This window comes from Acinetobacter minutum, assembly GCF_035916735.1.
Classification (GTDB): domain Bacteria; phylum Pseudomonadota; class Gammaproteobacteria; order Pseudomonadales; family Moraxellaceae; genus Acinetobacter.
Genome location: NZ_JAQIHG010000017.1, coordinates 1 through 49,287 on the forward strand (window position 1 = coordinate 1; position 49,287 = coordinate 49,287).

The window sequence follows — 49,287 nt, forward strand, 5'->3', positions numbered from 1 at the left end:
AAATTTTAGTCCCCACTTGTTTTTAAGTGGGGACTAAATTAAGGCTTATAGGATGAATTCATAAGGTGTGTTCAGCGGACGCTTACAGAATAACCTGCTTACATAGTGGTGTTTATTTTTTGCTCAAAAATGGCTATTTTATAATCTAAAACAATAAGAAAAAGGATAAGGTCATGAAAAAAATATTCATTACAGGATTACTCGGTCTTTTTTCCGTCACAACGATGGCGAATTCTTGGCAGAATCAGCCAGTAAATCCACAATATTCTGATCCACAACCTATAGGTGCACCTTTAGAAGATCAATCCTCTCATTCCAGCCCTTATAAAAAGCGTAGTGCGGATTTTATTCCTCAATATGCCTTGTCATTCGGTTATGCAGGTTCGCGGATTGGGTCAAGTGACTTAGGTGGTAATGAAACCTTCAATGGGGCTTTTTTGAATAGTAGTGCGAGTCTCAGCCCTAAATTGGGTGTTTATGCAGAATATCTTTATCAGAAAGCATCGGATGTAGATTTTGATGAAATTGGTATTGGTATGCAATATAAACTGATGGAAAACAGAAATGCATATACATCAGCAGGCTTTGGAATAGGATATGCATGGCTAGATGAAAGCCAATATGACCCTGAATTCAACAATCTTAGTCTAGAGTTGCAATACATTACATTACCGGTTGATTTGGAAGTAGGCTACAAATTTTCTCCGACCACTTTCCTGTTTGGCCGAGTCGGCTATAAATGGCTTTTCAATCATGATATGGAATTGTGTTTTAGTGATACTTGTTTGTCAGGTAGTCATTCTGAGCTTGATATTGATGGTGTGACTTATAAAGCTGGTTTACGTTATAACTTTTAGCAGCATTAAATATATTGTAATGAATGCCTCTTAATTTAAAAGAGGTATTTATTTATCCAAAGAAGTAAATCTTCTATTTGATCTGATTGGTAGGACTGTAAGAGCCTAAAGACTAATTGATCATATAAACGAAACCGTCCGAAAGGGCGGTTTTTTTACATTCAAACACCAATATTGCAAATTGCGATATTTGATATATACTCAACTTATAGCAAAATGCGATATGGACAAATGCACGTAATCACCCACACCAGAATTGTTGAAGCAATCCAGAAGTGGCCTCAGGCTGAAAGTGCATTAGATGGTTGGTACAGAATCATTAAAGCGAACAATCCTAAAGACTTTGCTGAAATGAAGAGCTTATTTCCCGCAGTCGATAAAGTAGGAAAGTTTCATGTATTCGATATCGGTGGCAACAAGATCAGATTGATTGCTGTTGTCATGTACCAGGCAAAGAAAGTGTATATCCGTCATGTTCTATCACACAAAGAATATGATTTAGGTAAGTGGAATGAGGGCTAGACATGAATGCAATGATTAAACAGGCAGTTGACCATTGGCGTTATGTCGCGCCATTACTGACCAAGCCTGAGACAGAAGAAGATTTCAGTACTCTTGTGGAAGCACTAGATGAATTACTGGATCTAGTAGGTGATGATGAATCTCATCCACTCATGGGGCTTATTCATCAATTGGGTGATTTAGTCTCTGCTTATGAGAATGAGCATCTGCCAATTCCTCAAGGTGATGGTCGTACAGCCTTGGCATTCTTGATGGAACAACATCAACTTGGGCAGTCTGATCTGCCAGAGGTTGCCACACAGTCTGTCATCTCTGAAATTTTGAATGGCAAACGCCAGTTAAATATCCGCCATATCAAAGCACTCTCAGAACGGTTCAATGTTTCTGCAGATACTTTCTTTTGATGGCATAGGTTATTGATAAAAATGAAACCGTCCGAAAGGGCGGTTTTTTTTATTCAAAGACATTAGAGAAGGGAGCGAGTATCATATAACGGCTAAAAAGATGGTTTTTTGAGCAGTATACAAATTTTGTAAAAATTTAGTTTTGAAAAATTTGTATACTGATTTGTATACAGTTGAACGCCAACTTCCTCCATTTGAGTCCTACTGCATACAACTCTTAAAAATTTTAACTCATTGAAATTACAAGTGTTTACAACCGAATGCTAAGCCTTCCAATCCAGTCTAGACTTGCAGGATTCTACTTCTTCTACTATTCCATCGTTGGTACATTTATGCCGTTTTGGAACCTGTATCTGGAAGATCAAGGCTTTGACTATCAGCAGATTGGAGTTTTATCATCGATCGCGATTATTACCCGGTTTTTTGCCCCGTTCATTTGGGGATGGATTGCTGATAAGACCGGTAAACGCATGCTACTGGTACGTATTGCCACATGGATGGAAGCCTGTATTTGGTTGTTAATTTTTATTATTCCCAATAGCTTTCAAACTGTTGCCTTATTAATGCTGATTTTCAGTTTTTTCCAAAATGCGATCTTGGCCCAATTCGAAGGGGTTACTTTATTCTGGTTGGGAGAACAACGTAAGGAACGTTACGGTAAAGTACGAAAATGGGGATCGATTGGTTTTATTGTCGGGGTCTTTGGTATTGGAGCTCTGTTAGAGATTATCCCGATTTCGATGCTGCCGATCTTATTGCTATGTATCGCGTTTTTGGCCTTTTTATGGGCCTTTACAATTCGAGAACCTGCAACAGCACCGAACAGGCAAGCTACACTTGAACCGCTGTGGCCGATTATCAAGCGTCCTGTGGTCATGAGTTTTTTTTTGATTGAGTTTGTCATGCTGTTCTCACATGCGCCTTTTTATAGTTTTTACAGTAACTTTCTCAATCAAATGGGCTTTTCGACAACACAAATTGGCCTGTTATGGTCGATTGGTGTGATTGCAGAAATCATCATGTTCGCTTGTGCCCATCTATTGCTTAACCGTTTTTCCTGGCGCGTGTTGGTGGCTTTTTGTTTAGTGATCACGGGTATACGCTGGGTTGTGGTAGGTGTATTTTCAGAAAGTTTTGGGTTCCAGCTGGCTGCTCAGACCATTCATGCCTTCAGTTTTGGGCTGTTTCATCTGATAGCAATGCGTGTGATTTTCCAGAATTTCTCGGCTGGACAACAAGGTCGTGGTCAGGCGCTTTACAGTACTATGTGGGGACTAGGGGTTGCTTTGGGCAGTATCTTGGCAGGTCGTTATTGGCAGTTGATGGGGGGGGAAACGATTTTTATGCTGGCCGGTGCCGCGACGTTGTTGGGATTATTATTTATTTTTGGTTTGCCAAATCAGGTAGAACAAAAAGCGGCCTAACCCTTATTTTTGTTAGATGCTTGATGATTTCGGTTCCATATAAATCTGATTACGACCATTGGCTTTTGCACGATATAGAGCTACGTCCGCTGCTTGGAGCAGACGAGTGAAATAAGGATAAAAAGGTGCTGGCTGATAATGTACGCCGATACTCACGCTGATCGTCAGCGTAGAACCATCTTCTAGTTGAAAACTGGCCTGTTCTACAGCATTCCTGATGCGTTCAGCAATTTGTACGCTTTGTGCAGCACTAATGTTGGTGAGTAGAATGGCAAATTCTTCTCCCCCCAAACGCCCAAAGAGATCTTCTTCACGCAGGCTGTTTTTCACGATCGTGGAGAACTTTTTGAGAACCATATCCCCTACATGGTGGCCATACTGATCATTAATATTTTTAAAAAAATCCAGATCCATCAACAAAATGCTGATACTGCGTGGGCGAACGATTGGGCTGTATAAAATACGGTCAGCTTCTTCGAGGAAATAACGGCGGGTCATGGCTTGAGTTAAACTGTCATGGTTCGCCAGATAAAGTACCTGTTTATATAGCGCCTTACGGTTGGCACTTAATATGCTCAGTGTCAGGGGACCTAGCGCCAGCATACATAGCCCGACTCGGATTGAGATACTATGAGCCAGATAGAGTTCCGCAGACTGACTCAAATAGTGAAGATTGGCGCTGTAATATAAGGTCATGCAGACTAGACAATTGATCAGTGCCACAAAAAAGATCGGATAAGTTAATGCTGACCAAATTAAAGCGGCTGAAGGGAATAAGAGGGCTCCAGTTCCGAAATAGACGTTGGCGAAAAAAAGTGAAACGATCACACCAAGAAAGGGGAATACAGTCATCCAGTCCCAAGTTATACGCCGTTGATCATGCCAATAACGCTGAAAAATTTCTTTGTTAGGTAATGCGAGCACAACGGGTAGGAAGGTGATCATATTGATCATTTCCGCACTCCACCACATGGCGAAATCTAGCCACAATTGATGCCCGGGTAAAAACGTATTCTCTAGATGCGGGATGGTCAAAATGGCAAAGGCTGAACCCATCATGCTGCCGACCAGCACACTGAGTACAATCAGATAAAGATCCTGAACACCTTGCTGATAACGCTGATAATTCAGCTTAAGTAAATCAATCAGCGTAAGTGAAACGGATACGGTGATTAAATTGGCAATCGTCATATAGACGTTAATTTCGATACCACCATTCAATCCGATATTGGCAGTAAGGAAGCCAATAAAAGCCCCTAACCAGCCAGAAACACTATGTAGATGTGGGAAACGTAAAAGAATCCCGAGTAATACGGCATTGGCCGGCCAGAAATAGGAGAGTAAATCGAATGGACGAGATAAAATACCCAAAGCGCTAAAGAAAAACATCAGGCTAGCGACAATCAACAGTATGCGAAGATGTTGGCCTGTACGTAACAATGCTTTTTGGGTTAAATCAATCAAATGAACTTCCTATCCCGATTTAAATGTGATGTACGACGTAAAAATATTTATTTATGTAGTGAAATATCACATTCTTCAAGAGTACTAAAATTTAGCAAAATTGAAAATGATTAAATTTTAATAACGAGTAAACCTCTTAGTTGTTATTGAAGTGTTGCGATCTAAAGATCCTGAACCCACAACATTTGCATAAAAACCTAGCGAAACGATTGTTATATATCGTTATAGATGAACGATTTTATATCAGAATATGCTAAGTTAAAGAGCAAGAGTTTACGGCACAAAAGACTTATGAAAAGAATATTTTTGGCAACTTTTTTATTTTTAACGATGAGCGGCATTGCGGTTGCAGAGAATAATAATGTGCAGGGAGAAGCCACGGCTCAAGAAGAAAATAATAGTCCGATCCGCATTGTTTCACGACCAGAAATCTTAGGTTTGTGGGGTATGGAGATTCCACAGAATAAAGCCTGTGTTGAGTATTATAATTTCCGTGGCAACAATGAGGTGGTCATCCGGAGTGGACAGGAGTGGTCCTCAGGTCTATACGACTATCAACCACCACAGGATTCCAAAGAACAGTTACCGGCTTTGGTCTTGCAGATCAAGTATGACAATAACTCACTTGATTGTTCTGGTCGTCAGGAAGACCAGACTGGAGAGGTTTCCCAGTATTTTGTTCAGTGGACCAGTCCACGAACGATTCACTTTTGTAACAATGAAAAAGCGGAACAATGTTTTGCCACTTTGCATCGCGTATTGCCTTAATCCCTCAATTTAAAAAACAGATCCAATAAAAAACCTCTTAACATGGTAAGAGGTTTTTTATTCTAGCCCGAATTAGCTTTTCGCTTCTTCTTGCTGACCTTCAAGCTGCTTTAACAAGTGCTTTTCAAGGTAATGAATATCCATGGCTTGTTCACAGAAACTTTCATCTTTTAAGATGAGGTCTTTGTGTAATGGAATATTGGTTTTTACACCCGTCAGGATCATTTCATCCAGAGCCTGGCGCATACGTGCGAATGATGTTGCACGGTCTTTACCATGTGCAATCAGTTTGGCAATCATTGAGTCGTAATACGGTGGGATACTATAGCCTGGATAGATATGAGAATCTAAACGGATGCCTGCACCACCTGGCGCATAAAAGTTCTCGATTTTGCCTGGTGATGGCATGAACGTGGTTGGATCTTCAGCATTGATACGACATTCGATGGCATGACCACGGACTTCGATATCTTCTTGTTGCAGTTCAAGACCCAAACCTGCAGCAATGCGTAGCTGTTGTTCAATGATGTCAACACCGGTCACCATTTCAGTTACTGGATGCTCAACCTGAACACGGGTGTTCATTTCAATGAAGAAGAATTCACCATCTTCAAACAGGAATTCGAATGTACCCGCACCGCGATATTGCATCAATTTACAAGCATTCACGCAGGCTTCAAGAATCTCGGCACGTGCTTCTTCTGGTAAACCCGGAGCAGGTGCTTCTTCCAATACTTTTTGATGGCGGCGCTGTAAAGAACAGTCACGGTCATACAGGTGGATGGCATGGCCTTCACCATCTGCCAAAACCTGAACTTCGACGTGACGTGGTTTTTGCAGGAAACGTTCCATATAAACCGTGTCATCACCAAACCACATTTCAGCATCACGCTGTGCAGCCTGAACCGATTCAAGCAGGGTGTCGACACGTTCAACGATACGCATACCACGACCACCACCACCTGAAGCGGCTTTTACGATCAATGGGAAACCAATCAGTTTGGCTTCTTCAAGTGCATTGTGAATGGTCACAGCATGGTCACAGCCTGGTACGGTTGGTACACCGGCTTTCTTCATGGCAATAATGGCAGAAACCTTGTTGCCCATCAGACGGATGTGTTCTGGACGTGGACCAATGAAAATTAGCCCTGAGCTTTCTACGATTTCTGCAAATTCTGCATTTTCAGAGAGGAAGCCATAACCTGGATGGATGGCATCTGCACCTGTAATTTCTGCTGCGGTGATCAGTGCTGGAATGTTGAGATAACTTTCACTGGTCGCACCCGGACCGATACAGACCGCTTCATCAACAAAGCGTAAGTGCATCAGGTCTTTATCCGCATCGGAATAAACACCAACGGTTTTAATTCCTAAAGTTTTGCAAGCACGGGCGATGCGTAGAGCAATCTCACCACGGTTTGCAATTAAAACTTTTTGCAACATATGAATCCCCGAGGTCTTAAGCGCGATAGCGGAAAAGTGGTTGACCGAATTGGATGACTTCGCCGTTTTTCACAAGGATTTCTTCAATCACGCCGCTTTGAGTTGCTTCGATCGGGTTCATGATTTTCATCGCTTCGATAATACCTAGAGTATCACCCGCTGTTACCGTTTGACCTACTTTAACGAATGGTGCTTCACCTGGGCTTGGCGCTGCATAGAACACACCAACCATTGGAGAAGGTTCAACCGCACCACGTGGTGCTTTTGCCGCTGCAGGTGCTGCTGCAGGCGCTGCTGCTGCCACAGGCGCTGCTGCTGCATAAACTGGTGCTGGGCGAGCGATTGCGATAGATTGGTCGCCTTCTTTCACTTCAATCGATTGCAAGTCAGATTCAATCATCAAATCGATGAGCTTCTTGATTTTACGGATATCCATGGGGCAGTGTTCCTAAATTATGATTGAGTAGTAAGTGATTGAATTTTTTCGATGGCATAATCGAGCGCAAAACGATAACCTTTTGCGCCGAGACCACAAATTACACCAACCGCTTTATCAGAAAGATAAGAGTGATGGCGGAATGCTTCACGTGCATGTACATTGGACAGATGCACTTCAATAAACGGGATGGCAACGCCAAGCAAGGCATCGCGAACAGCCACTGATGTATGAGTCAGCGCTGCAGGATTGATAATGATAAATTCGATGCCTTCTTGTGAGGCTTGATGAATACGGTCGACAATTGCCCCTTCCCAGTTACTTTGGAAGGTATCGAGCTGAATAGCGGCATTTTGGGCTTGGGCGATGAGCTGTTGATTAATGTCATCAAGTGTCAGTGATCCATAGACTTCTGGTTCGCGCTTTCCTAGCAAATTCAAATTTGGTCCATGAATAACCAAAATCGTCGAACTCATTTAGTTTGCTCCAAGTTAAAAATGCAAATCTTCACTGTAAAATGTCTACAAAGTTTGCTTAATTCGACATAAAATTTCGCAATTTTTTTTTAATTGGTTTAAATTTTCACAAAAATAGCATGTCGATTCAGGGCTATATATTGTGAATTTTGTGCAGAAATGACAATGCTAAAAAATGACAAAATTTTGCAAGATTAAAGTTTTTAGCAGATCAGTTGGATCAGATCAAAGGGGTTAATTGCTGATGAATCGTCTATAAGAGGAACATCAAGTTGCCGAGAGAACAGCATAAAAACTCAGCGTGAGTTGTTCAAAAAATATCGTATATTGCAATGCACCGCACTTCATAAATAGACAATACACTCCCGCTACTCAAGAAATTAATCTCTTTATTAGAGGGAGGGTTAAAGGTCCTTAGTTTGATCGTAATCAGATTTATCTATTTGGTGTTACTTATTTTATTTTAATTAAAATTAATAAAAAACAATAGATTATAGTTTATTGGGTTGGATGCTCGGCTGTAAATTTCAATGGGATTTAAATCTATTCAGGTACAGCTGGATTTTATTGGGATGAGTGTGGCGATACAGCTTATAGCAGTTTTTAACAGTTGAAAACTTAGGCTGCTGCAATTAAGACCTTCCTGATTTTCCACTCTTTTGGATCATATTCTTAGATTGCTTTAAATCATAGTTTGGAGTGGCCATTTTGCTCAAATTACGCGTATAAATTTGACTAATATCTGACTGTGATCTTAATTCAAGATGAGAGCGTATCGAAACTGGGCTTTATGTCTCTTGGAAAGAAATTGTTGGAAATATGCCGTTGACAGAAAATTACGTGTCTATTCCAATGAAATGTAGAGAAAGATCAATGACTAAGCCTAAAATCAGGTGCTTCACCTGACGGCTTTTTTGTTGACGCTCCATGAGCAGCTATGCAATAGTTAAACTGTATGAGGTGCCTTTTATAGATAAAAGAATCTTGTGTATGAAAAAATATGCAGTTGCGTCATCATAATAAACAATAACGATGAACTTTAACGACGGGTGAGATCTTATGGGCATGGTTGAAATCGAATTGAAATTTCAGATTCCTGAAGCTTCCCGTGAAGCAGTTCATCAGGCTGTGGTCAAAAAGCAGGCCCAGTCTATTCATCTGCAAGCCAAATATTACGATACCCCTGACCGTAAAATGGCAGCGGCCGAGATGGCATTACGTATGCGTAAGGAAGGAGCCGATTGGGTACAAACCTTTAAGGCTGCGGGCCGTAATCATCTACAGCGTTTTGAGCATGAAGTGACTCTAAGCCCAGAACAGGCATTGGCTCCAGAGCTGGATGTTCAACGTCATACGGATGCAAGTGTGGAAGCACGTCAGTTACTCGATCAGGCTTTGGGTGAGTCTGTAGAGGCGTTGAAATTGCAATTTGAAACGGATGTCGAGCGTCTATATTATCTCGCCCATTATCAGGGCGCTGAAATTGAAGTATGTCTGGATTGTGGAGAAGTCCGTGCAGGAAATGCCCGTGACGAGATTTATGAAATTGAATTTGAACTGAAAAAAGGTTCAGTGAAAAGCCTGCTTGCCTTTGCGTCTGGTTGGGTGAAGCGTTACAAGCTTTGGCTAGATGTTAGAAGTAAAGCTGAACGAGGAGATCTACTGGCACATGGCTTGCAGGTCAGTCCTGCCGTTCAGGCTTCGGCACCAGCATTAAATAAAAAGGACAGTCCTGAAACCGCTTTAAGAAAAATGGTTAATAGCTGTCTGGCGCAAATATTACCCAACGCTGCTGCTATTGCAGGCGGGGTTGGACGGGCAGAGCATTTACATCAAACCCGTATCGGGATTCGCCGTTTACGCAGTGCATTAAGAGTGTTTGGTCATTGGTCAGAGGAAGTTGCGCCAGGGTGGGAGCCTATACTTGCTGAACTGTTTAATCAGTTAGGGGGGATACGTGATCGTGATGCCTTGGCTGAAAGCCTGTTTCCGCGATTACATACAGCAGGAGCACCTTTGGTGTCTCTATCCAACGGATTGCCTGACGATCAGGCAGGTAAGGCCTTACGATCACCTGAATATGTACGCCTATTATTAATTCTAATGGCGTTTGCCAATACGCCGTGTAAGGATTCTGCTGATACGAAATCTAATACGTCCTTAATGGAACAAGCCGAAAAGAGCATTAAGCGTTTGCATCGCCAATTGGTTGAAGATGCAGCAGGATTCCGTCATTTTCAAGATGAACAGCGTCACCGTACCCGTAAGCGCCTTAAACGTCTACGCTATTGTGTTGAGTTTGTTGCGCCTTTATATCCGAAGAAGGCCATACAAAAGTATTTAAGCCACATCCGTCCTGCGCTAGATGCATTAGGAGAATTTAATGATCTGGTTGTGGCCGAGCAATTATTCCGCACAGAAGCAGAGAAAGATCAGCGTGCCTGGTTTGCCGTGGGCTGGATCGTCGCGCAACGAACTCTCATTTTACAAGACTGTGCCAATGCACTGGAACAGTTACCTCAAGCACCAAAATTTTGGTCTTAACCCTCATTCATGTGCATGCTCATGGTGCGTAGCCATAGATCATGCTGCTTTTTGAGACTGAGAAAATACTGAAAATTTGGTCATTGAGTGGAATTTAGCGTTAATTTGTTCTTTTACTGCATTTTTTTAAAATTAAACAGAAGTTTGGCACGCAGATTGCAATCATTTAATTATGGTCAGGAAAGGCCAAGTAATCTGCTGTTGCATGTACATGACTGATACAGATATGACTACACAGCAATCCGTGTAGCAGCTTTGTAAAACTGGGTCAGTAGGCTTTAGCAGAAACAATAAGGTAAATTAAAATGATAAAAGAACTAAAAAGAATAAAGTAATGAGGTCCTTTCAGCGAAGCGAGCTTCTAAACGAAGCTCGCTTTTTTATATTTATAAACAGTTTGCCGGTTTAGGGACACCTGCCAAACGGCTTAAATGACGTGCCACAAGACCCGTATTAAATTTTTGTTGTAATAGCGCATTATTAATTTCTGGACTCACTGTTTTCATTAAAAACTTGATCAGGGGACGTGTCGCCGGAGAGTGGCCAAACTGTTGATAAAATTGTCGTACGGCCAGCAAAACTTGAAAATGCCAGTCGGTTAATTCCAGATCCAGTGTTTTTGCCAACTCCTGAGCAACTTGCTCATTCCAGATCGTATAATCCACCAAATGACCATCTTGATCTAACTGTAAATTCATAAAATAGCCTAAGTAATTATTTCAAAGTAATGCAGCGTGTAAACTGCAATATCAACGCTGCAAACTGATTCTGATCTAATACCTGAATGTGTTTGGGAAGGTCCTGTACTAAGATTTCAGCATCGGTGGCTAAAATTGAAATAGCTAAGTCATTCATGTGTGCATCACCAACAAATAGCACCGCTTCACCCATTAATAGGATCTGGTCGCCTGGACCAGACATTTGTCGAATGCGATCAAGCATCAATGGAGTATCGGCAAAACGACTTTGCAGTAAAAACAAACTTGCTTCAGACATGATATATCCTGTTTTACCAATAGAGGACGTGGTCAAAAGATTGGATCAAATTCGTGTTGAGTTCGACGAACTCGATTTTTTGTTCAGCCATAGTCACGAAGGGATGCTGCTGATGTTTTGTTTCTACCCAAATTGGTGTTAAATCATAAAACTCGAAACTATCGACCATATTTGAAGCCACTTTAAAAGCGTGCTTTAAACGGTCAAATGCAAGATCAGATTTCAATAAGCTTAAGGCTGCATCAAGTAGCAGGATTTTCACTTCACAACCGAAGGTGGCTAGAACCATACTAGCGGAGAGACTTTCATTCACCTGTAAGCTGGTCAGGTTGGCCTGAGTAAGAATGACAAGAACAGTTTTCATAAGAGCCGCCTTCTGCAAGCGATAACATATTTAAAAATGAGAAATAGATGTTTTTAAAATTGAACCACACGTGTGGCGGTCTGAGTTGCATCTGCTAGCTCGCCCAAACCGACCAGTTCAAATCCATCGGCCAGGTTGTGGTGCAGGAGCTGGTGACGCAGAGCATTGTCCTGATCGGTAATACCACGTGCAAGCGCTGCACTGACACAGACTGGTAAGCGAATATCGAGACTTTGCCATGCTTGAGTCAGATTGCGCTGGTCGTCAGGCACCCATTGCAATTGGTTTGCCACTGTGACGCCATCTTGATAAAAGAAAACACGAAAATCCTCATTTTTATTCTTTAGCGCTTGCGCTAGACTGAAAGCATGCCAAGCATGTATCGAAGTGGGAGCAGCGGTAATTAACAGTAAGGTACTCATTGAAAATTCACTTGAGAGATGCGCCGGTGGAATGAAGTAAACATTCAGACTTTATAACAAGAAGGTAGTATACAATGATTTTAGTGACTGGTGGTTTAGGCTTTATCGGCTCACACGTGGCTTTAAGCTTGATGGCTCAAGGGCACGAAGTTGTATTGGTCGATAATTTATCAAATGCTAATTTACAGACACTGGAACGCTTAGAATATATTTCTGGCATGTATGTTCCTTTTGTCAAAGTGGATCTACGTAATACACCTGCCTTAAATAAAGTTTTTGAACAGTATTCTATCGAAGCGGTTATACATACTGCTGGTTTTAAATCCCTGCATGAATCCAGTCTAAAACCACTCGAATATTATAATGACAATGTCAGTTGTATCATGAGCTTGTTACGTGCCATGCAGCGTACGGGCGTTCGTACCTTGGTACATCTTTCTAGTCTGGCGGTTTATGGCAAGTCTTCACTCAATTTAGAAGAATATGAACCGTTTGATTACACCTATCCAAATCCGTATGTCCGATCGCAACAAATGATCGAAACCATCATTCAGGATACCTTCAAAACAGATAATGAATGGAAAATTGCCATCTTGCGTCTGAGTAATGTGGTCGGTGCATTTGAACATGGTATTTTGGGCGAAAATATTCCCCCCTTACCCAAAAATATTGTGCCTTTAGCACTGCAGGTCGCTGCCATGCAACGAGATGCTCTCGAACTACAACATCAGGCGCAGACCAAGGATCATACAGTAGAGCGTAGTTTTATCCATGTCTTAGATGTTGCGGATGCCATTAGCGCAAGTTTGCTCTGGTTACAAACACAATATAATGTCTGTGAAGCATTTAATATTTGTCGTGATGAGATAACATCAATTCAACAATTATTGAAAGTGATTGAACAGCAAACCCAATCCCCAATTAAAACTTTAATTGCACCTGATAAACACCAGGAGTTCGACCAGTTGGGTGGCACTACTGGCAAAGCCCACACGGTTTTACATTGGAAACCTCAGCGTAGCTTGCAGCAAATGATTGGTGATGAATGGCGTTTCTATCAAAATGTTTTACAAGGGCGTTAGTAGTTCCAAAGCATGGATTAAAACAGTCACGTCACCAATCATCATAAAAATAATCATGAGAAACCAACCCAGACAATATTAATAATGAAGAGAGGTTATGAACATGCAAACTCGAATTGAACATGACACGATGGGTGAAGTGGCTGTCCCAAGTGAGGCTTTATGGGGAGCTCAAACTCAACGTAGTCTGCAAAATTTCAAAATTGGTCAGGAACGCTTACCGCGTACCATGATCCGTGCCATGGGGCTGGTCAAGAAAGCGGCTGCCTTAACCAATGTTGAGTTGGGGCAAATTACACAGGATATTTCAGGTTATATTGTTGAGGCCGCGGATGAGGTGATTGAAGGGCAGTGGGATGCACAATTCCCGTTAGTCGTTTGGCAAACGGGTTCTGGTACGCAAAGCAATATGAACTGTAACGAAGTGATTGCGAATATTGCCAACCAGAAATTAGGTCATCCCTTGGGAGCTCAGCATCCAGTTCATCCTAATGATCATGTAAACCGAGCCCAGTCCACCAATGACTCATTTCCGACAGCAATTCATGTCGCTGCCTGTTTACAAATGAATGAACTGCTTATTCCTGCGGTAGAAAGATTACGCGATACTCTGCAGGCCAAATCAGAGCAGTTTCAGGGGATTGTCAAAATCGGTCGAACCCATTTACAGGATGCAACGCCGTTAACCTTGGGACAAGAATTTAGTGGTTATGTATCACAACTTGATCATGGATTAAAGCGTCTCCATCAAGCCTTGACCGGACTCTATGAGTTGCCATTGGGTGGAACGGCTGTGGGCACAGGCCTTAATGCGCATCCACAATATGCAGATCGAGCTGCCCAATGTTTGGCTGAACTGACAGGACTGCCTTTTGTCACTGCGCCAAATAAATTTGAAGCTTTAGCAGGACGTGATGCGGCGGTTTTTGCCTCGGGAGCATTAAAAACCTTGGCTGCGAGTTTAAATAAAATAGCTAATGATGTGCGCTGGCTGGCCAGTGGCCCACGCTGTGGTCTGGGAGAGTTGTATATCCCGGAAAATGAGCCAGGTTCAAGCATCATGCCTGGTAAAGTTAATCCGACACAAAGTGAAGCGATGACCATGGTGGTTGCTCAGGTGATGGGCAATGATACGACGATCAATATCGCTGGAGCTTCAGGTAATTTTGAGCTGAATGTGTTTATGCCGGTGATTGCCTATAACTTGTTGCAATCCATTCAACTTTTGGGAGATGCCAGCAATAGCTTTAATGAACATTGTGCGGTGGGCATTCAACCGCATCGTGAGAAGATCGACCACTTCCTGCATAATTCCTTGATGTTAGTGACTGCACTCAATCCGGTAATTGGATACGAAAATGCCGCTAAAGTTGCCAAAACGGCCTATAGAGAAGGTAAAACTCTCAAAGAGGTTGCTGTGGCATTAGAGCTAGTAACGCCAGAGCAATTTGATGAAGTTGTACGTCCTGAAAAAATGGTTGCTCCCAATACGAAATAAACAGTAAATGATCGGAATCATCATCAGTGGTTTTTATCTCCGGGATAAATGCGTACAATACCGGCAGAAACTAACTGCTGATGATGTACTATGCTTGATATTTATTTAACGGATGTTCAGAAACAAGTTCAATTTAAGGATTATCCGGGTGAGCATCCTGTTAAATTTATCCTGAATTTTAAGAAGATTTTTCCGAGTGTTATGGAGCTGCTGCTTCCGGTCTTGCCTCAGGATGAAAATCTGGAACAAATGACCTGGGAATCAACAAGCGAAGATTTTGAATGTTTCAAATTACTGCTGAGTGGGTGGGGAGTAATTGAGTTACGTTTGAATGCATTGAAACAGTATAAGGATAAAGAATTCGCTGATCAATTGGTAAAGCGTGCCCAACTTAAACGTAAAGAGCTGACTCAGACGCAACCGCAATTAACAACGTTACAGCTAGATTACCTATTTATGCACGAAATTCATGCATTAATCGATGCTGAGTTGGTTGAATTGGGCGAAAAATTCTATTTACCGACTTTACGTGATTTCTGGAAAGGTCAACTTAGCGAACAAGTGCTTCTGAGCAAATTCTAATAACCGCAGGAAAATGTCAGTCAAAGCGGCTGACATTTTTATTGTCTAAAAATAGCCTAAGCATACATTGATTTTTAAATAGAAAATAATCTCACATTCAAAAACTTATCAAATTTTATACAAAATCAACGTCCTAATCAGCTAAAGTAAAAAGAAAACCAAATGAAATAAATTTTGACGTTTTGTTTAGTTTTACTTGTCAATAAAATCTACTGTTAACAAATTTCTCGGGTAAATATCAAAGGGAGTATAAAAATGTCAAACCACTTTTTAGAAATAATTGAAAAACGCCGTAGCATTTATGCGATTGGTAAGCATGTAAAACAAACTCCAGAACAATTAACTGAATTTATTCAAAATACAATCAAACTCAGCCCCTCGGCCTTTAATTCACAATCCTCACGTGCGGTCATTCTGTTTAATGATCAACATCAAAAATTTTGGAATATCGTCAAAGATGCACTTAAAGCATTTGCCAAAGATAAAGAGGCGGCTGCAAAAACCAGTGCAAAAATTGACAGTTTTGCTGCAGGTTTCGGTACAGTCTTGTTCTTTGAAGATCAGGATGTCGTGAAGAGCATGCAACAGCAGTTTCCACTGTATGCCGATAATTTCCCGGTCTGGTCTGAACATTCTACGGGGATTGCCCAATTTGCGACGTGGACGGCCTTAAGTACAATCGGGATAGGTGCTTCTTTGCAGCACTATAATCCATTGGTTGATGAAAAAGTACAAGCCACATGGAATGTGCCGGCGAACTGGAAATTACGTGCACAATTGGTCTTTGGTTCAATTGAAGCACCAGCAGGGGAAAAGAGTTTTATGGATGATGCGGAACGCTTTAAAGTGTTCCAATAAGTTGTCAAAATTATTCTACGCAGCTTAAAAAGCTCATTAACTTAAAAGAAGGTTCGATGGGCTTTTTAATGATTAAACACATCTATTATGACCGTTCTAGTGGGATGAAAGACGAGTGTGTTTACCATGTAGAACATAATAAAAGCCGAGACAAATCAGCGCCATCACGCCAGAGGCTAAATACAATTGGCTATAGCTGATGAAATTTAACAATTTACCAAGTACAAACGGGCCAAAACCTAATCCGGCATCCAGAAAAATAAAGAAAGTTGACGTGGCTAAACCCATACGTTGTAATGAGGTACTTTTCACGGCAATCGTCTGACAGACGGATTGAATATTACCAAAGCCTAGGCCTAACAACCCTGCACAGAATAATAACATCCACGCCTGCTGTACCTGACTCAGTAATAACAAAGCGACAGAAAAAATCAGCAAGGCAGGGTACATCACTACATTTTCACCACGACGGTCGACCAGCTTACCTGTCAATGGTCGAGAAAGTAAAATCGCAATGGCATACATCAAAAAGAAGACCGATGCAGCTTCTTCAAGTTTGAGGTTCTGTGCATAAAAATGAATAAAAGACAGCACACCTGAATAACAGGTCGCAGTGATGAGAACAATCCATGCAATCGGTAAAGCTTTTGGTTCTAAGAACTGGGCAAACCATGGCTGCTTTTCAGTCTTTAGAGGTGATATTGTTGCTTGATTGGCATGTGTATGAGGTGTCACTTTGATCAATATACCACAGGTCAAGCAGTTAAAAGCTAACATACTGGATAAGCCGAAAATCACGGAATAAGACACATGTAGGCTCATCCAAATGGCCAGAAATGGACCGATAGCTGTTCCTAAGGTACTACTCATACTGTAATAACCGATTCCTTCGCCACGTCGTGCAGCGGGAATAGTTTGTGCAATTAAGGTGCCTAAAACGGTTGAAGCAATCCCCATCGTAAAGCCATGCAGCATGCGTACAGCCAGCAGGAACGTGACACCTGCATGAATAAAATAGAGACCTGAACTTAGCAGGAATCCCACTAAGCCCAACAGCAGTGTCGTTCTATAGCCCAAATACTGTAAGAATTGTGCAATCAATAAACGTCCGAGCAGTGTACCAATAATAAACAGGCCTGAAATTAAACCTGCTTGTGCAGTGGATGCCCCCAGCTCATGTACGGCATATCCTACAATTACAACCACTAGAAAATAAAAAATGAGGACCAATTGGAAATTGATCGCACTGATCAAAAGAAAATTTCGTGACCATAAAGTGGGAGAAGAGGAGGTGACAGTCATGGGTTATCCGCCTTGAAGGATAATAAGGCTTGGATCAGAATTTCAAAACTTGCTTTGCTGTTCTCCACTTGCTGAGTGGTTAAATGTGTTAACAGCGAGTTTTCTAGCTGTTGAATCGAGACGGAGCAGGTCGTATAGAGCACCTCGCCGTGATCTGAAAGTCTCAGCTTTTTTTCACGCCTGTCTGTAGCTTCTTGTAAGCCCACCAGACCCAACTGTTGCAGGGTATGAATACGTTTGGCGATTGAGGGTTTGGAAACATTCAAATAATATGCAATTTCAATCGAGGTGCAGTCTGGATGTCGAGAAATGACATACATCACTTGCCATAGCGAGTAATTAAGCTGATGAGGCTGCAAAATGAGATTAATTTCATCGCTGAATAAACGGGCGCTACGTAATAATAAAGCCCGGAAAGTCGGTTCAGGAGAGATCATTTTTTAGATGGTTAACTAGGGTAACTAATTTTAAATAGCATAGCTCAAAATTCAGCCCCATGTAAAGGCGCAGTGTTTTATGAGTAAAAATAGCCTAAGCAAACTAAAAAATAATTTAAAATAAAATCCAAAAACAACTTAAAAATCTAATAGCAAGAATAAAAATGAGCTGGCAAAATGTTGCAATACAAAGAAACAAACCAAAAACAAGGATATCAATATGTCACTGATTGATGTAGGCGGCAAAATACGTCCTGGAGAAGAACTCGATATTTTAGCAGTCGAGCAGTGGCTAAAAACACAAGGCATTGATTTGCAGGGTGAGGCTATTGTCACCCAATACTCTGGAGGGAAATCCAATTGGACCTACCGCCTACGATACGAAAATATTGACTTGGTGTTACGACGTCCTCCTAAAGGACATAAAATCAATAGGGCACATGATGTCGTGCGTGAATTCCAGATCCAGAAAAACCTTGCCGATTTTTACCCGGTTGTACCGGAAATGATTGCCGTATGTCAGGATCACAGCGTCATTGGTTGTGATTTCTACATTATGAAGCGGATTAAAGGCATCATTCTGCGTAGTAAGTTACCACCAGAGTTAAACTTTTCTGAAAAACAGGTCCATCAACTTTGCGTGAACATGTTGGACAAGCTTATTCAGCTGCACCAGGTTCCTTATCAGGGTACAGCTTTAGAAAACTTTGGTGATGGCCAAAATTATTGCCGAAACCAGTTAGAAGCCTGGGATCGCCGTTACACCAAAGCCCGTACCTTAAATGTACCTTCTTTTAAATTTGTCCGTAAATGGCTATTTGAAAACTTACCTCAGCAATCTACCACTTGCCTAATCCATAATGATTGGCGTTTTGATAATCTGATCTTAGACCCACAACAACCGACAGAAATTATTGGAGTGTTGGACTGGGAAATGGCCACTTTGGGCGATCCGCTTATGGAATTGGGTACAGCGCTTGCGTATTGGGTAGAGCCGACGGATAACATGATTTTTAAATCGACGCGGCGTCAGCCCACTCATATGGCCGGGATGTTCACTCGCAAACAGGTGGTTGAGTACTATCTGGAAAAAACCGGTTTATCCCCTGAAAACTGGACCTTCTATGAAGTTTTTGGTCTGTTCCGTTTAGCCGTAGTGACCCAACAGATTTACTATCGTTATTTCCATAAACATAGTGCTAATCCAGCGGTTAAAAACTTCTGGATGGTGGTGCAGGCTTTACATGTACGTGCCTTAAAACTCATCGCACAACATAAATTAAAAGACCATGAACTAGCGCAGCGCTATAAGCAAAAACTACAAGGTATTTTAAAACCATGACCACAATTTATTTGGTACGCCATGGCCAGGCTTCATTTGGTGCGGAGAGTTATGATCAACTTTCTCCCAATGGAGAATTACAGGCCAAGTTATTGGGTCAGTACTTCAACCAGATTTTAAAAGAAACACCGTTTGTAATTTCAGGAGGCATGCAACGTCATCAGCAGACGGCGCAAATAGCATTGGAAGAATGTTTCCCTGAAGCTGAAATTCAGATTCGACCAGAATGGAACGAATTTAACCATGAGCAGGTTTTTGCTCGCTATGAACCGCGCTTCCAGCAACCCGAATTGCTCAAAGCCGATGTCGCACAAGCCACGAATCCACGTGATTATCTGGCAAAATTTTTTGAAGGAGCCATTCAACGCTGGACAGGAGGTGCATATCACCATGAGTATGATGAGTCTTGGCCTCATTTCAAGCATCGAGTGGAAAATGCACTTCAACAACTCTGTACGACGCTGCAACAGAGCAAGCCTCGTTATGCAGTCATTTTCACTTCAGGAGGCGTGATTTCAGTTGCGACCGGAAGTATTCTGGGCTTGAGTCCTGAAAAAACCTTTGCATTAAACTGGGCAATTACCAACACCAGCATCACCAGCCTGCGTTTGGTGGGGGATCAACCGCAATTACTCAGTTTAAATGAGCATCATTTTATTAAAGCCATCCGACCTGAATTACTGACCTGGCTGTAAACATTAAAATACCGAGTTTGTTCAAGCTCTATGCATGTTTGTACAGGGCGTAACAATTTGACAAGTGGCATGTTGAAAAAAGGCGATAAACTCATTTAAATTGTTGTCTAAGGATTTAAAATGTCTAAGTTGGTGATTGAAACCCATCCTTTAGCGCCTTTCTTGCCCGCGAATGCCCGTTTGTTGATGCTGGGGAGTTTTCCACCTCCCGCTGAACGCTGGAAAATGCCATTTTATTATCCTAATTTCCAGAATGATATGTGGCGGATTTTTGGTCTGGTTTTTTTTGACAATAAAGACCATTTTCTTGATCTCTCGCATAAAAAATTCCGTGAAGCGTTGCTTCGAGATTTTTTGTCTGAAAAAGGAATTGCGATTTTTGATACGGCTTATCAGATTAAACGTTTGAAGGGAAATGCAGCCGATCAGTTTTTGCAGGTTGTGACACCGACCAATATCGAAAATTTACTACAGCAGATTCCATATTGCCACGCACTCATGACAACGGGGGATAAAGCAACCGATACGCTCATGCAACAATTGCCGCAAGGAACTATCAAGCCCACGATCGGTCAGCCAAGTACAGCATTTTACGCCGACCGTGAGTTGCAATTGTTCCGTATGCCATCCTCATCACGAGCTTATCCACTGGCACTAGAAAAAAAGGCACAAAGCTACGCCGATTTTTTCCAGCAAATCGATTTGCTATAACGACAAGTTAACCTTTATTTTCAAAGTCCGATAAATTGAGTCACACTTATTACTCAGTGCATATGCAGCAGCATGTGGAAGAAATCCCTGTCTGGACTCAAAGCCTGTACAGAATCCATGTGTTGTTCGGATGAATAAGTCTAGTCAATAAAAGTAGGCTTGAACAATGAAAGAAGGCTGTCTAATCCTTTCATAATCATTCAATTGATGACTATGCATTGCTTAATCCGATTTAAGTTCCAAAAGCTAATTTAGAAAATCATTTTCCAAAAAATCTACTCAGAGCTTCCAGCTATTTTGCAAGTTATCTAGGCTAGTAAAGGATTCGCCCAAAGTAAATGGGCACTGAAATCGACAAATTGCAAGAGGAGTTGCAGGAATTAAACAACGGTATTCTAGAAGCGTTTAGCAGGAACTAAAAATATTTAATTTTCTTTATTTATATGGCAGGAAATGCAGCTTTGAGAGTTTTAATTACATCATCCACTCAAAAGGTAGATAGCTCACCAGAATCATGATCCAGCGCTGGAATGCAGTCATTTCTGGTTCCTGTTGATGAACCTTAACCTGACCATCTGGTTTTTGTTCTAGCCAGATCAGTTCACCTTGTTCATTCAGCTTCACCTGATAGGCAATTTTAGGCAATTGATGATCCAGATTTTGACTAATCTGCTTTTGCAATTCGTCTGATTCAACGACTAAACCAACTTCGGTGTTTAAATGCGCCGACCGTGGATCAAAATTAAAGGAACCAATGAATACCTTACCATCTACATCAAAAAATTTGGCGTGCAGGCTGGAACTGTTCTTATTTTTGGGGGGAATAACATGACCCGTGGCGATTTCATACCAGCTGCGTTTATTTCTTTTCAGCACATGTTTGAACTCATAGAGTTCAACGCCATTTTTAAGCAGTTCAATTCGGTATTGCTGGTAATAAGCATGAACGACAGCAACATCATTGGCCATAAATGAATTGGTGAGTACGCGAATTTTGACACCACTCTTGGCGAACTGGCTTAAATATTGTGTGCCGAATTCAGTGGGCACAAAATACGCGGAAACCAGCTCCATATGCTGTGCTGGAAAGCCCATCAACTCAATCATTTGATGGTAGATCAGCTGTTGATCCTGTGCCTGGCCACGTATTTTTTCAGGTGAGTCAGCCACAAAATGGGCTTTGGCCCAACGTAAATTCTGACTTTTCAGTCTCACCGCTAAGCGTTTTTCGGCTTTTTTGAGCTGCTCATTGGTGGCATGAGGCTTTTCTAATAAGGAGGTATATTCAGCACGCAGTTTTTCAATTGCCATCGAATCATCCATTTCCAGCCATTGTTGCACTGAATAACTCAGGGGATCATTCCAGAACTCGCGAAAAACCTGATTGGCCATATGTACAGCCGTGCCATAAAACAGAATATCCATATCGGCAAACTGGAAATCATAACTCGCATCAAAATATTCACTGCTGATATTACGCCCACCCGTTACCGCAATGGCCCCATCGGCAATAATCAGCTTGTTATGCATACGGCGATTGGCATGTTCAAACCGGAACAGATAATCATAAGCCCGGAAACGGCGGCCCATATATGGATTAAATAGTTTGATTTGAAAATTTGGATGCTGTGCCAGTGCCCTCAATACATGATCCAGTTGAGTTTCATTCTGATCATCCAGTAACAGCCGGATTTTTACCCCGCGATCCGCGGCCTTTAACAGTTCCGCCAGCATCAACTGACCAATAAAATCATTTTTCCAGATGTAATATTGTAAATCGAGATGTTGTTTGGCGTGCCGGATCAAATAAATCCGTGAAGCAATACTTAAAAAAGCATCGTCGAGCGAAGTATAAGCCGTCAGTTGTCGAGTGAGATATTCATCTACATGCGGTGAATCCAGCCAATGATCCGCCAATACAGCAATTGGAGGCTCAGGTTGTGCCTGATTCTCAGGTAATGAACAGCCCCACAGGCTTAAAGCAGTCATCGACATAAATAAACAATACACCTGTTTTTTATTGGTCATTTTAAATTATTTTCATGCTGATCGAGCGATTTTCTCTAAAGATAACATGTGCATGTACTTGAGCGATTGTAATGTTTGGTAATGCACTTAAGATGAAAAATAGCATTTTAAAGAGTTTTTAAAATACATTTTGCAAAATATATTTGGGATGTGATGAATTTTGCTTTTATCCCAGAAAAATGAAATGAGTCTATACCTAATAAGACGCTGCTTAGGTGAAAGGTCTTGATTCTGAACGGCCACTTATTTGCGAGTTACGCCGTGATTGGGAGGTGAAAAAATGGGAATATTGTATACGTAATCGACTTGAATGGGATAAAAAATGGATTTTTATATCCATCTGTCTTGTCAAAGCCGCAAACTCGTCGTATTTTAGAAAACTGAATTTAACTAAATACTTGAACTCAAGATGCGCAAGCAACCTGTAATGTCACACGCTTATTTTTATTTTTGGCAGTTTAGATGATTGCCTGAGTGTGTTCGGGCAAAGAAAAGGTTGCCCATCTTGAGTCTAGAAAACCTGATCGGCAACCCGGTCAGGTTTTTTTTATGTCTAGCGTTTAAGTAAAATACGAGGAATCTGTAATGAACAGATTATCTTATTCATATTTTAGCAATTTTTATGGTTTTAACTGGATGACCAAGACCACACCAAATAGACCCAAGACGATTAAATAAATATGCGGACGACCTGAAACGTCCGAAGGAAACTTTCATGAATGCTGTAAATTCTGCGCTTATCTCTCCATCCAACACCGAAGTACTGCTTAGTACGCCGCATCAACTGAAACAACAATATCCGTTATCAGCCACCCTGGCCGAACAGATTGCACAGCACCGCCAGACGATCCAGAATATTCTGGGCGGAAAAGATTCACGCCTACTGGTGATTACCGGACCATGTTCCATTCATGATCCTGAAGCTGTGCTGGAATACGCTGAAAAATTAAAACAATTACAAATTGAGCTCAATGACCAGATTTTTCTCGTGATGCGTGCCTATATTGAAAAACCACGAACCACGATCGGTTGGAAAGGATTTTTGTATGATCCTCATCTGGATGGCTCATCTGATTTGCAGCATGGGTTACAGCAATCTCGTCAACTGTATTTACAATTCATTGAAATGGGTTTGCCGATTGCCAGCGAAATTTTAAGTCCATTGGCGACGGGCTATTTTGATGATTTGTTGGCTTGGGGCGCAATCGGGGCGAGAACCAGTGAATCTCAAATCCACCGTGAGATCTCCAGCCATATGCCGTATAGTATCGGCTTTAAGAATGGTACAGATGGCTCAATCCAGATCGCTTTAGATGCCATTCAATCCGCACAAAATGCCCATCAATTTTTAGGTATGAGCCAACAAGGTTTGCCGAGTGTTTTACACAGCAATGGAAATCCTCTACCACACTTGATTTTACGTGGCTCCAATACTGGGCCAAATTATCAATGCAGTGAAATTGAGAAAATGAGAAGCCAATGCAAAACACAACTTCCAGCGTTAATGATTGACTGTTCCCACGGAAACAGTGCCAAGAATCCATTATTGCAACCTGAAGTACTACGCACGATTATTGCGGAACGTGAACAAACCCATGTCCGCGGGGTTATGCTAGAAAGTCATTTGGTCGATGGCCAGCAGAAAATTTCATCTGATATGCAATATGGGCAATCGGTAACCGATGGCTGTCTGGGGTGGGAAAAAACTGAACAGTTATTGACTGATATTGCTGTACACATGCGTCAGCAATGTTTAGAGCCATTGGCTTGAGCTTAATTTTTCATCATCTGAATAGCGTGTTAGGCGCTATTTAGATGATTTTTATGTAAATCGAATCACAGAAAAATAATAAAATGATTTTTATTTAATAAAATCTCTAAAATATGTTGTTGTTTTATCGTTGTTTTTTTGTAGTAATTTTTTTAACACCCACATAAAATTAATTTTTTAGCTGGAATAAAAACAATGTTTAGTCCTGAAAAGCTCGAAGAAGCTCGCCGATATATGTTCCATATGCTGACCAAAGTGGTTGAATTCGGTGGCTCAGATTTGTTCATCACTGCGGACTTTCCTCCGAGTATCAAGCATCAGGGTTTAATGAAACAGGTCAGCCAGCAACCACTTGTTCCTGAACAGACCAAAATCTTTGCCTACAGTTTAATGAACGACAAACAGCGTCAAGAGTTTGAACGTGACTTTGAATGTAACTTTGCGATTTCTGTTCCAGATGTTTCCCGTTTTCGTGTCAATGTGTTTATTCAGCAGCAAAATGTCGGCATGGTTATCCGTACCATTACGGCGGATATTCCAAAATTTGAAAGTCTGAAATTACCTGAAGTGTTAAAAGACATCATCATGACCAAGCGTGGTCTGGTTCTGATGGTAGGCGGAACAGGATCAGGTAAATCTACATCTCTGGCGGCAATGATTGACCACCGTAATGAAAATTCTGCAGGGCATATCATTACTGTAGAAGATCCAGTGGAATATGTACACAAGCATAAAAAATCCATGATTACGCATCGTGAAGTGGGCGTGGATTGTCACTCTTGGCACAATGCCCTGAAAAACACCCTGCGTCAGGCTCCTGATGTAATCCTGATTGGTGAGATTCGTGATACAGAAACCATGGAACATGCCATTGCCTTTGCAGAAACCGGACACTTATGTCTTGCCACCTTGCATGCCAACAATGCCAACCAGGCTTTGGACCGTATTATCAACTTCTTCCCGGAAGAGCGTCGTAATCAATTGTTGATGGATTTATCAGCCAATATGAAAGCGATTATTTCGCAGCGTTTGATCCGCACCAAAGATGGTAAAGGACGTCGTGCGGCAGTGGAAATCATGATTAATACACCACTGATGTCGGAAAATATCCTGAAAGGCCAGTTCCACGTCCTCAAAGAAATCATGGCAAAATCACGTGAACTGGGTATGCAGACCTTTGACCAAGCTTTATTTGATTTGTACCAAAAAGATGCTATTACGGATGAGGAAGCGATCCGTAACGCAGACTCTGCCAATGCAGTCCGTTTACAGATCAAACTGAACAAGGATAACGTTGAGGATGATAGCCAGCAAGCTGTCGATCCATTTGCCAGTCTGAGCATTATGCGTGATGAAGAAACTGAGCAGATTGAAAAGGTTTAGTCGCTGATTTGATCAGAAAAAGCATCAACCAGGTTGATGCTTTTTTATTTTGGATTCGGTTTAGGGCATCAAAAAAACTTGTCATACATCACAAAGGATGAATAAATAACACTATTTAAATCAGTTTAACTAATATATTTAATCAGATATACCTAATGATAAAAAACATAATATATGGTTTTGCAAATCGTTTTGCGTGATTTATCACGTAAAATAGCACCACTTTAGTGCTATTTTCTATCTCTCATGTCTGCTATTGCTGCACCATTAGAACGATCAAATGTATCGGTCTGGATTGCTTTATTTTTAATTCTGGCGGGTAGTGTTGCTACTTATCAAATCGTAAGTTTAAACCAAGCGCTCTTGTTCCTGATTGGCGGAGCATTGGGGATGACGCTCTATCATGCATCGTTTGGTTTCACTTCAAGCTGGCGGGTGTTTATTAAAGAACGTCGAGGGCGTGGGCTACGGGCACAAATGATCATGTTAGCGCTAGCCGTATTACTGTTTTTTCCTGCTCTGGGTGCTGGTGAGTTGTTTGGTCATCCGGTCAAAGGGAATGTAAATCCTGTTTCCATGTCTGTCATGATTGGTGCATTTATTTTTGGCATCGGTATGCAGTTGGGTGGTGGATGTGCTTCAGGTACTTTATATACAGTTGGTGGGGGCAGCGCACGCATGCTGGTGACGTTACTGTTTTTCTGTATCGGTTCGCTGATTGCCACTTCGCATATTGATTGGTGGTTTAATCTGCCTCATTTAGAACCGATCTCGCTCGTTAAAAGTTTTGGTGTCGTTCCAGCTTTAGCCTTGAGCTTCACGATTTTTGCTTTGATCGCCTGGTTGAGTATTTATTTCGAAAAGAAACGTCATGGCAGTTTGGAAACTGAACCGCAAAATCAAGCTGAAGGTTGGACGCGTTTCCTACGTGGACCTTGGCCTTTAATTTGGGGCGGTGTTCTGCTTACATTGCTCAACTTTGCAACGCTGGCTTTGGCTGGCCGTCCTTGGGGAGTGACCTCTGCGCTTGCGGTATGGGCTGCGAAACCAGCTGTGTGGTTGGGGCTGGATGTTTCGGGCTGGGCTTATTGGCAGCAACCGGGGAATGCCAAAGCTTTGGCGCAATCCTTATGGTTTGATATTACCTCCATGATGAATTTTGGCATCATGCTCGGTGCCTTATTGGCTGCCAGTTTGGCCGGTAAATTTGCACCGAATTTCAATATTCCAAAACGTTCTTTAATGGCGGCCATTTTGGGCGGTTTGTTATTAGGCTATGGTGCGCGATTGGCCTATGGCTGTAATATTGGTGCTTATTTTAGCGGTATTGCTTCAGGCAGTTTGCACGGCTGGCTCTGGTTGGTATTTGCATTTATCGGTAATAGTGTCGGCGTAAAATTACGTCCAACTTTCTTTCCCGATGAAAAACCGCAGCCCGAAAAATTGACAGGTTGTTAAGCAAAAAGCCTATCTTAATTAGATAGGCTTTTTTATTGCATTGCTTTGATCTTGCTAAAGATGAAACCTGTGTTTAGGAAATCAAGCGACAGCCTTTTGTTGATCCACTACAAATTTATAGAACAATAGACTACCCAGTGTTAGTCCGGCACAGAGCAGGTACATCACTTCATAGTTAAACTTTGCAATCACTAATCCGAGTAGAATTGAACCTAAGGCAATCCCGGTATCGTAACAGGTAAAGAAAGTCGAGGTGCTATGCCCAATACGATTTTTGGGTGAGCGCTGAATGGCCAGGGTTTGCAGACACGGTTGTACAGAACCAAAACCAACACCGACGAAAATGGCACTAATCAATAAGCCCGTGAGTGTTTCCATCTGACTGAGAATTGCCAGCCCAATCGCAAAAAAGACCATAGATGGATAAACGATCAGATTGGGACCTTTGCGATCATACAACCGTCCGGTGAAAGGCCGCACACTGATCATTGAAATGGCAAACACTAAGAAGAACAAACCGGCATAACTCAATAAATGCTTGGATTCGGCAAAAGTTGAGATGAAAGCCATAATACTGGAATAGCTAAAACCCGCAAACAGCACCATCAATGAAGCCGGGAGGGCACGCTTTTCTACAAAATCGTGGATAGACAGCTTTTCTTTTGTTACTTGCTCTCGTTTAGGTGTTTCTTTAATCGGGATCATCAGACAGCAGACAAAGCCTAAACAGATCACAGCTGCAAGCAATAAGGTAAGGGTTGAGTAGCCAAGTAGACTAATAAAACTCAAGCCTAGTAATGGCCCCAACACCAATCCTAAATTAATCGACATGACGAAGTATCCCATGCCTTCGCCTTTGCGTTGTTCAGGGATATAGTCATTCGCGATCGGGACACACACAGTAGTTAGAATACTGAACCAGATCCCATGCAAAAAGCGGATAATCAGTAACGTGGTCAGGTCATCTGCCAGCAAATAGATAAAAGCAAAAAGACAGAAGGCGAGCTCAGAAACAAAAAAGGTTTTTTTCTTGCCAAATTTTTCAATGATCAGACCACTGAATGGGCGAACGGCAATTGAGGAAGCCATAAATAAAGTCATGGCTAGCCCTGCTTGGGCAATGCTTCCACCGAGCTCATTCACAATATAGACCGGCAGAATGGCGGTCTGGGCAAAGTAAAAAATGAAGAGGAACATATTATTGAGCAAACAGAATAGAAAAAATCTATTCCATAACCGAGCATCAGCTGGAGTGTTCATGATTGACCTTTGATGTAGAGAACCGCATGAACAGGTCGACTTATTGTGTATAAGAAAGAAGTGTTGCTGAGGTGAAGAGGTTTTTATTTTATTTTTATCAGGTGCAACAACAATAAGAACGTCTGCCATGTCTAAGACTTTAGTATAAATTTTGCTGTGTGAAAAATAAAGTTTCTTATAACTATCGAATCATAAGAAAATCACGCCGATTCAAGGAAGGATCATCGGTAGACGGATGATGCAGAGCAGCCCAGCCAAATAAAAACACCCTTCGATTTGGATCATAAATCCGCCACTCAGGGTGTTATTTAAATCGATTTAATTCTTTTGTGTACCGCTTAATTTAATTTTTCGTGCTGCATACTTTCACGGTAGTATTGGCAACCTTTATACAGCAAGAATACGCCCAGTACACCTGCAACGGCATTCACAATCGAAATTGAATTGCCGACTAACAAGGTGTTTTGGAAATACTTATCCGTAATTAGGGCAACTGCGGTTGTCCCGACACCAAGAGCGATCAGGTTAGAGATCAGCAGGAATTTTGCCGACACCTGAGCACGTAACTGGTTTGGTGTCAGCATTTGTGTGGCTGCAGCTGATGCTGGAATCGGGAAGGTTGAGAAGAACATCGCCACAAAGATCAAGGCAAATGACAGCTGCATATTATCGACTTGAGTAAACAAGACACTCGGAATAATCAGGGCTGCACAACCAATCATCCCGCTACGGATCGCAGCATCGCTATAACCTTTTTTCGAGAAGAAGTCGATGAGCCAGCCACAGAATAATGCACCTGAAGTGTTTGCTACTAGAATAATCGTACCCAAGATATAACCTGTTTCACTCGCGGTTAAGCCAAAATGGCGCATGTAGTAGGCAGGTGCCCAACCCAATAGTGAATACAGCATCATGGTATAGAAAGAAAAACCGATGAAGTGACAGAAAAAGGTCTTTTTATGGGTTTTGATAAACGCGATCGAGTTGGCGAATGAGGCTTTAACGACAACTCCGTCCTGACCCATTTTCAAACCTTTACGGGTGGGTTCTTTGATGGTCAGAATCATCACCAGCGCTAGTAAAACACCCGGTAAACCGACAATCATAAAGGTAAGTTGCCAGGTTTTCACTTGACCAATGACCGGTAGGATAATTTGATCCACATCTTTCAGTAAACCGATGACATAACCGCCGATTAAAAATGCCAGACCCGAACCAATGAATGCACCAATCGCATACAGACCTAACGCACGGCCTAATTTTTCTTTCGGGAATAAATCCGCCACGATGGAATAAAATGCCGGGGATAATGCTGCTTCACCTGCACCCACACCTAAACGAGCCAGGAACATTTGAATAAAGTTCTTGCTTAAGCCACAAGCTGCGGTGGCAAAGCTCCAGAAGGCAATACCGACAGCGATAATTTTAACACGGGATTTCTTGTCAGCCAGTGCTGCAATTGGCACGCCCATAAAGGCATAAAATAGGGAAAATGCCAAACCTTGTAACAAGCTGAATTGCGTGTCACTGAGCATCAAATCATGTTTAATCGGTTCGATCATCAGTGACAGAATCTGGCGGTCTACAAAAGACAGGATGTAGGCCACCATACAGATCACCACCACATACCACTGATATGAGCTGGTTTTATTTGCAGTCATTTCTGTTGGTGTAGTAATGGCTTGATCGGCAGAGGCTGCTTGCTCAAAAGTTGTTATTTCAGATGGGGTGTTCCTTTCAACCACATCTATTTCTAGGGTTTTATCATTCATCATTCATCTTCCTGTGATGAGTATGTGGAATTATGATACTTTTGTTTTTAATATTTGTTTTTCAACGTATCGTCTTTATCTAATGTAGGCATTAAATTTTCGATCGTCAATAAAAATATCCAAAAATGACACGATATTTTATTAATAATAAAAAAAAGGAATCAAAAGATTCCTTTTTAGAGGTGGGTTCAGTTAAGCTGCGCGTTCAACCAGGGTCAAAATATCGTAGGTAGCCACCAACTGGTCATGCTGATTTTTCACTTTGATGTCCCACACCACCACACCATGCGGTTTTTGTGTTGGATCTTTCAGCTGTTTTGGCGTTTTCTGCTTGCAGGTGAGTTCAACCTGAATGGTATCGCCAATTTTCACCGGTTCAACGAAGCGCAGGTTGTCCATACCATAGTTAGCAATCACCGGACCTTGTGCTGCATCGACAAACAGACCAGCCGCTGCTGAAACCACAAAATAACCATGTGCAACCCGTTCGCCAAACAATGACTCAGCCGCAGCAATTTTGTCCATATGTGCATAGAAATAATCACCACTCAAACCGGCAAAATTTACCACATCGGATTCGGTAATGGTTCGGCGTGCAGTCAGCAGGCGTTCACCAACGCGCAATTCATCAAAAGACTTTTTAAACGGATGCACGCGATCTTCAAAAACCTGTGAACCGGCTGTCCAGCTATGGCCTACTTGGGTCAGGGCGTCTGGAGAACCTTGAATGGCGGTGCGTTGCATATAGTGTTTTACCGCACGCAGTCCACCGAGCTCTTCACCCCCACCGGCACGACCCGGACCACCATGCACCAGATAGGGCAATGGCGAGCCATGTCCAGTACTTTCTTTGGCGCTTTTCGCATCGAGAATATGCAGACGTCCGTGCCATGGTGCAATCTTGGCAATAATCGCTTCAATATTTTCCTCTGGATGGCGTACGATGGAGGCCACCAAGCTGCCTTCACCACGCGCGACCAAGACCGCCAACTCTTGTACATCCTGATAGGGCATCAAGGTCGCTACTGGGCCAAAGGCTTCAACTTGATGAATATTTTGTGCAGTCGTCGGTTGCTTGCAGACCAGTAAGGTCGGCGGATAAAAGGCGCCGCGTTCGGCTTGGTCTGCCTGAATTGTGAAATCGTGGCGTAAATGACTACCTAATACAATTTCTGCTTCTTGGCTCAGCTGTTCGACTTTGCTGGCGACATCCTGTTTTTGTTTTACGCTGGCCAGTGCACCCATGGTGACCTGTTCCCATTCAGGATTACCCACCACCACTTTCTGTAATTTGGTTACTAAACGGCTTTGTACGGTTTCCAGTAATTCTGCCGGAACGAAGGCACGGCGGATTGCGGTACATTTCTGGCCCGCTTTGGTGGTCATTTCACGGAAGACTTCACGCACAAACAGGTCAATGGTTTCGTCATCGGCTTGCGGAGTGAGAATGGCGCTATTCACGGAATCCGCTTCCATACTAAACGGAATGGAATATTGGTTCAGGTGAGGATGTGCACGCAATTTTTGCCCAGTTGATGCCGAACCAGTAAACGTAACTGTGTCTTGTGGCCCTAGATAATTAAATAAATCATAGGTCTGACCACAGATGAGTTGTAAGGCACCCTCAGGCAAGAAACCACTCTCATGAATATCTTTAACCACTGCGTGTGTGAGCTCAGCGCCTTCGGTCGCCGGTTTGACAATGCACGGGACACCGGCCAAAAGTGTCGGTGCGATTTTTTCCAGCATGCCCCAAATCGGGAAGTTAAATGCATTGATATGAACGGCAATGCCGGCTTTGGCGGTCAGAATATGTTTGGCACCAAAAGTTCCATGCTTGGATAATGGAATCCAGCTGTCTTCAACCAGGGCGGTTTCATCGCTCAATTCACGACGTACCAGACTTGAATAAGCAAACAGAGTCGCGATCCCGCCTTCAATATCAATCCAGGCATCCTTACGGGTACAGCCAGTGGCTTTGGCTAATTCATAATACTGTTCTTTACGTTCAAGCAGATATTGTGCGACCTGTTTCAATGCATTGGCACGCTGGTGGAAGGTCCATGAGGCAATGTTTGCACCATGCTGTTTGGCATAGTCAACGACTGCTTGCATATTTAAACCATGACTGCTGACCTGGTAAATTGGCTCATCCGTGATGGCATGATAAACCGTACGAAAATCCTGCTGAGCTGTATGCGACTGACCACATACCAGTGAATTCAACAATTTGACACCATGGCTTGAGCTGTGGGTTGTACCTTGACTATCCATAGTGGTGTTTGAGCCTGTTTCTAACTCCAACATGATAAAACTCCTTTTATGATACGTTTTCATGTTAATTTTAATTTTTACGTTTCATAATTTGTGTTTAAAAAATCCAATTGTCAATCAGGTTTGTGCAATAAAAATAGACCAGAAAGAATATTTAAAAAATAAATTAATGTAAAACAATCATTTATTAAAAATGATTCAATTTTTTTAATTGATACCTAAAAAAGTGTATTGATTTTATTTTTGTATCGTTTTAATTTTGAGGCATAAACACTTGGGACGAGTGAGGAAAACAATGAAAAATCATTTGGAAGATTTCGACCGTGCAATCGCACAAGACATTTCAGTTGAGCCAAAAGACTGGATGCCAGAGGCCTACCGTAAAACCTTGATCCGTCAGATTGGTCAGCATGCACATTCAGAAGTGATCGGCATGTTACCGGAAGGCAACTGGGTTACTCGTGCGCCGACCTTAAAGCGTAAAGCGGTTTTATTGGCCAAGGTGCAAGATGAAGCGGGTCATGCCTTGTATCTGTACAGTGCGGCAGAAACCTTAGGCGCGGACCGTGATGACATGATGGATAAATTGATTGCCGGTCGCATGAAATATTCTTCCATCTTTAACTATCCAACTTTGACCTGGGCCGATATTGCTGCGATTGGCTGGCTGGTCGATGGCGCAGCGATCGTCAATCAGGTGGCATTATGCCGTACTTCTTATGGTCCGTATGCACGAGCGATGGTGCGTATCTGTAAAGAAGAGAGTTTCCATCAACGTCAAGGTTTTGAAGCCATGATGGAGCTGGCACAAGGTACGCCTGAACAAAAACAGATGGCTCAAGATGCAGTGAACCGTTTCTGGTGGCCGGCGCTGATGATGTTTGGACCAAGTGATGATAATTCACCAAACAGTGAACAAAGCATGGCCTGGAAGATCAAGCGTTTCAGTAACGATGAGCTACGTCAGAAATTTGTCGACAACACGGTGCCACAAATTCTGCATCTTGGTCTGACAGTACCAGATCCAGATTTACGTTTTAACCAGGAAACTGGCCATTATGAATTTGGCGCAGTGAACTGGGATGAATTCTTTAACGTGATTGCCGGTAAAGGCCCATGTAACCACGAGCGGATCGAAGCACGCCGAAATGCATGGGAAGGCGGTAAATGGGTGCGTGATTCAGCAGCAGCTTATGCCAAAAAACAGCAAGCCCAACAGCAAGATAAAAAAGTGGCTTAACGCCAACATCTAAAAATGAGTGAAAAAGGGAAGGACAACATCATGGACAATAAAAACAACTGGTCACTATATGAAGTATTTGTACGCAGCAAACAGGGTTTAAGCCACCGCCATGTCGGCAGCCTGCGTGCGCCGGATGCGGAAATTGCGCTGCAAAACGCACGCGATGTGTACACTCGCCGTAATGAAGGTGTCAGCATCTGGGTGGTGAAATCTGAGCTGATTACTTCGTCACAACCAGATGAAAAATCAGAATTTTTCGATCCTTCTTTGGACAAGGTTTACCGTCATCCAACCTTCTACCATATTCCAGACGGCATTGAGCACATGTAAGGGGACGGATCATGACAAATCAAGCATTAGCGCAGTTCCTGCTGCATGTTGGCGATAGCCAGCTGGTTTTATCGCATCGTCTGGCAGAATGGTGCGGCCATGCGCCTGAACTGGAACTGGATATTGCCTTGGCTAATATCGGTCTGGATTTATTGGGGCAAGCGCGTACGGCGTTGAGCCTGGCTGGTCAGGTGGAAGGTCTTGGCCGTGATGAAGACAAATTGGCGTATTTCCGCACTGAGCGTGAATATCGCAATTTATTATTGGCTGAGCAACCAAACGGCGATTTTGCACAAACCATCGTACGTCAATGGTTGATGGATCATCACAATGCCTTGCTGTTGAATGCACTCACGCAGAGCCAACATGCTGAATTGGCTGCATTTGCGGTGAAATCACTGAAAGAAGTGAAATATCACCTGCGTTTTTCGACGGCCTGGATGGAGCGTCTCAGCCTGGGAACTGCAGAAGCACACGAGAAAATCCAGAAAGGGTTGAACAACCTGTGGCGCTTTACTGAAGAGCTGTTTGTATTAACCGCGGATGAAAAGCAGCTGGTTGAGCAAGGCATCTTGCCAGATGTGGAAGCCTTAAAAGCACAGTGGGATGCACAGATTGAAAGTGAATTGCAGCGTTTTGCACTCACCTTGCCAGAAACCGGCGCTTATCGTAGCGGTGCCAAACAGGGGCTGCATACCGAACATTTGGGTTTTATCCTGGCGGACTTGCAATATCTGCAACGTTCTTATCCAAATATGACGTGGTAATTCAAGGTCATCACAGGGAGTGAGTCGCATGAATTTAATTAAACACTGTATCGATCAATGCTGGGACGTTTTACAACAGGTGTCTGATCCTGAAATTCCAGTGTTGTCCGTGCTGGATCTGGGCATGATTCGTGGAGTTGAGCTGAATCAGCACGACGAGATTATTGTACGACTCACCCCAACTTACAGTGGTTGTCCTGCGACAGACCTGCTTAAGGATGAAATTACCCAAGCCTTGACAGCGCATGGTCTGACCCCGGTCAAAGTGGTGGTGGATTTATCTGAAGCCTGGACCACCGACTGGATGAGTGAAGCGGGAAAAACCAAGTTACAACAATATGGCATTGCACCGCCGAAAGGTGACTCACACAGTTGTGGTACGCATGTTGCACTTACTGATGGCATCCAGTGCCCGCATTGTCAGAGCCAGCACACCAAACTATTAAGCGAATTCAGTTCGACCGCATGTAAAGCCTTATATAAATGCCAAGACTGCCTAGAACCATTCGACTATTTCAAATGTATCTAAAACTTAAAAATTGAATAGTCGAGCCAGAGAGGGATTTTCATATGAGTCAATTTGTACCATTAACTATTAAATCAATTAGTCCGCAAACCGAGCAGGCGATCTGTATTGCCTTTGATCTTGAACCAGAACAACAGGCAACGTTTCACTATCAGCCAGGTCAGCATCTCACCATTCGACATTTGACTGAACAGGGTGAAATCCGCCGCTGTTATTCGATCTGTAGTGATCAGCGTGAAGATCTCAGTATTGCCATTAAAAAAATTGAAAACGGTCAGTTTTCAACTTGGGCCAATGAACACTTAAAAGCCGGTGACGTGCTGGAAGTGATGCCGCCACAAGGGGTATTTTTCCAGAAAGCCGCGAAACAGGGTGGAAAAAACTATCTTGGATTTGCCGCTGGTAGTGGTATCACACCGATTCTCTCGATTGTCAAATCGGTGCTGTTCCAGCAACCTGAGGCCACTTTTACCTTGGTGTATGGTAACCGTTCTTGGAAACAGACCATGTTTTCCGAGGAAATTCTGGATCTGAAAGACCGCTTTAAAGAGCGTTTCCAGCTGATCAATATTTTCTCGCGTGAATTGAACGACAGTGCGGTATTCAATGGCCGTATTGATGCAGACAAGTTGCAGCAACTGTTCCAGGCAGACTTGCTGGATCAGGATTTTGATCACTGTTTTGCCTGTGGTCCGGAAGAAATGATGCAAGCTGTGGAAACCGTTTTGCCGGAAATGGGAATTGCACGCAGCAAAATCCATACGGAGCGTTTTAATACCGGTGCAGCGCCAAAAGCAACCGCGCAACAAATTGAAAATCGCAGTGAAGAAAAAGTCCATGTGATTCTGGATGGCCGCGAGCTGGTCGTGGAAGTCTCGAAACAGGATGACAGTATTCTGGATGCTGCATTACGTGCCGGTGCAGACCTGCCTTATGCCTGTAAAGGTGGCGTGTGTGCGACCTGTAAATGCAAGGTGCTACAGGGTGAAGTCGAGATGGCTATCAATTACAGCCTGGAGCAGGACGAAATTGAAAAAGGCTATGTCCTCAGCTGTCAGTCACGCCCAGTCAGCTCGGATGTCCGTTTGAGTTTTGATGAATAACACGCGGATCAGCAAGGAATCATGTCATGGATTACATCAAAACCTCGGCACCCCAAAACGGTGTGGTGCTGATTGAGCTAAACCGGCCGGAAAAGCGTAATGCGCTGAACAATGCCACGCTTAAACAGTTGGCGGATACTTTGGCACAGCTCGATGGCGATGCAACAGTAAAAACCGTAGTCATTACTGGCAACGATCAGTGTTTTGCCGCAGGTGCCGACCTGAATGAACTGGCACAACTTGATGTGGTGTCAATCCAGCAGGATCAGCGTCCCTTGCTGTGGAAGCGTATTGATGAATTTTCCAAGCCCCTGATTATGGCGGTAAACGGTTATGCCTTTGGGGCTGGATTTGAACTGGCACTGCATGGCGACATCGTGATCAGCGGCGAAAATGCGCAATTTGCACTGCCGGAGATTGGTCTGGGCATGCTGCCAGGTGCCGGGGGAACCCAGCGTCTGGCGCGTCTGGTCGGCCAGCAACTGGCGATGCGCTGGGCCATGACTGGTGAAATGATTCCTGCTCGTGTGGCGTTACAACACGGGATTAGCAGTCAGATTTGTCCAACTGGATTGACGGTGCAGTATGCGCTTGAACTGGCGGCTAAGATTGCCAAACAGGCACCGTTGGCGATCAAAGTGATCAAACAGTCATTGAAATCAATTCATGAAGTGACACTCAGTCAGGGCTTGAAGCTGGAACGCCAGCATTTCGTCTGGCTGGCTGCAACGCAAGATCGTCAAGAAGGCATCAATGCCTTTTTAGAAAAAAGAAAACCTGAATTTAGAGGTGTGTAATGGATTACCAAACAATTATCGTTGAAGAAAAAAATGCGGTGGGCTGCTTAACCTTTAACCGTCCGAAACAGCTCAACAGTTTCAATGAGACCATGCATCAGGAAGTCTCAAAAGTGCTGAAAGCTTGGGCTAAAGACCAGAATATCCGTGCCGTGGTGATTTCAGCGGAAGGTCGTGGTTTTTGTGCCGGGCAGGATTTAAATGACCGTGTGGTTGATCCGAATGCAGACGCACCTGATTTAGGTTTGTCGATCGAAAAATATTACAACCCGCTGATTAAACTGATTACTGAAATGCCAAAACCGGTGGTTTGTGCCGTAAATGGCGTGGCGGCCGGTGCGGGTGCCAATATTGCCTTGGCCTGTGACATTGTATTGGCGGCAAAATCTGCTTCCTTTATTCAGGCATTTTGCCGTCTAGGTTTAGTGCCGGATTCTGGTGGAACTTGGTTCCTGCCACGTCTGGTTGGTCGTGCCCAAGCGATGGGAATGGCCATGCTCGGTGACAAAATCAGTGCGGAGCAGGCACTACAGCTCGGGATGATCTGGCAGGTGGTAGAAGATGACCAGCTTAAAGCTGAAGCAGAAAAAATGGGTGAACATCTAGCCAAGCAGCCAACCTATGGTTTGTCTTTAATCAAAAAAGCCATTCATGCCGCAGCGGACAATAACCTGGATGATCAGCTGATTCTAGAACGTGATTTACAACGTCTGGCAGGTCGCTCACATGATTATCGTGAAGGTGTACAAGCCTTCATGCAGAAACGCACCCCTGATTATAAAGGATGCTAAGCCATGTCACACCTCAACTTGCAGCAGGCCAAGGTGGCCGTGATTGGTGCGGGGACCATGGGAATTGGGATCGCACAACTGGCAGCCATGCATGGACACAGCACCCAAATTTTTGACGCCGATGTCGAAAAAACCAAAACAGCTGTTTCACAACTGACAACCCAGCTGAGCAAACGTGTTCAGGCCGGGAAAATGACCCAAGAGTTGCTGGATAGCACTCTGGCAAACTTGTCGATTGTCAGTACGATTGAGCAACTCGCGGAGGCTGATCTCATCGTTGAAGCGATTGTCGAGAAAAAAGAAGTCAAACAGCAGCTCTTTCAACAACTGGCTGCGATTTGTTCAGAACAGACCATTTTAGCGTCCAATACTTCATCTATTTCAATTACGGCAATTGCTTCAGTGATTCCACGTCCAGAGCGGGTGGTGGGATTACATTTCTTCAATCCCGCACCGGTAATGAAACTGGTCGAGATCATTTGTGGTTTGAAAACTGACCCTACGATTGCTCAGGCATTAACCGAGCTGATGACTGCCTGGAAAAAAGTGCCGGTGATGGCGAAGTCAACTCCCGGTTTTATTGTCAATCGTGTGGCGCGTCCGTATTATGCGGAAGCTTTTCGCGCCTTGCAGGAAAATGTCACGACACCGGAGCAACTGGATTTTATCATGCGCGAGTGTGGTGGTTTTGCCATGGGGCCGTGTGAACTCACCGACTTGATTGGTCAGGACATCAATTTTTCCGTGACGCAAAGTGTGTATCAGGAGTTCTTTTACGAACCACGTTACCGTCCGTCCCTGGTACAAAAAGAGTTGGTTGATGCCGGCTGTTATGGCCGTAAAAGCGGGCAGGGCTTTTACCGTTACGATTCGCAAGTCCCTGTGGCGCAATATCAGTTACCCGCAGTTCAGCCACTTCAACAAAAAATCTCGGTGTTGATCAAAGGCGACTGGTCTAATCTGCCGGGATTGCTTCAACGGATCCAACGTTCTGAGTGGCTGGAAAGCCAGCATCAGGCTGCGGAGCAGAATGAGATTCAGATTGGTGAGGTTGTACTACGCCTAACCCAAGGTGAATCTGTGCAGTTAAGCTATCCACAGCAGAAAATTGTGTTAATGGATTGGCATGCTAACTGGGAGAATGCCAAAGCGATCGCACTGGTGGCTTCGCCGGCTTGTACAGCGCAGGATCAGGCACAGGTGACGGCATTTCTTCAGGGTATGAATATGATACCTATTTGGTCTAAAGATCATCCAGGATTGTATGCTATACGTAGCATCAGCATGTTAGTCAATGAAGGATGCGAGGCTGTATTGCATGGTATTGCATCAGAACAAGATATTGATTCAGCAATGAAATATGGGGTGAATTATCCAAAAGGTCCATTTGAATGGGCAACACAAATTGGATATAACACTATTTTACAAACTTTAGAAAATATGTATCATATTTATGCTGAAGAAAAGTATCGACCTAGTTTATATTTAAGACAGAAAGTTGCGCTAGGACAGTCGCAACTCACAAACAAAATACAATATCGCCAGGCTGGCTAAAGGACCAATCAACATGGAACAGGTTTTTATTTGCGATGGCATTCGTACCCCGATTGGTCGTTATGCAGGAGCATTAAGCAGTATTCGCGCCGACGATCTGGCTGCTTTGCCCATTCAATATCTCAAACAGCAACACCCGGATTTACCGTGGCATGCATTAGACGAAGTGGTCTTTGGCTGTGCCAATCAGGCTGGTGAAGATAACCGTAACGTGGCACGTATGGCGGCGTTGTTGGCAGGTTTGCCTGACAGTGTTCCGGCCATTACCGTCAACCGTTTGTGTGCTTCGGGGCTGGATGCTGTTGGCTTGGCTGCACGTGCCATTAAGTCAGGCGAAGCACAGTTTATATTGGCAGGTGGTGTCGAATCCATGAGCCGTGCCCCGTTTGTACAGTCCAAACCTGCAGCAGCCTTTAGTCGTGCTCCTGAAATTTTTGATACCACCATTGGCTGGCGTTTTATTAATCCTAAATTCAAGTCGAATTTTGGTGTTGATAGCATGCCGGAAACCGCAGAAAACGTGGCTGAAAAGTATCAAGTGAGCCGTGAAGATCAGGATCTGTTTGCTTACCGCAGCCAGCAAAAAACTGCGCAGGCCCAGCAGAACGGGATACTTGCTCAGGAAATCATGCCTGTTGAGATCCAGGATCGTAAGAAAAACATCATCCAGATCTGTGAAGATGAACATCCACGTGCAGATACAACACTGGATACTTTAGCAAAACTGAAAGCACCATTTCGCAAAGAAGGTGGTTCGGTTACTGCCGGTAATGCCTCCGGGGTGAATGATGGTGCTGCCTGTGTATTGTTGGCAAATCAGGATTTTGTGGCACAACATGCGCTTAAACCTTTGGCGAAAGTGGTTGGCATTGCCAGTGCCGGTGTTGAAGCCAAATATATGGGTATAGGTCCAGTGCCAGCGGTTGAAAAAGTGCTGAAACAAACCGGCCTTACGCTTGAGCAAATGGATGTGATTGAACTCAATGAAGCTTTTGCTGCACAGTCACTCGCCGTGACGCGCAGCTTGGGTTTAAAGGATGACGATGCTCGTGTCAATCCGAATGGCGGTGCAATTGCACTGGGTCATCCATTGGGAATGAGTGGTACGCGTTTAGTGCTTACCGCGATGAAAGAATTAAAACGTCGTCAAGGAAAATATGCGCTGTGTACCATGTGTGTCGGTGTGGGACAAGGTGTCGCGCTCATTTTAGAAAATGTCGCATAAGGAAAATCTGATTTTGGAATCATAACAGCCAGGATGGTTGTACAAGGAGTAATAACATGAATAACAACGCAATGGAAAAGATCGAAACGGCTTCAATTGATGAATTACGTCAGCTTCAATTAGAGCGCATGAAAAAGACCTTACAACACGCTTATCAAAACAGCCCGGTGTATAAAAAGAAATTTGATGAGGCCGGTGTACATCCAGATGATTTCAAAACGCTGGATGATTTGGTCAAATTTCCATTTACCACCAAAAGTGACCTGCGTGACAACTATCCATTCGGCATGTTTGCTGTTCCGCAAGAACAGATTGTACGGGTTCATGCCTCATCAGGCACTACCGGTCAGCCAACGGTGGTCGGATATACGCAACAGGATCTCAACGTCTGGTCGGATGTGGTAGCACGTTCATTGCGTGCGGCAGGTTTGACGCACAAGGATACCGTTCAGGTGTCTTATGGCTACGGGTTGTTTACCGGCGGTTTGGGTGCGCATTACGGTGTCGAACGTTTAGGTGCAACCGTGATCCCGATGTCAGGTGGCCAGACCGATCGTCAAGCGCAACTGATTCATGATTTCAAACCAACTGCCTTGATGGTGACGCCATCTTACTGCTTGAACATCATTGAAGCCTTAGAGCAGAAATTTGGGACAGCCAAAGACTGCTCGATCAAGACCGGTATTTTTGGTGCAGAGCCATGGACCAATGAAATGCGTAAAGAAATCGAAGAGCGTTTAGGCATCGATGCACTGGATATTTACGGTCTTTCTGAAGTCATGGGGCCGGGGGTGGCCATGGAGTGTCTGGAATCCAAAGATGGCCCAACCATTTGGGAAGATCATTTCTATCCTGAAATCATCAACCCGGAAACTGGTGAAGTATTGCCAGATGGAGAACTGGGTGAGCTGGTTTTCACCACGATTACCAAAGAAGGCATGCCGGTGATCCGTTACCGTACGCGTGACTTAACCCGCCTGTTGCCTGGAACGGCACGCTCCATGCGTCGTATGGACAAAATCGTTGGGCGCAGTGATGATATGATGATCATTCGCGGAGTCAATGTTTTCCCGTCGCAGATTGAAGAACAAATCTTGCATATTCCACAGCTTGTGCCTAACTACGAAATTCATATTTGTAAACATGGACATTTGGATACATTGCATGTTCGTACAGAAATGCGTAAAGATATGACAGACGTGATGGGGCACCAACTGTCACAGCAGTTGAAAGCCAAAATTAAAACCATGGTCGGGATTACGGTGAGTGTGGAAATTTTACCGGAAGGCACGTTGCCACGTTCGGAAGGTAAAGCTCAGCGGGTCTTTGATATTCGCAAGTCCGCATGAAAGTGCAAAGGTGATTGATCGGGGGATGAATCACCTTTAAGTTTTAAGGGTAAAAGTGAAACGTGATGAATCCAAAATTAAAACAAGTGATTGATGATTTCATTCAACATGAAGCATTAAGTGGAACATCACTCATCATGACCATTTTCGGTGACAGTGTTTTTCATCGCGGCGGTATTATCAGTCTGGCCAGTTTGATCCAGTTGATGGATGTATTCGGCTTTAATGAACGCTCGGTACGTACCGCGGTATTTCGCCTGGTACAGAATGGTTGGCTCATTTCTGAAAAAATCGGTCGCACCAGCTATTACCGCGTCACAGAAAGTAGCCGCCAGCGTTTTATTCATGCCGATCAGAAAATTTACAGCTTTACCCATACCGAGTGGGATGGAAAATGGGATCTGGTTCTACTGAGTTCTGTCGAGCTAGAGAACAAGATCATCTTAAAGCGCGAGCTGGAATGGCTGGGCTTTGCCAACATCTCAACCAATCTGATGGCCTATCCGGGCTGTGACCATCTCAAACTGCAAAACCTGTTATTGAACTTGAAAATGACCGATCAGGTGGTACTGTTTAAGGCGGAAACCTTGCAGTTATGGCAGGAATCTCATCCAACGGTGAAACGTATGGTGGAGGTGAACTGGCCGGTACAAGAACTACACGCCCGTTACGAGAAATTTATCCGCGATTTCCGGGAAATTTTTAATCTGGTTGAACATGATGAAGATCTGGATCCATTACAGGCATTTCAGATCCGGATTCTCTTGATTCACCAGTATCGCCGGATTTTATTAAAAGATCCAAATTTACCTTTTGAGTTGCTGCCATCGGACTGGCTGTCATTAAATGCCCGTAATCTCAGCAGCAATTTATATCAGCGGATTTTTGCCGTGGCGGATGAGTTTTTCCTCGATATCGCCCGCACGTCAGAAGGGGCAATGCCACCGGCACATCCACAATTTTTCAAACGGTTTGGTGGTTTAAAGCAAGAAGCACTCACTGCCTAATCAGAATAAAACTAAAAACTCAGGGAAGAAAATGATGCCATGTTATGCAATTGATGGTGTGATTCCGGTGGTCAGTCCACAGGCTTATGTGCATCCCACTGCGGTGCTGATTGGAGATGTCATTATTGAGGAAGGCGTCTACATTGGGCCGCTGGCTTCACTGCGTGCCGACTTTGGCCGTATTCATATCCAGAAAAATGCCAATGTACAGGATTCCTGCATCATTCATGGCTTCCCCAAAAGCATTACACTGGTCGAAGAATATGGCCATATTGGTCATGGCGCGATTCTGCATGGCTGCGTGATCCGCAAAAATGTCTTGGTGGGCATGAACAGTGTGATTCTAGATGAGGCCGAAATTGGAGAAAATACGATTGTTGGTGCCAATAGTACCGTCAAGGCAAAAGCTCAAGTTCCGGCAAATGTCCTGCTGCTCGGCAGTCCCGCTAAAGTGGTGCGCAGCTTAGAAGCCAAAGAACTTGACTGGAAGAGAAAGGGTACTGACGAGTATATCCAACTGACTCAGCGCTGTTTGGACAGCATGCAGGAGGTCAAGGCCGATTCTGAAATCACAGCAGGACGGCGTACCTTTCAGCATTTTCATTCACAGCATGTGATTAAAGCTAAACTTAATGTACAAGATGAAGTTCCTGCAAGCGGTTAGTGTGACCTTGGTAAGCCTAAAGTTTAGGTGAAGCCGACCTTTGAGGTTGACTTGTTCATGAACTGAGCATCAGGCGACATTCCATAAATCTTCGTAGCTCGAACGCATCGGATATTGTGATGCGCTGCGCTGCGGACGGTAACGTGCGTTATAACAACATTTACAGGCGGGAAAATAAATGGTGCTATAGGTACCGTCTTTTTTGACCTTACTACGCCGATGAAACCAGAATTCCTCATCCAAAGGCCAGTATTCACCACATTCAAGACAGAGTTTTTCAGTGCCCAATTCAGTTTGGATATACTTTTTCATGAATACTCCAACATCTATCGCTTGATTTTTAAGTCAGGACCCTGCATGTGGGGCGAGTTGGGCCTGCTTAGATCAGTTTGTGATTTTGTGCACAGATTAGTTGATGAAACATCAAAAAATTGTGAATATGGACAAGTGTTTTCACAGATAGAGGGAGTGAGCGTAATTTAGCAATAAGTCCAGTAGGCTATATGCTCCATTTACAATATTATAATCTGTAGGCTTAGCTAAAAATGAGACCAAAAAATGCAGCGTTACAGTAAAAGTATATTGACCCTTTTGATCATTTCTCTGCTATCGGGTTGCAACAGTTTGATTAATCAGCCCAATTCACCGAAGCGTCTGGTCAATAAAGATGAAGTCAGCGTACAGGATGCATTGACCCAGATCGGCAAAGGCATCAGCAACATGAAAACCGAGTTAGACAAAAATCAAACCAAAGCCGGTTTATATATCGATACCATTGACCTGGACATTGTGTTAAGTGCTGGTCAGACTGAGCATGGTAATGTATCTCTAACAATTAACCCGATTGATTTCAAACAATTTTCTAACAGTTCTGGTAACGTAAATAGTGCGTTGGTGAAAGATGTAGATGATTTACGTTCAAGTACCTTAAAAATACGTTTTAAGAGTGTGAACTCCTACCGTTTAGCCCTGTTGGACGCATTGTCTGAGGGATCAGTAAAAGATGATATTGTAGGAGAGGATTTACATCAGAATCCTGCAAATTTCCCCTATAAAGAATTCAATTCGGATTGGTTTGGTCCAGAAAAAATCAATCAATTATTACAAGAACAAGGCAAATAAGATTTCACCCTGCCTTCAGGCGTATCTGCCTGGAGGCAGCTCTTGAATAGATTCAAACTATTTTTATATCCAGTGATAGAAAATAAGCCTCAGTGAGTACAATAAGTCTGCTGATGTAACTTGCCACCTTGTTGGCCGAAGTATTCCAATGTGCAAAAGCTATTGAGTCATCTAAATTGATAATCAGATATCACTGAACATGATGCTTAGGTGCCATATTTTTCAAATTATGTACTGCTCTACCTCAAGTCTACAGATGCCCACGCAAAGACTATTCATTTCACATTTAAAAACATCCCTAAATGCCATCTGCTTGGCAAGCCGTGACCAATACCAATATAGGCAAAGGTTCGAGTGTGGCCATTTATGGTTGCTTTCAGCCGCTTGTGCACGCATGTTGGGCGCTGAAATGATTTTTATGGTCGATCATAATTCATGATCGCTTGGAGTTTGCCCGGAATACCTATGGCGCCATTCCGGTAAACTTTGATCATGTCGATGCTGCCGAATTTATCATTAATCATAGCCCGGGTCATCGGGGAGTGGATGCTGTGATTGATGCGATTGGCTTCGAGGCAAAAGGCAGTGTGATTGAAACCTTACTGACGAATCTTAAAATTGAAGGCTCGAGTGGCACTGCCTTAAGACAATGTATTGCTACAGTCCGCCGTGGAGGCATTGTGAGTGTTCCCGGGCTCTATGCTGGGCTGATTCATGGATTTCTGTTCGGTGATGCTTTTGATAAAGGTCTTACGTTTGAAATGGGACAGACCCACGTGCATATGGATAGTCATAGATGATCTTGTTGCAATCATACCTCATCATAATTTGCATATTTAAAAAAATTAATATCTTCCTCTGAATACCCGCCCTAGATTAGATTTAAACAAATTATGAATAATCTGGCATCCCTCTCAATTTAGGTTCATATTTATACAAATAAATCAAACAATCACAGACGATTTCGTCTGCAAGAACAAAAAAAGAGGAAAGAAAAATGTCCAGAGGATTAAATGGAAAAGTCGCCCTAGTGACCGGGGGTGCCAAAGGCATTGGTCGTGGCATTGCCTTACGCTTGGCGAAAGAAGGCATGCATATCGCTTTGGTGGATATGCATGAGGATACACTCAAAGCGACACAGGCCGAGATCGAAGCATGTCATGTTAAGGCTTCTATTTTCATCGCAGATATTAGTCAGCTCGACCAAGTGACGGCAGCAATTGAAGATACTTATAGCAAATTTGGTGGCTTCGATGTGATGATTAACAATGCCGGGATTGCACAGGTACAAGCTTTAAATGATGTCACTCCAGAAGAATTCCGTAAAATTACCGATATCAATTTTGGTGGTGTTCTATGGGGCATTCAGGCGGCGGCAAAAAAATTCCAGGCTTTAAAGCAGAAAGGTAAAATTATTAATGCCTGTTCAATTGCCGGACATGATGGTTTTGCAATGCTGAGTGTTTATTCTGCTACCAAGTTTGCTGTTCGAGCCTTAACCCAAGCGGCCGCTAAAGAATATGCTCACTTAGGCATTACGGTTAATTCTTACTGTCCAGGGATTGTCGGAACAGATATGTGGGTTGAAATTGATCAGCGTTTTGCAGAGTTAACAGGTGCAAAAATTGGTGAAACTTTTAAAAAGTATGCAGAAGGTATTGCGTTAGGACGCACCGAAACTCCAGATGATGTGGCAGCTTTGGTTGCTTTCCTCGCGAGCGAGGATGCAGATTATATTACTGGGCAATCCATCATTACTGATGGCGGCATGGTTTATCGTTAAGCCCGAGTTTCATCTTATGATCAAAGACCTAATGTGCCTCCATTAGGTCTTTTATATTCTAGGTTATTATTTTCGAAAAAATCACAGCTACAATATTAACTGTACTAACTCAAACCTGATCTGCCCACGCAGTCCTGTTGTTTGTGGGGAGGAGTAGATGAGCATACAGCCCTGAAGTGATTGACTTAAGCTAAGAGAGCCGTAGCTCTCTTATTTTTTATGATCAGATGAAATGTCTCAATCTGGAACTACTTTTAGAATACGGTGGTTCACTGTGTTAATTAGAATATAGTCACCATTTACACGAATCCATCGTTGATTTTTTTCAGGCTTAGAAAGTTTTTTATTCTTTCGATAGTCAAATTTATAACCCTGCCCATAATAACGTGATGGTAAAGCTTGTCCTGGTTTCCAGTCGCGGGATGGTTTCAATATCTGACTTTGTACGATTTCACGATGACGTTGTTGCATCTGCTCTTGAGTTTCTTGCTGCATCTGCTCTTGAGTTTCTTGTTGCATCTGTTGCTGATGACGCTGCTGAATTTGCTGTTGGCTTTGATTTGCAGCAGGAGAATGTATATATGCATGGTTATATGAATTGTTGTTCATAGACCCTTGAGGTGCGGCCATGGTTGATGAGACAAGAATTGCTGTCGAGAATGTAAAAATACCTGTTTGTATTAATTTTTTCATTTTTATTGCCTTTTTTAAGTAGGATTGTCTGGCATTTTATTAAATTTTAGAACTTGATGTTCGTTCCCAAACATTTTGTTATAAGATTCTTATCTTGCTCAAGCTGCTTTGCTCATCTTTATTAAAAGGGTGGGAGGGTATCATCGATTAAAGTACTGCCAATTTTATAAAAAACTAAGAAAATTCTATAAGGTTTTAGGAAAAATATATGTCCAATCTGCAGGATCCCCGAGTATTTTTTGCTCTCGAAAGAACCCTACTTGCTTGGAATAGAAGCAGCTTAGGATTGATTGCTTTTGGGTTTGTAATTGAGAAATCGACACTATTAGGGCAAATCGTGAACCCGATGTTGTTTGCCCATAAGGTAACTTACTATAAATGGTTAGGCATCATTATTATTTTTTTTGGCATGGTTATCAGTATTTGGTCGATTCTTCAATATCGTATAGGGTTGAGGTCTCTCAGTGAATCTGAATTAATAGCAGGTTATAGTACTCATCAACCTATGGTATTAAGTTTATTTAACACCTTTGTCGGGATGTTACTCATCATTTCATTCTGGATATGAGGTTAATTTTTTCACTAGACTTAGATCAGTTGAATCCAATATCAGACAGGCTATGCTTGGTGATTGAATCGAACCATAGAAATAAAGATATAATCAAATTTATTAAATCTAAGAGATATATTTATATTGGTTTCTCTATCCGCTCTGAATTTTTTAGTGCTATTTTTATTTATAAACAGGACTTGTTGGTCTTTTTATATGAACTTCCTGGTCCATTGTGATTCGGCCGTAGATTAAAATTATGATAAGCGTTTCTATATCTAGCCTGTTAAATAATGCAGCGAAGTATTTTTGTTTAATCAGCTGATTTTGTTATAGTTTATATATCAACTCTTGTAATCGCTTGAGAGCGTCTTGTGCTCGGTATAACTGATATAACTACCTATGTGATTGGCACAACTTTAATTGTGTTATTGCCTGGCCCTAACTCTCTATACGTCATGTCAACTGCTTCACGCTTTGGGATCAAAGCGGGTTATAAGAGTGCTTTAGGTGTGTATACCGGTGATCTTATTTTGATTCTGCTCACAGCACTAGGAGCAGCCTCATTACTGCATGCTTTCCCTTGGTTATTTACCATTTTAAGAATTGTTGGGGCAATTTATTTAAGTTATTTGGGTGTTAAACTCTTGATAGCTGCTAATCACACTTGGCATGCCCAGCATTCAAACACGAAAATTGCAACAATTAACAAAAATATTGAGAAATTGCGACCGTTTAAAACTGCATTAACGATTAGTATTTTAAATCCTAAAGCTATTTTATTTTATTTATCGTTCTTTGTGCAGTTTGTGGATCCCTATTATCCGTACCCAGCTGTAACATTTACGGCTCTTGCAGTGCTGTTACAAATTATTAGTATGAGCTATTTATCTATTTTGATTTTTTCAGGCGTAAAACTTTCAGCTTATTTTACTCGCCGTTATAAAATAACAGCATCATGTGTTGCTGCAGTTGGACTTTTATTTTGTGGATTTGCTCTTAAACTGGCGATGGCTCCTTTGTAGAGCTAAATGAATTCTGCTGAATCAAGGGGATAAACCCTGATTATTTTTATACATGATCAAAGTGGTACCAGATCTCCATGAGTCCATGATGTGGGAAAACTGAACCTTTGAACCGTACCGGGTTTGTCGGAGACTTTTTATTTAAGTTAGGCCACCTGACCTAATGGGTTAATTTTATCATAGTA

The 49,287-nt window shown here is 42.9% G+C and carries 48 protein-coding genes and 1 pseudogene; 33 read left to right on the forward strand and 16 right to left on the reverse strand.

Features of this window, described 5'->3' with window-relative positions:
• Window positions 1-173 precede the first annotated feature (173 nt).
• From PAE54_RS08225 to PAE54_RS08240, 4 genes are all read left to right on the forward strand, one after another.
• Window positions 174-857 (forward strand): hypothetical protein, encoded by a 684-nt coding sequence (locus PAE54_RS08225; protein ID WP_326519064.1) that lies wholly within the window; start codon window positions 174-176, stop codon window positions 855-857.
• A 231-nt stretch (window positions 858-1,088) separates the two neighbouring features.
• On the forward strand, window positions 1,089-1,379 hold the full coding sequence (locus tag PAE54_RS08230) for a type II toxin-antitoxin system HigB family toxin (protein ID WP_326519065.1): 291 nt from the start codon (window positions 1,089-1,091) through the stop codon (window positions 1,377-1,379).
• Window positions 1,380-1,381: 2 nt separating this feature from the next.
• Window positions 1,382-1,783, forward strand: coding sequence for a helix-turn-helix domain-containing protein (locus tag PAE54_RS08235; RefSeq protein WP_326519066.1), 402 nt, complete (start codon window positions 1,382-1,384; stop codon window positions 1,781-1,783).
• A 260-nt stretch (window positions 1,784-2,043) separates the two neighbouring features.
• Window positions 2,044-3,207: an MFS transporter gene (locus tag PAE54_RS08240; RefSeq protein ID WP_326519067.1), complete on the forward strand. Its 1,164-nt coding sequence runs from the start codon at window positions 2,044-2,046 to the stop codon at window positions 3,205-3,207.
• 12 nt (window positions 3,208-3,219) lie between these two features.
• Here PAE54_RS08240 and PAE54_RS08245 read toward each other — a convergent pair whose 3' ends face one another.
• Window positions 3,220-4,671, reverse strand: coding sequence for a GGDEF domain-containing protein (locus PAE54_RS08245; RefSeq protein ID WP_326519068.1), 1,452 nt, complete (start codon window positions 4,669-4,671; stop codon window positions 3,220-3,222).
• A gap of 291 nt (window positions 4,672-4,962) precedes the next feature.
• Here PAE54_RS08245 and PAE54_RS08250 point away from each other — a divergent pair, with 291 nt between their 5' ends.
• On the forward strand, window positions 4,963-5,439 hold the full coding sequence (locus PAE54_RS08250) for a hypothetical protein (protein ID WP_326519069.1): 477 nt from the start codon (window positions 4,963-4,965) through the stop codon (window positions 5,437-5,439).
• 72 nt (window positions 5,440-5,511) lie between these two features.
• Here the strand turns inward: PAE54_RS08250 and accC are convergent, their stop codons facing one another.
• Genes accC through aroQ form a run of 3 tightly spaced genes read right to left on the reverse strand, consistent with a single transcriptional unit; the run spans window position 5,512 to window position 7,794 of the window.
• On the reverse strand, window positions 5,512-6,882 hold the full coding sequence (gene accC, locus PAE54_RS08255) for an acetyl-CoA carboxylase biotin carboxylase subunit (RefSeq protein WP_273779364.1): 1,371 nt from the start codon (window positions 6,880-6,882) through the stop codon (window positions 5,512-5,514).
• 16 nt (window positions 6,883-6,898) lie between these two features.
• Window positions 6,899-7,318, reverse strand: a complete 420-nt coding sequence (gene accB, locus PAE54_RS08260; RefSeq protein WP_273779363.1) for an acetyl-CoA carboxylase biotin carboxyl carrier protein — start codon at window positions 7,316-7,318, stop codon at window positions 6,899-6,901.
• 17 nt (window positions 7,319-7,335) lie between these two features.
• Window positions 7,336-7,794: a type II 3-dehydroquinate dehydratase gene (gene aroQ / locus PAE54_RS08265; RefSeq protein WP_326519070.1), complete on the reverse strand. Its 459-nt coding sequence runs from the start codon at window positions 7,792-7,794 to the stop codon at window positions 7,336-7,338.
• A 1,059-nt stretch (window positions 7,795-8,853) separates the two neighbouring features.
• Here aroQ and PAE54_RS08270 point away from each other — a divergent pair.
• Window positions 8,854-10,338 (forward strand): CYTH and CHAD domain-containing protein, encoded by a 1,485-nt coding sequence (locus tag PAE54_RS08270; protein WP_326519071.1) that lies wholly within the window; start codon window positions 8,854-8,856, stop codon window positions 10,336-10,338.
• 386 nt (window positions 10,339-10,724) lie between these two features.
• Here PAE54_RS08270 and PAE54_RS08275 read toward each other — a convergent pair whose 3' ends face one another.
• The 4 genes from PAE54_RS08275 to tusD are packed head-to-tail and all read right to left on the reverse strand — an operon-like array spanning window position 10,725 to window position 12,120.
• Window positions 10,725-11,036: a TusE/DsrC/DsvC family sulfur relay protein gene (locus PAE54_RS08275; protein ID WP_326519072.1), complete on the reverse strand. Its 312-nt coding sequence runs from the start codon at window positions 11,034-11,036 to the stop codon at window positions 10,725-10,727.
• Window positions 11,037-11,052: 16 nt separating this feature from the next.
• A complete protein-coding gene (locus PAE54_RS08280) occupies window positions 11,053-11,334 on the reverse strand; it encodes a hypothetical protein (protein ID WP_326519073.1) in 282 nt (93 codons plus the stop codon).
• 13 nt (window positions 11,335-11,347) lie between these two features.
• Window positions 11,348-11,698: a hypothetical protein gene (locus tag PAE54_RS08285; RefSeq protein ID WP_326519074.1), complete on the reverse strand. Its 351-nt coding sequence runs from the start codon at window positions 11,696-11,698 to the stop codon at window positions 11,348-11,350.
• 53 nt (window positions 11,699-11,751) lie between these two features.
• Window positions 11,752-12,120: a sulfurtransferase complex subunit TusD gene (gene tusD, locus PAE54_RS08290; protein ID WP_326519075.1), complete on the reverse strand. Its 369-nt coding sequence runs from the start codon at window positions 12,118-12,120 to the stop codon at window positions 11,752-11,754.
• A gap of 74 nt (window positions 12,121-12,194) precedes the next feature.
• On the opposite strand from tusD, the gene PAE54_RS08295 reads away from it, so the two are divergent.
• The 4 genes from PAE54_RS08295 (at window position 12,195) to PAE54_RS08310 (ending at window position 16,140) form a co-directional block, all read left to right on the forward strand.
• Window positions 12,195-13,202, forward strand: a complete 1,008-nt coding sequence (locus PAE54_RS08295; protein ID WP_326519076.1) for an SDR family NAD(P)-dependent oxidoreductase — start codon at window positions 12,195-12,197, stop codon at window positions 13,200-13,202.
• A 103-nt stretch (window positions 13,203-13,305) separates the two neighbouring features.
• A complete protein-coding gene (fumC, locus tag PAE54_RS08300; RefSeq protein WP_326519077.1) occupies window positions 13,306-14,700 on the forward strand; it encodes a class II fumarate hydratase in 1,395 nt (464 codons plus the stop codon).
• 90 nt (window positions 14,701-14,790) lie between these two features.
• On the forward strand, window positions 14,791-15,282 hold the full coding sequence (locus PAE54_RS08305; RefSeq protein ID WP_326519078.1) for a hypothetical protein: 492 nt from the start codon (window positions 14,791-14,793) through the stop codon (window positions 15,280-15,282).
• 255 nt (window positions 15,283-15,537) lie between these two features.
• Window positions 15,538-16,140: a nitroreductase family protein gene (locus PAE54_RS08310; RefSeq protein ID WP_326519079.1), complete on the forward strand. Its 603-nt coding sequence runs from the start codon at window positions 15,538-15,540 to the stop codon at window positions 16,138-16,140.
• A gap of 96 nt (window positions 16,141-16,236) precedes the next feature.
• Here PAE54_RS08310 and PAE54_RS08315 read toward each other — a convergent pair whose 3' ends face one another.
• Both PAE54_RS08315 and PAE54_RS08320 read right to left on the reverse strand, forming a co-directional pair.
• Window positions 16,237-17,442 (reverse strand): MFS transporter, encoded by a 1,206-nt coding sequence (locus tag PAE54_RS08315; protein WP_326519080.1) that lies wholly within the window; start codon window positions 17,440-17,442, stop codon window positions 16,237-16,239.
• Complete coding sequence (locus PAE54_RS08320; RefSeq protein WP_326519081.1) at window positions 17,439-17,879, reverse strand: MarR family winged helix-turn-helix transcriptional regulator; 441 nt, start codon at window positions 17,877-17,879, stop codon at window positions 17,439-17,441. The genes PAE54_RS08315 and PAE54_RS08320 overlap by 4 nt, the downstream gene beginning before the upstream one ends.
• 220 nt (window positions 17,880-18,099) lie before the next feature.
• Between PAE54_RS08320 and PAE54_RS08325 the strand changes: the two genes are divergently transcribed.
• From PAE54_RS08325 to PAE54_RS08335, 3 genes are all read left to right on the forward strand, one after another.
• Window positions 18,100-19,221, forward strand: coding sequence for a phosphotransferase family protein (locus PAE54_RS08325; protein WP_326519082.1), 1,122 nt, complete (start codon window positions 18,100-18,102; stop codon window positions 19,219-19,221).
• Complete coding sequence (locus PAE54_RS08330; protein WP_326519083.1) at window positions 19,218-19,916, forward strand: histidine phosphatase family protein; 699 nt, start codon at window positions 19,218-19,220, stop codon at window positions 19,914-19,916. The genes PAE54_RS08325 and PAE54_RS08330 overlap by 4 nt, the downstream gene beginning before the upstream one ends.
• Before the next feature lie 120 nt (window positions 19,917-20,036).
• The gene (locus PAE54_RS08335) at window positions 20,037-20,627 is read left to right on the forward strand and encodes a uracil-DNA glycosylase family protein (protein WP_326519084.1); all 591 of its coding nucleotides are present in this window, start codon (window positions 20,037-20,039) and stop codon (window positions 20,625-20,627) included.
• 474 nt (window positions 20,628-21,101) lie between these two features.
• On the opposite strand, the gene PAE54_RS08340 is transcribed toward PAE54_RS08335, so the two are convergent.
• Entirely contained in the window at window positions 21,102-22,622 is a 1,521-nt protein-coding gene (locus tag PAE54_RS08340; RefSeq protein WP_326519085.1) for a phospholipase D family protein, read from the reverse strand.
• A 748-nt stretch (window positions 22,623-23,370) separates the two neighbouring features.
• Between PAE54_RS08340 and PAE54_RS08345 the strand changes: the two genes are divergently transcribed.
• From PAE54_RS08345 to PAE54_RS08355, 3 genes are all read left to right on the forward strand, one after another.
• On the forward strand, window positions 23,371-24,426 hold the full coding sequence (locus PAE54_RS08345; protein WP_326519086.1) for a 3-deoxy-7-phosphoheptulonate synthase: 1,056 nt from the start codon (window positions 23,371-23,373) through the stop codon (window positions 24,424-24,426).
• A 195-nt stretch (window positions 24,427-24,621) separates the two neighbouring features.
• The gene (locus PAE54_RS08350; RefSeq protein WP_326519087.1) at window positions 24,622-25,809 is read left to right on the forward strand and encodes a PilT/PilU family type 4a pilus ATPase; all 1,188 of its coding nucleotides are present in this window, start codon (window positions 24,622-24,624) and stop codon (window positions 25,807-25,809) included.
• A gap of 246 nt (window positions 25,810-26,055) precedes the next feature.
• Window positions 26,056-27,267: a YeeE/YedE family protein gene (locus PAE54_RS08355; RefSeq protein WP_326519088.1), complete on the forward strand. Its 1,212-nt coding sequence runs from the start codon at window positions 26,056-26,058 to the stop codon at window positions 27,265-27,267.
• Between the two features lie 81 nt (window positions 27,268-27,348).
• Here the strand turns inward: PAE54_RS08355 and PAE54_RS08360 are convergent, their stop codons facing one another.
• From PAE54_RS08360 to paaZ, 3 genes are all read right to left on the reverse strand, one after another.
• On the reverse strand, window positions 27,349-28,527 hold the full coding sequence (locus PAE54_RS08360; protein WP_442784393.1) for an MFS transporter: 1,179 nt from the start codon (window positions 28,525-28,527) through the stop codon (window positions 27,349-27,351).
• Between the two features lie 338 nt (window positions 28,528-28,865).
• Complete coding sequence (locus tag PAE54_RS08365) at window positions 28,866-30,302, reverse strand: spinster family MFS transporter (protein ID WP_326519090.1); 1,437 nt, start codon at window positions 30,300-30,302, stop codon at window positions 28,866-28,868.
• Window positions 30,303-30,491: 189 nt separating this feature from the next.
• Complete coding sequence (gene paaZ, locus PAE54_RS08370; protein ID WP_326519091.1) at window positions 30,492-32,606, reverse strand: phenylacetic acid degradation bifunctional protein PaaZ; 2,115 nt, start codon at window positions 32,604-32,606, stop codon at window positions 30,492-30,494.
• A 262-nt stretch (window positions 32,607-32,868) separates the two neighbouring features.
• Between paaZ and paaA the strand changes: the two genes are divergently transcribed.
• The 12 genes from paaA to PAE54_RS08430 all read left to right on the forward strand — a co-directional run bounded on the left by paaA (window position 32,869) and on the right by PAE54_RS08430 (window position 43,929).
• Window positions 32,869-33,813 (forward strand): 1,2-phenylacetyl-CoA epoxidase subunit PaaA, encoded by a 945-nt coding sequence (paaA, locus tag PAE54_RS08375; RefSeq protein WP_326519092.1) that lies wholly within the window; start codon window positions 32,869-32,871, stop codon window positions 33,811-33,813.
• A 42-nt stretch (window positions 33,814-33,855) separates the two neighbouring features.
• Entirely contained in the window at window positions 33,856-34,146 is a 291-nt protein-coding gene (paaB, locus tag PAE54_RS08380; RefSeq protein ID WP_273779327.1) for a 1,2-phenylacetyl-CoA epoxidase subunit PaaB, read from the forward strand.
• Between the two features lie 11 nt (window positions 34,147-34,157).
• On the forward strand, window positions 34,158-34,913 hold the full coding sequence (gene paaC / locus PAE54_RS08385) for a 1,2-phenylacetyl-CoA epoxidase subunit PaaC (RefSeq protein WP_326519093.1): 756 nt from the start codon (window positions 34,158-34,160) through the stop codon (window positions 34,911-34,913).
• A gap of 28 nt (window positions 34,914-34,941) precedes the next feature.
• Window positions 34,942-35,442: a 1,2-phenylacetyl-CoA epoxidase subunit PaaD gene (gene paaD / locus PAE54_RS08390; protein WP_326519094.1), complete on the forward strand. Its 501-nt coding sequence runs from the start codon at window positions 34,942-34,944 to the stop codon at window positions 35,440-35,442.
• Between the two features lie 41 nt (window positions 35,443-35,483).
• The gene (paaE, locus tag PAE54_RS08395; RefSeq protein WP_326519095.1) at window positions 35,484-36,542 is read left to right on the forward strand and encodes a 1,2-phenylacetyl-CoA epoxidase subunit PaaE; all 1,059 of its coding nucleotides are present in this window, start codon (window positions 35,484-35,486) and stop codon (window positions 36,540-36,542) included.
• A gap of 26 nt (window positions 36,543-36,568) precedes the next feature.
• The gene (locus tag PAE54_RS08400) at window positions 36,569-37,339 is read left to right on the forward strand and encodes an enoyl-CoA hydratase-related protein (RefSeq protein ID WP_326519096.1); all 771 of its coding nucleotides are present in this window, start codon (window positions 36,569-36,571) and stop codon (window positions 37,337-37,339) included.
• Window positions 37,339-38,130 carry a 2-(1,2-epoxy-1,2-dihydrophenyl)acetyl-CoA isomerase PaaG gene (paaG, locus tag PAE54_RS08405; protein ID WP_273779319.1) on the forward strand — a complete coding sequence of 264 codons (792 nt, stop codon included), beginning with the start codon at window positions 37,339-37,341 and terminating at the stop codon, window positions 38,128-38,130. Before PAE54_RS08400 ends, paaG begins: the two co-directional genes overlap by 1 nt.
• A gap of 3 nt (window positions 38,131-38,133) precedes the next feature.
• Entirely contained in the window at window positions 38,134-39,684 is a 1,551-nt protein-coding gene (locus tag PAE54_RS08410; protein WP_326519097.1) for a 3-hydroxyacyl-CoA dehydrogenase, read from the forward strand.
• 13 nt (window positions 39,685-39,697) lie between these two features.
• Window positions 39,698-40,909: a 3-oxoadipyl-CoA thiolase gene (gene pcaF / locus PAE54_RS08415; protein ID WP_326519098.1), complete on the forward strand. Its 1,212-nt coding sequence runs from the start codon at window positions 39,698-39,700 to the stop codon at window positions 40,907-40,909.
• A 56-nt stretch (window positions 40,910-40,965) separates the two neighbouring features.
• The gene (paaK, locus tag PAE54_RS08420) at window positions 40,966-42,258 is read left to right on the forward strand and encodes a phenylacetate--CoA ligase PaaK (RefSeq protein ID WP_326519099.1); all 1,293 of its coding nucleotides are present in this window, start codon (window positions 40,966-40,968) and stop codon (window positions 42,256-42,258) included.
• A 65-nt stretch (window positions 42,259-42,323) separates the two neighbouring features.
• Window positions 42,324-43,265, forward strand: a complete 942-nt coding sequence (paaX, locus tag PAE54_RS08425) for a phenylacetic acid degradation operon negative regulatory protein PaaX (RefSeq protein ID WP_326519100.1) — start codon at window positions 42,324-42,326, stop codon at window positions 43,263-43,265.
• 34 nt (window positions 43,266-43,299) lie between these two features.
• Window positions 43,300-43,929: a gamma carbonic anhydrase family protein gene (locus tag PAE54_RS08430; RefSeq protein ID WP_326519107.1), complete on the forward strand. Its 630-nt coding sequence runs from the start codon at window positions 43,300-43,302 to the stop codon at window positions 43,927-43,929.
• Between the two features lie 69 nt (window positions 43,930-43,998).
• Here the strand turns inward: PAE54_RS08430 and PAE54_RS08435 are convergent, their stop codons facing one another.
• Window positions 43,999-44,241: a hypothetical protein gene (locus PAE54_RS08435; RefSeq protein ID WP_326519101.1), complete on the reverse strand. Its 243-nt coding sequence runs from the start codon at window positions 44,239-44,241 to the stop codon at window positions 43,999-44,001.
• 246 nt (window positions 44,242-44,487) lie between these two features.
• Here PAE54_RS08435 and PAE54_RS08440 point away from each other — a divergent pair, with 246 nt between their 5' ends.
• The 3 genes and pseudogenes from PAE54_RS08440 to PAE54_RS08450 all read left to right on the forward strand — a co-directional run bounded on the left by PAE54_RS08440 (window position 44,488) and on the right by PAE54_RS08450 (window position 46,834).
• Complete coding sequence (locus PAE54_RS08440; protein ID WP_326519102.1) at window positions 44,488-45,051, forward strand: hypothetical protein; 564 nt, start codon at window positions 44,488-44,490, stop codon at window positions 45,049-45,051.
• Between the two features lie 302 nt (window positions 45,052-45,353).
• Window positions 45,354-45,833, forward strand: a pseudogene (locus tag PAE54_RS08445) (MDR/zinc-dependent alcohol dehydrogenase-like family protein); the annotation flags it as partial.
• Window positions 45,834-46,048: 215 nt separating this feature from the next.
• Complete coding sequence (locus PAE54_RS08450; RefSeq protein ID WP_326519103.1) at window positions 46,049-46,834, forward strand: acetoin reductase; 786 nt, start codon at window positions 46,049-46,051, stop codon at window positions 46,832-46,834.
• A gap of 237 nt (window positions 46,835-47,071) precedes the next feature.
• Here the strand turns inward: PAE54_RS08450 and PAE54_RS08455 are convergent, their stop codons facing one another.
• Window positions 47,072-47,527, reverse strand: coding sequence for an RcnB family protein (locus PAE54_RS08455; RefSeq protein WP_326519104.1), 456 nt, complete (start codon window positions 47,525-47,527; stop codon window positions 47,072-47,074).
• Between the two features lie 208 nt (window positions 47,528-47,735).
• On the opposite strand from PAE54_RS08455, the gene PAE54_RS08460 reads away from it, so the two are divergent.
• Together PAE54_RS08460 and leuE are read left to right on the forward strand one after the other, a co-directional pair.
• Window positions 47,736-48,095 carry a YidH family protein gene (locus tag PAE54_RS08460; RefSeq protein ID WP_326519105.1) on the forward strand — a complete coding sequence of 120 codons (360 nt, stop codon included), beginning with the start codon at window positions 47,736-47,738 and terminating at the stop codon, window positions 48,093-48,095.
• 356 nt (window positions 48,096-48,451) lie between these two features.
• Window positions 48,452-49,102 (forward strand): leucine efflux protein LeuE, encoded by a 651-nt coding sequence (leuE, locus tag PAE54_RS08465; RefSeq protein WP_326519106.1) that lies wholly within the window; start codon window positions 48,452-48,454, stop codon window positions 49,100-49,102.
• Window positions 49,103-49,287: the final 185 nt, after the last annotated feature.

Bases quoted from the DNA above. Each gene is read 5' to 3' on its own strand.
- PAE54_RS08305 (WP_326519078.1), top strand. From the start codon at position 14,791: ATGCTTGATATTTATTTAACGGATGTTCAGAAACAAGTTCAATTTAAG.
- PAE54_RS08455 (WP_326519104.1), bottom strand. From the start codon at position 47,527: ATGAAAAAATTAATACAAACAGGTATTTTTACATTCTCGACAGCAATT.
- paaC (WP_326519093.1), top strand. From the start codon at position 34,158: ATGACAAATCAAGCATTAGCGCAGTTCCTGCTGCATGTTGGCGATAGC.
- PAE54_RS08310 (WP_326519079.1), top strand. From the start codon at position 15,538: ATGTCAAACCACTTTTTAGAAATAATTGAAAAACGCCGTAGCATTTAT.
- paaA (WP_326519092.1), top strand. From the start codon at position 32,869: ATGAAAAATCATTTGGAAGATTTCGACCGTGCAATCGCACAAGACATT.
- paaE (WP_326519095.1), top strand. From the start codon at position 35,484: ATGAGTCAATTTGTACCATTAACTATTAAATCAATTAGTCCGCAAACC.
- PAE54_RS08365 (WP_326519090.1), bottom strand. From the start codon at position 30,302: ATGATGAATGATAAAACCCTAGAAATAGATGTGGTTGAAAGGAACACC.
- PAE54_RS08400 (WP_326519096.1), top strand. From the start codon at position 36,569: ATGGATTACATCAAAACCTCGGCACCCCAAAACGGTGTGGTGCTGATT.
- PAE54_RS08325 (WP_326519082.1), top strand. From the start codon at position 18,100: ATGTCACTGATTGATGTAGGCGGCAAAATACGTCCTGGAGAAGAACTC.
- paaB (WP_273779327.1), top strand. From the start codon at position 33,856: ATGGACAATAAAAACAACTGGTCACTATATGAAGTATTTGTACGCAGC.
- aroQ (WP_326519070.1), bottom strand. From the start codon at position 7,794: ATGAGTTCGACGATTTTGGTTATTCATGGACCAAATTTGAATTTGCTA.
- PAE54_RS08435 (WP_326519101.1), bottom strand. From the start codon at position 44,241: ATGAAAAAGTATATCCAAACTGAATTGGGCACTGAAAAACTCTGTCTT.
- PAE54_RS08450 (WP_326519103.1), top strand. From the start codon at position 46,049: ATGTCCAGAGGATTAAATGGAAAAGTCGCCCTAGTGACCGGGGGTGCC.
- PAE54_RS08250 (WP_326519069.1), top strand. From the start codon at position 4,963: ATGAAAAGAATATTTTTGGCAACTTTTTTATTTTTAACGATGAGCGGC.
- PAE54_RS08330 (WP_326519083.1), top strand. From the start codon at position 19,218: ATGACCACAATTTATTTGGTACGCCATGGCCAGGCTTCATTTGGTGCG.
- PAE54_RS08345 (WP_326519086.1), top strand. From the start codon at position 23,371: ATGAATGCTGTAAATTCTGCGCTTATCTCTCCATCCAACACCGAAGTA.
- PAE54_RS08315 (WP_326519080.1), bottom strand. From the start codon at position 17,442: ATGACTGTCACCTCCTCTTCTCCCACTTTATGGTCACGAAATTTTCTT.
- PAE54_RS08440 (WP_326519102.1), top strand. From the start codon at position 44,488: ATGCAGCGTTACAGTAAAAGTATATTGACCCTTTTGATCATTTCTCTG.
- PAE54_RS08280 (WP_326519073.1), bottom strand. From the start codon at position 11,334: ATGTCTGAAGCAAGTTTGTTTTTACTGCAAAGTCGTTTTGCCGATACT.
- paaG (WP_273779319.1), top strand. From the start codon at position 37,339: ATGGATTACCAAACAATTATCGTTGAAGAAAAAAATGCGGTGGGCTGC.
- paaX (WP_326519100.1), top strand. From the start codon at position 42,324: ATGAATCCAAAATTAAAACAAGTGATTGATGATTTCATTCAACATGAA.
- pcaF (WP_326519098.1), top strand. From the start codon at position 39,698: ATGGAACAGGTTTTTATTTGCGATGGCATTCGTACCCCGATTGGTCGT.
- paaD (WP_326519094.1), top strand. From the start codon at position 34,942: ATGAATTTAATTAAACACTGTATCGATCAATGCTGGGACGTTTTACAA.
- fumC (WP_326519077.1), top strand. From the start codon at position 13,306: ATGCAAACTCGAATTGAACATGACACGATGGGTGAAGTGGCTGTCCCA.
- PAE54_RS08235 (WP_326519066.1), top strand. From the start codon at position 1,382: ATGAATGCAATGATTAAACAGGCAGTTGACCATTGGCGTTATGTCGCG.
- PAE54_RS08225 (WP_326519064.1), top strand. From the start codon at position 174: ATGAAAAAAATATTCATTACAGGATTACTCGGTCTTTTTTCCGTCACA.
- PAE54_RS08320 (WP_326519081.1), bottom strand. From the start codon at position 17,879: ATGATCTCTCCTGAACCGACTTTCCGGGCTTTATTATTACGTAGCGCC.
- PAE54_RS08350 (WP_326519087.1), top strand. From the start codon at position 24,622: ATGTTTAGTCCTGAAAAGCTCGAAGAAGCTCGCCGATATATGTTCCAT.
- accB (WP_273779363.1), bottom strand. From the start codon at position 7,318: ATGGATATCCGTAAAATCAAGAAGCTCATCGATTTGATGATTGAATCT.
- tusD (WP_326519075.1), bottom strand. From the start codon at position 12,120: ATGAGTACCTTACTGTTAATTACCGCTGCTCCCACTTCGATACATGCT.
- paaK (WP_326519099.1), top strand. From the start codon at position 40,966: ATGAATAACAACGCAATGGAAAAGATCGAAACGGCTTCAATTGATGAA.
- PAE54_RS08270 (WP_326519071.1), top strand. From the start codon at position 8,854: ATGGGCATGGTTGAAATCGAATTGAAATTTCAGATTCCTGAAGCTTCC.
- PAE54_RS08285 (WP_326519074.1), bottom strand. From the start codon at position 11,698: ATGAAAACTGTTCTTGTCATTCTTACTCAGGCCAACCTGACCAGCTTA.
- PAE54_RS08340 (WP_326519085.1), bottom strand. From the start codon at position 22,622: ATGTCGATGACTGCTTTAAGCCTGTGGGGCTGTTCATTACCTGAGAAT.
- PAE54_RS08355 (WP_326519088.1), top strand. From the start codon at position 26,056: ATGTCTGCTATTGCTGCACCATTAGAACGATCAAATGTATCGGTCTGG.
- PAE54_RS08430 (WP_326519107.1), top strand. From the start codon at position 43,300: ATGCCATGTTATGCAATTGATGGTGTGATTCCGGTGGTCAGTCCACAG.
- PAE54_RS08275 (WP_326519072.1), bottom strand. From the start codon at position 11,036: ATGAATTTACAGTTAGATCAAGATGGTCATTTGGTGGATTATACGATC.
- PAE54_RS08335 (WP_326519084.1), top strand. From the start codon at position 20,037: ATGTCTAAGTTGGTGATTGAAACCCATCCTTTAGCGCCTTTCTTGCCC.
- paaZ (WP_326519091.1), bottom strand. From the start codon at position 32,606: ATGTTGGAGTTAGAAACAGGCTCAAACACCACTATGGATAGTCAAGGT.
- PAE54_RS08240 (WP_326519067.1), top strand. From the start codon at position 2,044: ATGCTAAGCCTTCCAATCCAGTCTAGACTTGCAGGATTCTACTTCTTC.
- PAE54_RS08410 (WP_326519097.1), top strand. From the start codon at position 38,134: ATGTCACACCTCAACTTGCAGCAGGCCAAGGTGGCCGTGATTGGTGCG.
- PAE54_RS08460 (WP_326519105.1), top strand. From the start codon at position 47,736: ATGTCCAATCTGCAGGATCCCCGAGTATTTTTTGCTCTCGAAAGAACC.
- PAE54_RS08295 (WP_326519076.1), top strand. From the start codon at position 12,195: ATGATTTTAGTGACTGGTGGTTTAGGCTTTATCGGCTCACACGTGGCT.
- PAE54_RS08230 (WP_326519065.1), top strand. From the start codon at position 1,089: ATGCACGTAATCACCCACACCAGAATTGTTGAAGCAATCCAGAAGTGG.
- accC (WP_273779364.1), bottom strand. From the start codon at position 6,882: ATGTTGCAAAAAGTTTTAATTGCAAACCGTGGTGAGATTGCTCTACGC.
- PAE54_RS08360 (WP_442784393.1), bottom strand. From the start codon at position 28,527: ATGAACACTCCAGCTGATGCTCGGTTATGGAATAGATTTTTTCTATTC.